Here is a 48,360-nt window from a genome sequence, read left to right as displayed (position 1 = left end):
CGCAGGGTGCCGTCGCCGGGGTTGGACCAGGTCTGGGCGGCGGTGCCGTTGCAGTCGTAGAGCTGGACGGCGGTTCCGTTGGCGGTGTTGGCGCCTGCCACGTCGACGCACTTGCCGGCCAGGCCGGTGATCCGACCGTCCGCGGCATGGGCGGGCATGACGCTGAACAACGTTGTCATCGCGGCGGTCAGCACGAAGGTGAGCGCGAGCCAGACCAGAGATCTGTGTCCGTGGCGGACGTTCGCGAGGTGGGGAGTGGTCACGAGAATGAGCTCCTGGGGGTGAGGGGACAAGCGGGGTCTTGGGTCCTGAAGAGGGCTGACTGGGGCGTCAGTTCAGGACGGTCTGCGTGACGACGATGTGGCCGGCATCGGGATTGAGGACACCGCCCAGACGGCCGAACGCGCCGTCGGTCAGGTCGAGGCACTTGGGTTCCTGCGGAGTCTGGGCGAACGTGCCGCGGTCGTTGATCCGTACGGTCAGGGAGCGGCCGTTGGCGACATTGGTGACCAGGACGCGTGTGCCGAACGGCAGTTGGGGCTGCCGTGAGAGCGAGGTGGCCGCCGTGTCGGCATTGTTGTCGAAGACCTCACCGCTGGCCGTCAGGGCACCCGCGGGCTGAGGGCCGTAGTGCGTGGCCCAGCACTGCTCCTGGCCGCCCGAGGAGGCGGGGGCGTTCCACTTCTGGTTCGCCGCGCCCGTGCACGTCCAGATCTGGGCCCTGGCGCCGTTGGCCGACGAATTGTCGCTGACGTCAAGGCACTTGTTCGCCGCCGGATTGACGATGTCGCGGGCCGCCGTCACGGTCCACCGCTGGTTCGACCCGCCCGTGCAGGTCCACAACTGGAGTTTGGCGCCGTCGGCGGTCGAGTTGCCGGTGACGTCAAGGCACTTGCCCAGAGCGCGAATTGTTCCGTCCGCGTTGACGTCCCACTGCTGGGCGCCGGTTCCGTTGCAGTCGTAGAGCTGGACCGCGGTGCCGTCGGCGGAACTCGCGCCGGCGACATCGAGGCACTTGTTGGCGAGACCGGTGATCTGTCCTGTCGCCGCCGCTGCTGGCGCGGTGGCCAGTGCGGTGGCGAACAGGGCGAGCAGTGCACCGAGGGAGAGGCTTCGCAGGACGAGGAGCGGAGAGGTACGACGAGCGGCCATAGGTGGGGTAGCTGCCTTTCGTGCCGGACTGCGCGCATGCCGGCGGAGACCTCAACTGGCAGCGCGCAAGCGGAACTTGACGCCCGTAACGTAAAGGTCTATACCAACCTCGTCAAGCGTTAAACGTCACGGTGGCTGACAGCCGCTCACGCCCAATCCGAAGGCGTAGAGGTCATACGGCTCAGGATGGGCCGGACTCGCCGCGTGGTGGCAGACCGGCCGCGCGGTAGATGTCGTCGATGATGCTCATGGTCACGACGGCGTCCCTGGCCGAAGTGAGCACCGGGCCACCGTCGAGGACCGCTGCAGTGAATGCGGACAACTGGCAGGCGTAGCTGGACGGTTGGCGGGCCACTCGCTCGTGTCGAAGCGTGCGCCGGCCGGTGTCGCGCGGACCGCGGATCGTCAACCGGTGGCAGAGCTGCGGCATCAGGAAGTTGGTGACCGTCAGCTCGCCCTTCGAACCGATCGCCCGTGCCCGGATCGACAGCATTCGCCGCGACCACATGGATGCGCGCAGATGTCCGGTCGCTCCACCGGGAAAGGCGAGATCGGCCTCCATGGCGCGGTCGACCCGATGGTCCTTGCGCAGCGTCAGCATGCGGGCGGCGGTCACCGCCGGGGTCTCACCACCGAGGAGCCGCGCCACGTGCACGCTGTAGCACCCCGCGTCCATGGTGGCGCCGCCTGCCAGGCCGTAGTCGTAGCGGATGTCGCTGAAGCGGGGGAGCGGGAAACACACCTGCGCTTCGACGTGGCGCAGTTCGCCCAACTCCCCGCTCCGCACGATCTCCTGCATGCGCGCGGCCAGGGCGTGGTGACGGTAGTGGAAGGCTTCCATGACCACCAGGCCCGTGCGCGCGTGGGCGGCGTCAGCGGCCTCGGCGACCCGTTCGGCCTCGGTGCGGTTGGCGGTGAACGGCTTCTCGCACAGGACGTGTTTGCCCGCGTCGATGGCCTTGAGAGTCCACTCCGCGTGCAAGCCGTTCGGCAACGGCACGTACACGGCGTCGATCTGCGGATCGGCAAGCAGCGCTTCGTAGTTGGGGTGCACTACGGGAACGCCGTGCTTCCGGGCGAAGGCCTCGGCGCGCTGCCGGTTCCGGGCCGCGACTGCGGTCACCGTGACTCGGGGATTCCGGCTCGCGGGCTTGATCAGCGCACTCGGTGCAACGGCCGCTGCTCCGAGGAGGCCGACACGGAGGTTGGTGGTCATGGGGGTGAGTGTGGCGCACAGCGTGGGCCCGCACGGCGGCGGGCCCACGTGTCGAGGTGGTCTGATGTGTCCTGCGGCAGCCCTACGGTGTGATGCGCAGGGCGTCCACCATCCCCACCGAGGTACTTCGGTTGACGATACGGATGGTGTGCGTGCCCCGTGTCAGCCCGGTGCGTTGCCAGACGGTCTGCTGCACTTGGCGCGCGCCGGTCACCCGTAGATCCACCGTCGCCTGAAGGACGCCGTCCAGATACACGTCGACGGGTCCCATGTCCCCGTTGCGTTCGGAGAGGTAGGCGACTCCCGTCCCGGTGAACGTGTACTGAGCCACGGCGTTCACCGTCGTGCTGTGGTGGGTGTCGTCGTTGTAGTCGCCGTAGCCGCGCCCGCTCGTGGCGTGCCAGTTGCTGTCGTAGGTCAACTGGGTGTTGTTCACCATGGGGTTGGGGGACTGGGACATGCCCAGCGTGGAGCTGGTGCCGCTCAGCGACTTCTCGCCCTGGTTCGCGGATCCGGTGAGCCGTACGGGGGTGTAGGAGGGCAGTGGCTTTGCGGTGCGCTCTACCACGTACACCGCGCCGGAAGTCGTCGCGAGGTCGAACTCGGCCGCGCTGGTGGTGAGTACGATCGCGCCGTCGGAGACCCGGCGGACCCTGAGCTGCTGGGTGCCCCAAGGGTTCACGACCCGCGTCGAGTTGCCGTACCGGCTCTTGATCCCGATGTACTTCACCTCGCCTGCTTCACGCTCCGAACTGACCGTGAACCCGCCCTTGGCCAGCAGGGTGAACCGTCCTGCGAACGAGGAGTCGCTCGGCGGCGCGGGGAAGACCCGGATCTTGTCGTTGTAGGACTGCAGGAGCGACTCGTTGAGGGCTGTGAGATGCACGCCGAGGTACTCGAAGACGCCGTTGGTGTTGTCGGTCATGCCGTTGGGATAGGTCTGGTACTTGCGGAGCATCGTCTTCATGCCCTGGTAGGCCTGGTCACCGAGCCCCAACCGGGCAGCCTGCACTGCGTCGTTGGCCCACACGTTGTCGTACGGGAAGGGGCGTGCGTTGAAGGTGTTCACGGCCTTCTGCTGGTCCGGGAAGCCGATGCCCGTCCGGTCGTAGGGCCAGATGATCTCGCTGGCGACGTTCTCGCCGTTGCGGGTCTGCGCGAGGGGTGGGGTGTGCGGGAGGTAGACGTCCGCGGTGGACGGATAGGTGATCAGGTTGTCCACGATCCGCTGCCACTGGGGGCGCAAGTCGGCGTCCAAGCCCAGGGATTGGGACGTTCGGATGGCGAGGGGGAACAGCGTGCGCACCGCCGCGAGGTCGGTGATCGCGTTCGGTACGTTCCAGTACGTCTCGTGGGCGTTCGACGTCGCCACGTAGTACTTGCCCGCCGAATCGACGGAGAGCTTCGCCGCGTAGAACTTCACCACGTCCCGCATGAAGGGGTAGACGGTGTCCCGCAGGTAGGCGGAGTCATTGGTGTACGCGTACTGGAGATACATGTTGTACGCGGCCTCGGTGCCCGTCGACCAGATGTTCTTGGTGTAGTCGCTGTTGACGGTGCCGCGGGCGTTGCCGTCCCAGCCCATGGTCTCCGGCACCCAGAGTCCGTCGACGTCGTAGCGGGTTCGTGTGTACGCCTTGAGCGCCGCCGAGTTGCGGCTGTAGAGCCGGTTGAAGCCGGCCAGCAGGTCGACGTGGTTCGAGGCGAGGAAGGAGTTGTACACATCGCGCTGGTTCCAGTACCAGTAGGCGTTGCTCCACTTGGTCTGGTCACCGGTCGCGCGGAAGACGCCGTTGATGAAGTGGAAGGGGTTCGTCCCGTACCCGCCGGCGGCGATCATGTAGGTGCTCAGGTAGTAGACGTTCTCCAGGTAGTCCGCGTCGCCTGACAACCCCGAGTACTGCACGAACGACTTGCCCCAGAAGTCGTGCCACCAGGAGCGGAAATCGCCCAGCGTCGCGCTGTAGCCGCGGCTCTTGGCCGATGCCAGCGCGCGTTTGGCCTGCGCCACCGAGTCGTGGGAGGGCGCGTTGAGCCGGCTGCTCGCGGTGAACCAGATGGTGTAGCTGCTGGAGGGGGTGATCGTCAGCCGGACCGTGCGGCCGTCGACGACCCGTGCGGTGTAGGGCGTGCCTTCCACCGTCGCGGCCAGGGTGTAGCCGAAGTTCTGCGCGTCGGTCTGTCCGCGACTCAGTCCGGCTCCCGTGGAGTCGGCGTAAGTCGCCACCGTTTTCCAGGTGTTGAGGTCGGGGACGTCACCGCTGTTGCTCAACTGGGAGGTGTCCCACAGGTTCAGGTCGAGGGTGACCGCGGAGACCCCCGAGCGTGAGTCCTCGACGTGGACGCCCATGACCTCGGAGTTCGGCGCGCCCATCACGGTCACCGTGCGGTTGCTGTCGTACTTGGTGGTCAACGTGCCGTCGTACAGCGACAGGCGTTGCTGGTAGGTGCTGTAGCCGCTCTCCAGGGCGGGGGAGGTGGAGAGGTTGAGCAACCCCGCGCCGAACGCGGTCTGTTGAGAGGTGTCCACTCCGGAGACCTGCATGGACAGCCCGTTGTTCTGCCACGCCATGGCCCCCATACGGCCGTTGCCCACGGTCAGCCCGTGCAGCGGGTTGGTGGTGGGCCGGTTGTAGACCAGGTCGTGCTTGGACATGTAAGCGGCGCGGTCCACATCCAGTTCTCCAGTGGCGGAGTTGAACGCGGCGTCCGTCGGTGCCGCCACGGCGGGGGTGGAGAGGCCGACGGCCGTCCCGCTCATGATGCAGACGGCTGCGAGTAAGGCTCGGACGAGTCTTCGTTGTCTCATCGAGTGCCCTCCCTGGTGGTCATGGGTCCTGAATGATCCGATGACTTGCAGCGGAACAGGCCGGTGAGCCGCAGACCTGGATGCCACAGAAGCTGCGCCTGGCAGGGGTGATCCGAAATCGACATGTCCGCGTCACTTGCAGTGAACATCGGATGTCTGGCTCGGTCAACACTCTCTGCGGGATCTGGTATTCAGGGGGTGCCCGGGGAGGGACTGATGAGGATTCAGGTTCCCGGGCCGGTATGGGGGGCCGGCCCGGGAGGTCTCACTGGACGTACGTGTAATGCGGACTGTCGTACTGAGGGCCGTTCTTCTCGTAGGTGAACCAGTACGTCAGGGTGGAGCCGGTGGAGATGGCGACGTTCTGGGTCCAGGTGCCGCCGTTGTTGGTCATGCGGAAGTTCTGCTGGCCTGCGCCGTTGACGAGGTAGTGCACGTCGACGTAGGCCGCGGGCGTTGTCGGGTGGAACGTGATCTGGGCCTGACTGGCGCTCAGGCGCGTCACGCCTGCGGTGTAGTCCGGCGTCTGGGTGCTCCCGCCGGTGGTTCCGCCTGTCGTGGTGCCGCCGGTCGTCGTGCTGCCGGTGGTACCGCCGGTCGTCGTTCCGCCGGTCGTGGTCCCGCCCGGATTCTGCTGGTAGACCGCGAACCAGTCGACGCTCATGGCGGCACCGGAGGTGATGCTGCCCGCCTGGGCGGCCGAGCTGCAGCCGCAGACCTTGTCGGGGTAGGAACCGGCGATCGCGAGGTCGAAGATGGCCATGAAGCCGTGGTCGATCGCGGCCTGCCAGGTGGGGACGGAGACCTGGTTCTCATTGACGGTGAAGGTCAGATTGCCGTCGAGGTAGAAGCGGAGCTGCTCCGCGGAGGTGTTGGTGCGGTCGATGATCGCGGAGTAGGTGTGGTAGCTGGTCTGGCAGCCCGCGCACGGCTGAAGATCGCTGGTGATGCCGTCGGGGTCGTGGCACTCGCCCGCCCACACTCCGCAGTGGAAGGTGGTGGAGTGCTTGCTCAGGGCGTTGACGTCCTCCATGATGTCGAACTCGCCGATGCTGGGCCAGTTGGTCGCGCCGACCGGACGGGCGGCACCGCCCATCGCCCAGAACGCGGGCCAATAGCCCAGTCCGTTCTGCGGGTTGGGCTGGAGGATGGACGCGCTCATCTGGAGTTGTCCGCCGGCTGGGGCGGCGAAGTCGGTGCGTTGGGTCTCGATGCGGCCGGAGGTCCAGTGGCCGGACCCGTCCCGGATCGCGCGGATGACCAGGTGTCCCTGCCCGTCCTGGTACACGTTGTTGGTGGAGTCGGTGGCCGTTTCGATCTCGCCCGTCCCCCAGTTGGGAGCTCCGCCGGCGTATCCGGTGCCCAGGTCGTACAGCCAGTTGGACCGGTTCAGGGCGCTGCCGGACGCTCCGGTGAAGTCGTCCGAGAAGAGGGTGGTCCAGCCTGCCGGCGGAGCCGGTACGGCCGCGGAGGCGCTGCCGCTCGTTCCGACCAGGCCTACGAGCGCGCCGATGACCAGCAGCAGCGCGCTGCCTAGAGCGAAGAGGATGGTTCTCTGGTTGCCTGCCGGCGTACTGGCGGGCGGTGAGGTGGTACTCATCGCATTGGTTCTCCCTGTCGAGTTCCGTGGAACGCGGGGACCAGCTGCCCTGAGAACTGAGCACTGACAACTGAGAACTAGGCACTGGGCATTGAAGGCTGAGAGCGCTCTCAGGGTGTGTCGCATGCAGGAGTGTCCGGCGGGACCCTGCATGCGTCAATGGCTTCAACGTGATCGACTCAGAATGGGCGATCTGGCGACGCTAGATGGAGCCTCGAAAAAGGTCCGAACCAAGGCTTGTTGAGCCGTGGACAGCCCTTCGATGAGCGGACGGACACGGCCTCGACACCATTGAGCTGTGGTTCTGCGACTACGGCGGCAAGAAGGAACCTCCGTCGTCGCGTGGGCGGTTGTGGATGTTCGTCGCTGAACTCGCAAGGTGGCTTCAGGAGTTGAAGACGGGCGCGCCGGAGTCGTGACCCACCGTGGGGTTCCTACGCGGTCGGCATGAGGTGGGCGAGGAAGAAGTCCCAGATGAGGGGCGTCGCGTCGATGGTGGTCGGGGTGGCCGTGTCGCCATTCGGAACCGTCGCGGGCCACACGTGACCGCCGTCCTCGATGCGGTAGTGCTCCACCGTGCTTCCACCGGCGCAGGACGGCCACACCTGATGGACGACGTTGGACGACACCCGGGAGCTTTGCGGAGTGGCGGCGCAGCCGTCCCGCTGGGCCCAGGCCGTCAGCCATGAGGGAAGGGACGGCAGGCCCTTCGAGGCGTCTCCGTTGTAAGGGATGGTGCCGTCGGCCTGTCCGTGGAAGTCGAGGACCGGGACGGGTCGTTGCGGCTGACAGGTACCGCCCTGCGGATAGAAGGCGCCCGCGACCGCGGCCACCGCGGCGACACGATCTGCGAGACGGCAGCCGACGAGAGCCGCGAACCCACCGCCGTTGGACTTCCCCGAGGCGAAGATCTTGCGGGGGTCGACACACAGATCGGTCTGCAGCCGGCTGATCAGTGCCCGGGTGAACGCGATGTCGTCCACGCCCGGAGCGGAGTAGGGAGCGCCCTGCCACGCGCTCTCGCCGTCGGTGCCGGTCACCCCCTGCGGGTAGACGACGAGTGCGTTGACCGTGGAGAGCTGGGTCAGGCTCTCCTGGAAGGCGGCGGTACGGCCGTGACCGTGGAAGGAGAGGATGAGCGACCGGGGGTTGGTCCCGGTGTACGTGGCTGGGATGTGGACCCGGTAGGTCCGTTGGAGGCCGCCGACGGTGAGCGTCCGGCTGGTGGTCGTGCCGGGCGGGATCTGGGAGTTGGGGCCGGTGCAGCCCGCCGCCGCGGCCGGCTGGGCGGGGGCGGCCGAGGCGGTCGGGGCGAGGGCGGCCACGCTCAGGAAGACGGCGGCCGCGGTGCAGGCGAACATGCGGGCATGGCGAGACATGTGCTCTCCGATCGGGACCGGGAGCGCCGGGCCCAGGTGCGGGCCCGGCGGCGCGATGCGGGTGGGGGTGGAGCGCATGAAGCACAGGGTCGATCGTGTTGACGGCGGCCCTCACGAGGGCCGTCGGCCGGGACGTTAGCGCCACTTCATGGTCTCGTAATACGGTCCGGCCGCACTTTTCCGGCGGGATGCCTTCGCTTCTTGTAGGCGATCACTTTCGGCGGTCACCTCTGCCGACCGTTCGCGCGGTCGAAAAGCGCAGATCAGCGATGGGTGCGGGCAACCGGAACGGTGTCAGGGGAAACACCTCGTTGAATCCGCGAACTTAATGAACGTAATCCAGCAAGGACACTGTCCTGTCGGTGAGTTCAGGCGGGCACGGAGGCGTCGGCCAGTGCGTTGATCCCGGCGGTGTCGACGAACTCCGGCAGTGCGCCCTTAGCGCGGGCCAGGGCGAGCATCGCCGCGGCGATGGCGTCCGTGCTCGTGACGGCGCCCGGGAAGCGCCGCTTCAGCAAGGGGAACAGGGGGCCGGCCGCCCCGTAGATGATCCGTTGTGCGCGGACGCTCGGCCTGGCGCCGTTGCGCGGCTGGATCCAGCCGGGGCGGACCGCGGACACCCGGAGGTCCAGTCGTCGCAGTTCGTCCTCGGCGCGGCCCTTCGCCCGAATCCACATGGTGGTGCTGTCGCTGTCCGCGTTGCGCGCGGAGACATAGATGTACGCCGCCTCCGGGCGCACCTGTGCCAGCGCCCGGCCCGCCGCCAGGGCGTAGTCGCGGGTCACCACGCGGTACTCCGCCTCGCTGACCCCGACGGAGGTGCGGCCGAGGCAGTAGAAGAGAGCGTCCACGGTGGCGAAGGTGTCCCGAAGGTCGCTGTAGTCCGTGAAATCCGAGTGCGGTACCTCGACCAGCTTCGGATGGGCCCTGCCCGTGGCGCGACGGGTCACGGCGGTCACCTTGGTGACCTCGGGATCGGCGAGGCAGGCGGTGAGGACTCCCTGCCCGACCAGTCCGGTCGCACCGAAGAGAGCGATGTGCACAGCGAGGAACCTCTCGGACGGTCATGGATACGGAGGGGTCTCCGTTTGGTGTCACGATAGCGGAGAACTCTCCGTTTGGCGACCGGCGTCACTCCGGCGCTCACCACAGCGCGTCTTGACCGCGAGGTGCGCCAGGGCCTGTTGTGAAAGTGAAGGTGTCAGTCGCCGTTGAAGATGAGGTACCGGTGGGCCTTGCGCTCGACTTGGGCGGTCAGGGCCAGGATTTCGTGCGCTGCTTCCGCTTCCTCGGCGGTTGATCCGTCCGCCAAGGCTCGGAGTTCCGGGACGAGGACTTTGAGCTGCGACCGGTTGAACACGGTGTCGTCATAGAGGTCGACGCATCCGAGCAAGGGCAGATTCTGGCTTGCCGCTCGTCCGCACAGGGCGGCGATGGCGGGATGCACGCATGTGGCCTCGACTGCGCCCCTGAATGTCCGTACCTGAACGCTGATCCCCACGAGGGCACGTTAAGGCTCGCCAAGCGATGCCGTCGAAGCATTTGCGTCGTGGTGACGAGGTACGACAAACTCGCCGTCCGCTACGAAGCCACGGTGCTGGTCGCCGTGATCAACGAGTGGATATGAGTGGCTTCGGCGCACTCATGATCGCTAGCCTCACGGGCTATGAAGCAGCGCCAACAGAAGAAGCTCTCCCGCCGCCTCTTCGAGGCAGTCCTGACGGGAGACGGCAGAAGCACGAAGGCCCTGTTGCGCGGTGGAGCAAGTCCCGACAAGAGGAACAGCGACGGCACCACTCCGCTGTACCTGGCTTCTGTGCAGGGCGAGGCCGAAGTAGCTCGCCTGCTCATGGAAGCCGGCGCCAGCCCGGACACCGAAAGCAGCGGCCCCGGCTCGGAGGGCACACCGAGACGGTCCGGCAGCTGTTGGCCCATGGCGCCGATCCCAACCTCCGCGAAGACCACGGCACCGGCAAGTCCCCGGTGGACTGGGCGAACAACGGGCCCCACCCAGACACTGCCGCCACCCTCCGGGCAGCAGGGGCGCAACCCACGGCTCACCCAGCTCCGTAACTTGCTCGACCTCAACACTCACGTTCACAACAGGCCCTAATAGGACTCCGTTAGGTCGTTCTTGATCTCGGTGTGGTGTGTGGCCTGCTGGGCAGGGGCTGTTGGCAGGTGGTGCAGATGCCGGTCCAGCACCTCAGGATGTCCTGGAGCGCTTCGAGGATCTGGTAGAGGGTGAGGCCGATCCGGGTGCTTTTGGGGCCAGGCGCTGTTCGGTGAGGAAGGCATGGGCGGCGGTCACGAGGGTGACGTGGTGGTGCCATCCGGGCCAGGAGCGACCTTCGAAGTGGTCCAGGCCCAGGCCGTGCTTGAGTTCGCGGTAGTCGTGCTCGATGCGCCAGCGGACCTTGGCCAGGCGGACCAGGTCGGCGATCTCCACGTCGGCCGGCAGGTTCGACAGCCAGTAGTCGGTGGGGGCCTCGGCCTCTTGGGGCCATTCGACCAGCAGCCAGCAGTCCGGCAGGACCCCGTCCCACCAGCCCTGCCCGGCCGAGGCTGCGGCTCGGATCGGGCGCGCGACGGCCTTGCCCGCAGGGCGGATGCGCAGGGCGGCGAACCGGGACTGTAACCCTCCTCGCGAGCCGGTCCGCCAGGCGACGGTGGTGAACGCCTCCTGCCCCAGACCGGCGGCCAGGGCCGCCACCGAGGGTGCGGGATGGCGATAGCGAGGCTGTGGCCAGCACCCGATGGGCCCGTTGCGGGCCGGGGCGACGGGCTGTTCCTGGAGGGGATAGGCGGTCACGTCCGTGCGGACGGCGAGCACGTAGTGGATGCCGCGCTCTGCCAGGCCGGCCCGCAGATGTGCGTTGGTGCCGTAGGCGGCGTCGGCCACCACGACCGGTGGCCTCATGCCCCAGCCGGCCAGCGTGTCGAGCATGTCCAGGGCCAGCCGCCACTTCTCGCGGTGTGTGACCTCGAGCGGGACGCGGGTGACGGTCCTGCGGCCGGTGTCCGACGCCCACTCCCTGGGCAGGAACAGCCGCCATTGCAGGGGGCAGGAGGCGGTGTCGGTGGCGGCGTGGACGCTGACCGCGACCTGGCAGTTGGCGCGTTTGCCCAGGGCTCCGCAGTACTGCGGAGCCACCGCGACCGACATCCTTCCGTCCTTGGGCACCGACACGTCGTCGATCACCCAGGCCGTCGGGGCGATGAGCGGCAGCATCCGTTCGCAGATCCGCCGCTGCACGGGCACCGGGTCCCAGGTGGACTGGTTCACGAACTGCTGAAGGTTCTGCTCGTCGCCGTCCGGCAGCCGTGAGGCCATGGCCTGGATGGACTTGCGGCGGCCGTCCAGCATCAGTCCCCGCAGGTAGCAGTCGCCCTTGGCCCGCTGGTCCTTGCGCGGCACCGAGGCAAACACATCAGCGACGTACAGCGCCAACATCGCCCGGACACGGTTCACTTGATGTGCATCCACACACCCAACATGCTCCTGAACAGGCCCGCCGTGAAGACCTAACGGAGTCCTATTAGGCCGAGTCCCGCACCACCAGCTCCGGTTCGAAGATGACCGACGTCGCCTCGGTGCGTACGCCGTGGATGTGTTCGTCGAGGAGGCGGGCCATCTCCGTGGCCATCTCCTCGACCGGCTGGCGGATCGTGGTGAGCCGGGGTCGGCAGGTCACGGCGATGCTGGAGTCGTCGAAGCCGACCACGGCGACGTCCTCGGGCACCCGGCGTCCGCGCTCCCGTACGACCTGACAGGCGCCCTGTGCCATGAGGTCGTTGGCGGCGAACACGCCGTCCGTGTCGGGGTGGTTGACCAGCAGGTCCGCCATGGCCGTGAGACCGCTGTCAAGGGTGAATCCTCCCTCGGCGACCGGGATGTAGGGGTGGCCGTGGCGGGCGAGCGTGTCGCGGAACCCGGCGAGTCGCTCCTGGCTGGCCGCCACGTCCAAGGGGCCGCAGATCGTTGCGGGTCGGCGGCAGCCGCGCGCGAGGAGGTGCTCCGCGGCGAGGCGCCCGCCGTCCCGGTGCGCGAGGTCCACGTAGCTGAGCGGGACCGGACGGGAGGGGCGGGCGAAGAGCACGGCGGGCAGGCGGGCGTCGGCGAGGAGGGCGGGCAGCGGATCGTCGGAGTGCGTGGAGACGACGAGGGCGCCGTCGGCACGGCCCTGGCGCAGATAGGTCAGCACCTCCTCCCGCGTCTCGGCCGACTCGGCGAACATCAGGACGGGGTGCATCGAGCGGGGGCGCAGGAAGCCGACGATGCCGCCGACGACCCGGCCGAAGAAGGGGTCGGCGAACACCCGTGTGGCGAAGGCGTTCTGGCCGGTGTCCGTGATGTCCCCGGCGCCGGACACCACCAGGGCGACGGTCTCGGCCCGCCGGGTCACCAGGGAACGGGCGGCGCGGTTGGGTGCGTACCCCGTCCGTTCGATGGCTCGGCGGACGACTTCCTGTATCTCCGGATCGACGTTGCGGACGCCGTTGACGACCCGGGACACGGTCGCCCGGGAGACGCCTGCCTCGCGGGCGACGTCCTCCAGTGTCGGGGTCTGTCTGCTCATGCGGGCACCCTAACGGACCTGCGGTATCCGGCAATAGAGCGCTCTCCCGGAGCGGGGCCGTACGCTCCGGGAGAGGTCCCTGGGTCAGGCGTACACGCCGAACTCGTACAGCGAGTACCCCCAACCCGTGCCCCGCGCCGTGCCGTTGACGCGGACGTAGCGGCCGGTCCCGGTGACGTCGAAGTCGTCGATGCCTCCGTTGCCGTCCGAAACGGTGCGCACTGTCTGCCAGTTCTGGCCGTCGTCGGAGGTCTGGATCGTGTACGCCTTCGCGTACGAGGCCTCCCAGGACAACTGGACGTGCCGGAACGTGGTGCGGGTGCCGAGATCGACCTGGAGCCACTGGGGGTCGCTCCAGTCACTCGCCCAGCGCGAGGTCTGGTTGCCGTCCACCGCGTTGGCCGCGGTGCACGGGCAGTCGCCGTAACTCGCCTGGAACGACGAGGCGGTGGCCGGTTTGCCGCGCGCCACGTTGGTGCCTGACGGGGTCGGCGGGACGACCCGGATCGACCGCGTCTCGACGCCGACATTGCCCCGGCCGTCCGTCGCCTTGACGTACACCTTCCAGACGCCCGGCCGGTCCGGTGCGGTGATCCTCAGCCGGCCGCCGCCCAGGTTCGTGGACGGCAGCGAGGCCAGATTCTTGCTCTGGTCGATGTAGTTGCTGTTGTCGAGGACCTCGTACGAGATCGCGTCGCCGTCGGGGTCGGTGGCCCGCACGGACAGCACCAGGTCACGTCCGGCCTGCACCTGGCCCACGCCGCCCTCCACGGCCAACTCGGAGATCACGGGCGGGGTGTTGTCGTGGCCGGTGTCGCCGCCGTAGGCCCGCTTCACCGCGTAGTACGACAGCCGCTTCTGGCCGGCGGGCAGCAGGTTGAACCAGATGCCGCCGAAGTCGTACTCGGTGCCGTAGTGGAACATCGTGGCGCCGAGCGCGACCCCCTGGTGCCCGGTGACGCAGTTCCAGGCCCGGGTGTAGCCGTCGGCCTTGGCCTGGTCGGAGGGCTCCAGCGGAACGCCGTTGGCGTCGTCGGGAACCTCCCACTCGCCGGCCGGCCCGGACTCGGTGACGATGTACGGCTTGGTGTAACCCCCTTGCTGCCAGGCGGACTTGATGTCGCAGACCGCGTTGTAGGAGTTCACGGCGTAGAGGTCGAGATCCGGTGCGTTCCGCTTGTAGTAGGGCCAGGCGCCGACCCAGGCATCGGTGGACGTGACCGGGTGGTTGGAGTCGACGGCGTGGATCTTCTTGGTGATGTCGTTGACGAGGGTGGTGTAGGCGTCGCGTTGGCGCTCCAACTCGTCGCCGCTGTAGCAGTTCTGGAGCCCGAGAACCGACTCGTTGCCGACGTCCCACATGAGGACGCCGGGGTTGTCCTTGTAGGTCTGCACCCACTTGGGGAACTCGTCGAGCATCTGGTTCTTGTAGGCGGTGTCCGTCAGGTAGTTGACGCAGCCGCCGCTGCCGGGACCGCCGCCCGGCTGGAGCCAGAAGCCCGCGACGACCTTGATGCCGTGGGCGGCCGCCGAGTCGAACAGCGGCTTGCTGCTCGCGTCGGTTCCCCAGGTGCGGATCGTGTTGACGCCCATGGACTGAAGGTCCGGCATGTACCTCTCGGCGTCCGCGACACTCGGGCCCCAGGTCAATCCCTTGACCTGGTACGGCTGTCCGTCGACCGTCAGCTGCCAGGCGCCCTGGCCACCGGTCACCTTGACGACACTTCCCGCGGCCTGAGCCTGGGCGGCGGGCAGCGCGGCGAGGAGTCCGGCCGCCAGCACGCCGGCGGTGACGGGTGCCGCGATGCGGCGGGTTCGCGTTCGGGTACGACCGTGGGTGCGGGTGCGTGGGGTCATGCGCGCGCTCCTCACGGCAGTCGGTAGTTCTCGTCGAGGGCGGCGCCCGCCTCCGGATGGGTCTCGTCGTAGCCGCGCGCGTTGCACTGCAGCCCGCCGACGACGCAGTGGTCGACCAGGGCCTTGAGGGTGCGGTCGTCCCAGGCGTTGAAGAAGTCGTAGTGGAAGCTGTGACCCGTGCCGCTGGCCAGCCGCACCTGCGACATGTCGCCGTTGACGGGGAAGGCCATCTTGAACTCGATCATCGGCAGCGCCACCGGGTGGTCGGCCGGGCACATGTTGTCGTTCGTGCCGGGCTTGACCACGGGGTAGGCCATGTGGCTCTTGTGGTCGGGGGTGTCGAGGTACTTGCCGTCCCAGCAACTCGGCGCCTGGAAGCGGATGTTGAGCTGGACGTCCGCGCGGTTCGGGCAGCTCGCGGGGAACTCGACGTTGAAGAAGCTGTCACCGCACTCCCAGCCCTCGACGAAGCCGCGGTGGTTCCTGAACTCGTCGGCGCTCTGCGTGGGGCTGCCGACGACGAAGCGCAGGCCCTTGGGGAAGGGCCGGACGCTGGTGTAGTCGGTGACGCCGGTCTTGTAGTAGATGACCTGCGGGCCGACGGGCAGGATTGGCTGGTTGCCGTTGTAGAGCGTGGGCATCCAGTAGCCGGACAGGTCGCCGGGGGCCTTGCAGGTTGTGCCGCCGGCCGACAGCGAGGCGGTCGTGCTGTTGGCGTCGGTCGTCGTGTTGCCCATGAACGTGTGGTCGTGGGACTTGCCCGGCTGTTGCGGGTAGACGATGGGGTCGTCCGGCCGGGTGTGCGTGACCGAGCAGTTGGCCTGGAACTCGTGGAAGTAGCGGTGCGGCGGGTCCTGCGTGGACGGCGTCACGCCGGTGACCGGCGGGTTGGCGAGGATGTAGCCGTCGCCGTCCGGATCCTCCGGGGAGTTGGCCGTGGACGCGGCCATCGCGTGGCCGGAGTGGGTGGCCGCGAAGGACTGCGCGGCGGCTGTGTGCGGTGCGGGTGGCCCGGCACTGACGGCTATGCCGCCGATGCCGAGCGAGGTCAGCAGGAGCGCGCCGGTGATCAGCGTGGCTGACAGGCCTTTCGATCTCCGTGACATGGAGACCTCCTCCTGAACGGTGGGGGTGTCAGAGGTCGTCGCCCGGCGTCCCCGTGACGTGGTGTCAGGCGAGCTGGTCCGAGGAGCACCGGGAGACGGTGGGAGAACGGTGTGGGAGAGCGCTCTCCCGCCGAGGAGTGTTGAGGGCATGTCAGCAAGGTGTCAAGGGATCCGGCGGAAGTGAGGTCGGGAAAGGTTGCGCTTCCCGAAGGCTTGCGAAGGGTGGACCTCACGATTTAAATCAAGACATGAACTAAGCGCCGCAGCTGGGACCTTGGTCGGTCGTGCCGCGTAGGGGCCGGCTCAGGGTTCGATGACGAGGTGCTCGATGAGGTCGCCGCGCAGTGTGAACCGGTAGTGGAGATCGACGGTGCCGCCGGGGAAGTTGCCTTCGAGGTGGTGCGTGGCGATGTAGTGGGCGGCGTCGGTCTGTTCGGCGGCCGTGAGCTGGATGGTGTACGTGAATTCGGTGGCGGCTCGGTCCAGCCACCCCTCGATCGCTGCGCCGCCTTGGTAGGTCTTGCCGTCGTCGATCACAGTGGCGTCGGCGGCGAACGTCGTGATCGCGGTGGCCGTGTCATGGGCGCGGTGCGCCGTGAGGTAGCGCGTGATCACCTCGGGCAGGTCGTCGGGGTTGATGGTCCGGGGCTGGTTGTCGTACATGACGCTCCTGAGGGTGGTGGTGGGTTCAGACGGTGGGGGTGGTTCCGCCGTCGATGACGTGTTCGGCGCCGACGATGGCCGAGGCGCGGTCGGAGACGAGGAAGGCGACGAGTTCGGCGACCTCCTCGGGCCGATTGGGGCGGCCGAGCGGGATGCCGCCCAGGGAGTCCATGAGCCGGTCCAGCGCCGCTTCCTGGCTGATGTCGGCCTCGTGGGCGATCCGGGCGACGAGATGCTCGGCCGCCGAGGTCTGGACGAAGCCGGGCGAGACGGTGTTGACGCGGACGCCGTGCGGGGCGAGTTGGTTGGCCAGGCCCTTGCTGTAGGTGGTCAGGGCGGCCTTGGCGGCGGCGTAGGCCAGGGTGCCGTTCCACAGCGGCAGGCGGCGCTGGATGGAGGTGACGTGCACGACCGCGCCCTTGCCCGTGGTGATCATGTGGGGGAGGAGGGTGCGGTCCAGGCGGACGGCGGCCAGCAGGTTGGTGTCCAACTCCCTTGCCCAGTCGTCGTCGCCGAGCGCGGCGAACCCTCCTGCCGGTGCCGCGGAGCCGCCAAGGGTGTTGACCAGGATGTCGACGCCACCCAAGCGGGCGTCCACCTCGGAGGCGACGTAGGAGGCACCGTCCGCTCTGGACAGGTCGGCGCCGATGAACGTCTTCTCCTCGACGTCGTCGGGGCGGCTGCGGGCGGTGACCAGCACGGTGGCGCCGGCGTCGGCGAGTCGTCGGGCGATCGCGGCTCCGGTGCCTTTGGTGCCGCCGGTGACCAGAGCGCGTCGGCCTTCGAGGGACTCGCCGTTGGGTGTGCTCACGCTGTGCTCCGTTCCAGGGCGCGGGCACGCAAAGCACCGCTCCCGTGTTGCTGCTAAAATAGAAGCTACTAACTTCGACTTTAGCAGTAACTGAGGGGATGGCCACCGTGGCAAGTCGGATCAGGCTGGAGGACCGGGAGTGCCCGCTGTCCACGACGGTGGAACACGTCGGCGAGTGGTGGACGCTGCTGATCCTGCACGACGCCTTCGACGGCTACACCCGCTTCGACCAGTTCCAGGACAGCCTCGGCATCTCCTCCAGCATGCTCACCACCCGGCTCAAGACCCTGGTCGCGGACGGGCTGTTGGAGCGCAGGCCCTACCAGACCAACCCCGTGCGCCACGAGTACGTACTGACCGAACTCGGCCGCTCCCTGCGCCCGGTGATCGTGGCCCTGGCCGCGTGGGGCAACTCCCGCCTGGCGCCGGGGGAGCGGAGCATGATCCTCGTCGACGCGAACAGCGGTCAGGAGGTCGAGCCCGTGGTCGTCGACGCCAGGACCGGTCTTCGCCTCGACGACAGTGACGCGTACGTCTTCACGGCGGGGCCTGCGGCGAGTGACGGGATGCGTAGCCGGTACGCGGGACGTCCGGCCGCTTCCACGGACGAGGGGTAGGTCCGCCTGGCGAGCGGGATCGGAGCGGGTGGAACCTGATCCTTTGGTGAGGCTAGGAGTACATGTCGGTCGTCCCCCAGCGGTCCGCCAAGTTGTCGATCCGGAGCAGCCCACAGCCGCTGCGGGTGCTACGAAGATGAGCCGCCGTCGCTCACCCCACCTGGTCGTACCGCCCCAGGAACCGGAAAGCCCCGCCCCTGGCCTGGTAGAGGAAGCTCGCGTTCTCCGCGTTGAGCGTGTGTATGGCGTCCTGGGTGAAGCGGATCGGCTTGGCCACGCCGTCGTAGGACGTGCGGAAGAGCCGTTCGGCGACCTGGCCGGGTTCGATTCCCGCGCCGCTCCCGAGCGCGTCGAGGGCACGGGCGATCAGGCCGACGGCGTCGTACGCCTCGGCGGCCCAGCGTCCTGGTGCCTGGCCGTAGCGTTTCCGGTAGGCGGCGGTGAACTGCTTGGACGCCTTCGTCCCGGTCGATTCCGGTTCCGTGTACGGGGCTTCGCAGATCCAGCCCTCGGCCGCGTCGCCCGCCGCGGTGAGAAAAGCCGGACGCAGAACCGGCTCGAATCCCATGCGGGGACCGATGAATCCGGCCGCCGCCAGGGCGCGGGCGCAGGCCGCGGCTCGGCTCGGGGAGGTGCCGGCGTGGACGACGGCCTGCGGGTCGGTGGCAAGGGCCTGGGCGACGGCCGGGCGGAAGTCGGAGGTTCCGGCTGCCACGGTGTGGATGGTGACCGTGCCCTGACCGGGCGGGTTCTCGCTGATGTAGTGGCTGATGTTCCAGGCCGTCTCTCCCGCGGCCCGGTCCTCGATGACGGCGGTACGGCGCGTGGAATGCACCCGGGTCAGGTAGAGGATGACCGACAGGGCGCGCTCGGAACTCGGTGCTCTGGTCGAGCACATGGTGCGCCGAAGGGAGACCGTGGACAGCCCGGCCTCGTCGGCGTCGACCGACACGAGCACGAACGGCGTCGACGCGGCCGCGTAGAGCGGACCCGCGGCGCGCGCGGCAGCGGCCGTGGTGGGGCCGATGATCGCGCGGACGGTGGAGCGGGCGAGCAGGCTGCGCGCCGCGTCTTTCGCCCGTGCGCTCTCGCCTCGGTCGTCGTACGTGGCCAGGGCGAGACGGAAGGGAGCGTCGGCGCGCGTGTTGTGGGTGGCGACGGCGAGTGCGGCCCCGCGTTCCTGGGCTGTTCCGGTGTTTTTCTGAAGCCCCGTCAGGTCGGCTTGGAAGCCGATGGTGTGCGTCGTCACCTTGGGTGGAGTGTCGGCCGCCGTCGCGGTGTTCCGTCGGTTCAGCAGTACGGCGGCGCCGGTGCCCGAGGCGGCGATCGCCAGCCCGCCGATCGCGAGAACGCGGCGACGAGGCAGCCTTCGTACCGGCTCCGCGGGTGATGGCTGCGGGGCGGTCCTGACCGGTGGGCGCGGCGGCGGGTTGAGGGCGCGAGCGGAACGGTCGGCCACCAGGCGCAGCACCTCGGGCGGCAGCCAGTCCGCCTGCCGATGGGGATCGGCGGCCCGACTCGTGCTGTGCTGCTGCGCTTCGCCCGGCGCCTGGCCGGCTCGGGCGGTCATCGCCTCGAACATGTCACGGAGTTCGGCGGCCGTGGGTCGGTGGTGGGGGTCTTTGGCCAGGCACCGGGTGACTGCTTCGTACGCCGGGGGCGGCAGGAGCCGGTCGAGGCCGGTGAGGTCGGGGCTCTCGTGGACGGTGCGGTACAGGACCGCTGCCGCGTCGCCGGTGCCGAACGGCCGTCGGCCGGTGGCCGCGTACGCCAGCACGCAGCCGAGGGAGAAGACGTCGCTGGGCGGGCCCACCTCGCCCTCATGGGGCAGGGCCTGTTCGGGGGAGAGATAGCCGGGGGTGCCGATGACCGCCTCGGGGGCGGTCAGTGCGGTGGTGCCGGCGCCTTGGGCGATGCCGAAGTCGATCAGGCGGGGCCCGTCGCGGGCGAGCAGGATGTTGGCGGGTTTGACGTCGCGGTGGACCAGGCCCGCCGCGTGCACCTCGGCCAGCGCCTGCACCAGACACGCGCCGAGTACGACGACGGTGTGCGCGGGCAGCGGGCCGTGTCCCTCGACCGCCTCCGCCAGTGACGGGGCGGGCACGAAGGCGGTGGCCAGCCACGGCTCGCGCGCCTCGGTGTCGGCGGCCGTCACCGGTACCACCCAGCGGGCGGTGAGCCCGGTGGCCAGCCGTACCTCGCGCCGGAAACGGGCCCGGAAGGCGGGATCCGCGGCGTACTCGGCGCGGATCATCTTCACGGCGAGCAGCGCCCCGTCGGTGGCACGGGCCAGATAGACCGTGCCCATGCCACCGGCTCCGAGCCGGGCGAGCAGCCGATGCCCGCCGAGCGCCTCGGGGTCCTCGGCCCGTAACGCACGCATCGCCCGCTCCCGCCGCCGTCAGGAGGTGGGCAGCGTGCCGACGTACGCGAACCGGCCGCCCTCGACCCGGTAGTGGTGGACCGGCTGCACGGTGAGCTCGTTGCTCTTGTCGAACGCGTAGGTCGTGCTCAGCCCCTTGAAGCGGGCCTGGGCGAGGGCCTTGGCGACCTGCGCACGGCTCGGACGTCGCACACCCTGCCCGGCCAGGGCGGTGAGCCGGTCGGCGACCAAGCGCGCGGTGTCGTACGCCTCCGGGGCCCAGATGCCCGGCGCGCTGCCGTACCGCTTCCGGTAGGCGGTGGCGAAGGCGCGTACGGGCGCGGCGTCCGGGCTGATGTACGAGGTCAGGGTCTGCCAGCCGTCGGCCGCGTCCCCTGCCGCGGTGATGAAGGAGGCGGTGGCCGTGGGCGCGTCCAGGAACCGCGGTCCCTTGAATCCCCGCGCGGCCAGGGCGCGGGCGACCGTGGCGGCGCGTTCGGGAGTGCCGGTGCAGAAGAAGCCGTCGACGCCGTGGGCGAGCATGTCGGCGATTACCACGGACGGGTCCGGCGCGGCGGCGGGTACGACCCTGGTGTACACGCCGACTTCGCGGGCGCGGGCCGTGTCGCGGACGATCTGTGCGGACTCCATGCCGGTGGCCCGCCCCGCACGGTCGATCAGCAGACCCGGGCGGCGGGAGCCCTGGGAGGTCAGGGCGATGACGCTGTTGTAGACGGTGAAGCCGGCCATGGGCGCGGTACGGAAGTACGCCTTCGGCTCGGCCAGCAGGGCCGAGGTCGCGGCGCTGAAGGAGAGTTCGGACACGGTCAGCACCGACATCCCGGCCGCCTCGTAGACCTCCAGCGCGGCCTGTGCCGAGGTGTAGCCCGTGGGACCGAGGACGGCCAACGCATCGCTCTCTCTGGTCAGTTGACGGGCCACCTGCTCCGCCCGGGCCGACTCACCACGGTCGTCCACCACCCGCAGGGCGAGCGTGAACGGCTTGGTCCTACGGGAGTTGAACTGCTCCACCGCCAACCGTGCGGCGCGCTCCTGTGCCGTCCCGGCCTCCCGCTGCGGTCCGGTCAAGTCCGCCTGGACGCCCAGCACCCAGCGTGGACCGGTGGACCGCGCCACCGGGTCCTGCTCGTCGTCGCCTCCCAGCACCGCCCACAGGGCAGCGCCGCCGCCCGCCGCGAGCAGAGCCGCACCGCCCGCGGCCAGAGCCAGGACCCGGCGGCGCCCCGGCGGGCGGGCCTCGGTGTCCGGCTCGGTGCCGGCGGAGATCTCGGTCGGTTCGATGCCCGGCAGGGCCAGCATCTCGGCGGACCGGTCGGCGACCATGGTGACCACCGCGTCGGGCAGCCAGTCGATGGAGTCGGCCGGGGCGTCCTCCACGAGTTCGGTGTCGACCTCGGCCGCGGTGGGCCGGGCCGTGGGCTCCTTGTCCAGGCACCGCTGAAGCAGCGTGCGCAGTTCGGCGTCGTCGACGCCGTCCAGCTCCGGCGTGTCATGGACGGTCCGGTAGAGCAGCGCGTCCGGCGTGCCGGTGCCGAACGGAAGCCGGCCGGTGGCCGCGTACGTCAGCACGCAGCCGAGCGAGAACACGTCACTCGGCGGACCGACCTCCAGGGCCCGCGCCTGCTCGGGGGAGAGGAAACCGGGGGTGCCCACCACCACGCTGTCCGAGGTCAGTTCCGTCTCCTCGCCGGCCGTGGGCCGCGCGATGCCGAAGTCGATGAGCCGCGGCCCTTCCAAGGCGAGCAGGATGTTGCCGGGCTTGACGTCCCGGTGCACCAGACCGGCCTCGTGCACAGCGGCCAGGGCGCGCGCCAGCACCTTGCCCAGAACGCGCACCGCGCGCGTCGGCAGCGGCCCGCAGGCCATCACCGCCTCGGCCAGCGACGGACCGGGCACGAAGGCCGTGGCCAGCCACGGTGCCTCCGCCTCGGTGTCGGCGCCCACCACCGGCACCACCCAAGGGCTGTCCACCCGCCGGGCGGAGACCACCTCGCGCCGGAACCGGGCCCGGAACTCCGCCCGGTCGGCGTACTCCGGCTGGATCACCTTCACCGCGGCCAGGTCCCCGGCCTCGGTACGGGCCAGATACACCACACCCATGCCGCCCGCGCCGAGTCGTCCGAGGAGCCGGTGACCGCCGAGGTGGGAGGGATCGGAAGGAAGCAGCCGCTCCATCACGCACCCCTTTGAGGGGCCGACGCAGTCTTCGGCGTCGACGCGCTCTCGCCGCCCGAGGCATCCGGCTCGGGCGAGGCGGATCCCGCCCCGTCGAGGCCCCCCAATTCGGACTTCGCGCGCACCAGCATCTTGGGCAGCGCGCTCTGGACGAGGGCCGACAGTTCGTCCGGGGCACGTCCCCGGCCGCCGCAGACAGAGGTGCTGACCACCACGGAGCCCAACGTGGCCTGGTCCCACAGGTACGGGTACGGGCCGCCGCGGGAGTCACTCACGCACAGGCCCGTCTCCTCAAGGAACTCGTCGCTGTAGCCGTTGAGTCCCTCACCCCGCGCGAACGCGGTCGAGCTCAGTTGCGTCAGCCGCTCACCCGGCCGCAGCAACTCCTCCGTGCAGCCGAGGGACTCCTCCAGCATTCCGGCCTGCTCCCAGGCCGCCTCAAGCGCCGTGCGGTGCACGGTGACCGTGGCCGACAGCCGCACCGGCCCCTTGGCACCATCGGCGGGCACTTCGAAGTGCCGGGTCAGCGTGGCCAGTACGCCCGCGGGTAAGTCCGCCAGCCGCCAGGCACAGCCGTCACCGAGCACCGCCCAGCGACTGGGGTCGCTCTCGTACGGTGTCGCCCGTACCGCCTGACGCCCGAACAACTCGGGACCGGCGATCACCTTCCCGATGAGCGCCCGCGCTTGGTTCGCGGTCTTCGGCTGCTTTGCGGGATCGGTTTCGGAGGTCGGCGAGGCGGTGGGCGATGCGTCCCCGCCTATCTTTGAGTTCGCTGCCGCCCCGGCCTTCTTATCGCCGCCGCTTTCGCCGTCCGTGCAGCCGGTCACCAGTAAGCCGCACATCACCAAGGCACCGCATAAGTGCAGGCCTCTCGCATACGCCACGATCCCGCCCCTTGTCCGGTGGTCGTCCGGTGCTCGCCGTATCCCGTGCCGCGAGGGGAACTGCCCAGTCACCGTGTACTCGCCCCTGTACCGATGCCACTCGGGCATCCGACGGTTCCCGGATTCGTGGTGCCGGTTTCGTGGGCGCCGACGACGTGCGGAGCTGCTTGGAGCTTAGCCGGTTCACGCGTGCGCGCGGCTCAACATGCAATGACTGTAGGGGAGTTGGGAGTTTCGCAGCGACCAACTCATGCCGCCTTCATCGCGCGAATGAGATGCCGCCGTTCGCTCATGATTAGGCTGGGCGCATGGCTGACTCGATGTCTTCCGTGGTCACGGGCGTGAACGTGGGCGTGGCCTCGGGTCGGTGGCGGTCGGGTGGCCGGTTCGCGGTGCGCTTGGGGCGCCGAACGCTTGCGGACTCGTTGTATCTGCTGACCGCGCCGGTGACTGCCGCATTCGGACTCGTGCTGGTGCTCAGCGCCTTGTGTCTCGGCGTGGCTGGTCTGCTGCTGCCGAGCAGGTTGCCGGTCAGGGGCGCTGCTGCCGAACTGGCGCGGTGGCCCGCCGACTTGGAGCGATGGCGGATCGGCTTCGTGCGGTTCCGCGACAGTGAGGTGCACGGCGTGCGTCGGCGGCAAGGAGAGGCATCCGCCGCGTCCGACCCGGGGCTGTGGCTGGACCTGGTGCACACGGTGCTGGTGCTCCCCGTCGTCGTGGTCACGTCGGTGGTGACGGCGTTGTGGTGGTTCGTCGGCCTGGCTGCCGTCACGTGTCCCGTGCGCAACCCGTACGCGGCGCCTGGGTCGTTGCGGCCGATGAATCTCTATCTGGGCGGTTCGGAATCCCACATCTCCTTGAGTCTGGGGCTGACTTCGCCGGACGAGCGGGTCACCTTCGCCGTCGCGTTCGGCCTCTTCGTGCTGGCCACCCTGCCGTTGGTGACGCGCGTGTGCCTCGCCGCTCAGGCCGGGCTGGGGAAGGCGCTGCTGTCCGACCTGTCGGCGCTGCACCGCAGGATCAGCGGCCTTGAGCAGGAGCGGGACACCGCCCGCGCACAGACCCTCGCCGCGGTGACGGCCGAGGCGGCAGCCCTGCGCCGACTCGAACGCGACATTCACGACGGACCCCAGCAGCGTCTGGTCCGCCTGTCGATGGAACTGGGCCGCGCCCAGCACCACTTCGACGCCAGGCCGGACACCGCACGGGAAGCACTCGCCGACGCGATCGCCCAGGCTCAGGAGACGCTGGAGGAGCTACGGGCCCTGTCCCGCGGCATCGCCCCGCCGATCCTCGCCGACCGAGGTCTGCACGCGGCGCTCTCCGCGCTGGGCGCCCGCTGCGTCGTACCCGCCGATCTCGACCTCGGCCCCCTGGACCGTCGGCCGGAACCCGCGGTCGAGACGGCCGCGTATTTCGTGGTCTCCGAGGCCCTGACCAACGTGGCCAAACACAGCCACGCCCACCGGTGCACCATCGGAATGCGTCACGGCGAGGGTGTGCTGCGGGTCTGGGTGACGGACGACGGCCTGGGCGGTGCCGCCGTCGCCAAAGGACACGGCCTGCGGGGCTTGGACGACAGACTCCACGCGCTCGGCGGTCGGCTGCGGACAGCCAGCCCGGACGGCGGCCCGACGACGATCACCGGAGAGCTCCCATGTCCCTGACCTCGGACTCGGCCGGAACGGATCCCCGGACAGCTGCCGAAGCACCACAGGACAACGCCCCTCGCAGGCCGCTGCGGATCGTCCTGGCCGATGACGCGGTCCTGCTGCGTGAAGGCCTGGTCCGCCTGCTCACCGACGACGGACACCAGGTGGTGGCGGCCGTCGGTGACGGTCCCGCCTTGGTCGAAGCGGTGCTCACCCACCGCCCGGACGTGTCGGTCGTCGACGTACGCATGCCGCCGACCCATACGGACGAGGGCCTGCGTGCGGCGATCAGCGCCCGCGCGCAACTGCCCGGCAGCCCCGTACTGGTGCTGAGCCAGTACGTCGAGGAGTCCTACGCCGCCGAGTTGCTCGCGGAAGGCTCCGGCGCGGTCGGCTACCTGCTGAAGGACCGGGTCGCCAAAGTGGAGGAGTTCCTCGACGCCCTGGACCGGGTCGCCCGTGGCGCGACGGTGCTGGACCCGCAGGTCGTCGCCCAACTGCTGGCGGGGCAGCGCCGTAAGGCCCCGCTGGAGACACTCACCGCACGCGAGCGGCAGCTCCTGGCCCTGATGGCCGAGGGCCATTCCAACACCGCCATCGCCCGGCAACTGGCGCTCTCCAACAGTGCGGTGGAGAAGCACATCGGCAACGTTTTCGCCAAGCTCGGCCTGCCGCCCGACGACACTCAGCATCGCCGGGTTCTCGCTGTCCTGGCCTACCGCGGATCCTGATCCGGGCGACCTGGTCTAGCTGGTTTATCCGGTCAATCCGGCTGATCCGTCACGAGGCTCGTCACCAACCGCCCTTGTAGAAGTCGAGGAGGGCTGGCGCGGGGTCTGCCGCGGTGCCCGTGTTGGCCACCGCGACGACGATCACTGCGAACGCCAGCAGGGCCGACAGCAGACCGAACCACCGCATGGTGCGTCGCGTTCGCCCGTCGAACCCCGTGCCGCCGGAAGCGTCTGGCGCGGCGAACCTCCACCACGCCAGCACGCTCAGGCCGATCAGGACGACCGCCACGACGGAAGCCATCACGGCCAGCACCGCGTGGTAGAGGCCGAAGTCGTCGACCATCACCTGAAGGGCGACCGCGTTCTGCCCGCCCGTGCTCGGGTAGTTGGCCAGGCCCTGCCTGATCTGGTCGATCGCACCGGCGAGTTGGCCGCCGGGTGTGCCGAGCGGCAGCATCGACGTCAACGAGGAGAAGGGGGCTATCGCACCCTGGACGTTCGCCATCACTGCCGCCAGCGACACCAGCGCGAGCACGCTGACGACGACAGCGCCCGAAGCGAGCGCGACCCTGCCTCGGGCTCCGGGACCACTGGACCTCAGGAACGTCTTCCAGAGCAGGATGCCGAGTGCGACGAACACGATCAGCAGGGCCGCGGCGAGTACGGCTTTGACGACGTGGAAGCGGAACCAGTAGTCGACAACCCGCTCCAGGTCTGCCGGGAATCCCCGGTCCCCGGACCTCCAGTACTCGATGAACGCCGGACGCAGGGCATCGACCAGGTCGTGCTGCTCTGCGAACCCGCTGTCCGATCCGTTCGCCGCCAGCCTGCTCGGGGCAAGGACGAAGGCGGCGCCGAGCGCCACCGCAAGGGCGACGAGCACAGCCAGGGCCCGACGGGGCACCTCCGCTGGTCGCGACAGGGCGTCATGAGTGCGCATGGAGAATCCTTCGGCTCGATCGGGCATGGGGCAGCGCCCGATCCCCGTGGTGATCGGCGGGCCCCTGGTCATGCCGATCACGATGTCGCGCCGTCGATCCCCAGGTCACTGAGGTACGCCATCCAGCTGAGGTATGGCCTGCCACACCCCGGCCGAGCAGAACAGCCAAGCAGAACAGCCGAGCAGAACAAACGGGCCTCTTATCGTCGCCCGATCCCGATCCCGATCCCGATCCCGATCCCGATCCCGGTGCCGCGCACGTGCCCCACGCGCCTCAGCGGTCGGCGCGTGCGTCGTACGCCAGCAGCGCCACCTGCGTGCGGTTGTTGAGGCCGAGTTCCCGCAGGAGGCGGGTGACGTGGGCCTTCACCGTGGCGACGCTCATGTGCAGGCTCGCGGCGATCTCCTGGTTGGTGAGGCCGTCGGCGAGGGCCTCGGCGACCTGGCGCTCCCGTGCGGTGAGGGCCGCCAGCGCGGTGCGGGCGCGGGTGCGGCGGGCAGGGGCGGGGTCGTCGGCGACGTAGTCGAACAGACGGCGGGCCGCGGTCGGGGACAGCACCGGATCGCCGGCCGCGACGCTGTGCACGCAGGACACGATCCGGTCCGGCGGGGTGTCCTTGAGCAGGAACCCGGCGGCGCCCGCGCGCAGCGCCCGCAGTACCTGCTCGTCGGTGTCGAAGGCGGTGAGTACCAGCACCTGGGGAGGCACGGGCAGCGACCTGAGCCGCTCGGTCGCGGTGATGCCGTCGACGCGGGGCATGCGGATGTCCATCAGGACCACGTCTACAGGCGGTACGGCCCGTTCCGCGGCGGTCAGCGCCTCGGCGCCGTCGCCCGCCTCGCCGACGACCTCCAGACCGGGGCCGCCCTCCAGCAGGTTCACGAGGCCGGAGCGGACCAGCGGGTCGTCGTCCACGATCAGCACCCGTACCTGGGTGGCGGTGGTGCTCATGGCGCCCAGGGTAGCCACGCGGTCAGCCTGAATTCGCCGTCCCGTGTGGGTCCGTGGCTCAACCGACCCCGGGCGAGCGACACGCGTTCGGCGAGTCCGACCAGACCGGTGCCGCTGCCGGGGACGGGCGTGGTGGGTGTCCCGTGGCCGAAGGTCGTCTCCTTGCCGAGCGCCGTCTCTTCGCCGGAGCCCGGCGTCCTGCCCGGAACCGGCCCGTCGCCGAAGTGGCGCAGCCGGTTCGCCGCTTCGATGGTCAGGCCCTCACCCGGTCCGCCCCGTACCGCGAGGCGGACCGTGCCCCGCGCCGGCCCGTGTTTGCGGGCATTGGTCAGCGCCTCCTGCACGATCCGGTATCCGGTCCGGCCGAGTTGTTCGGGGACCTCCGCCGCCGGGTCCAGCAGGTTCTCGTATGCCAGGGACAGCCCGGCCGTACGGCTCTCCTCCACGAGCGCGGGCAGGTCGGCGAGCGTGGGCTGTGGGCGGTCGCGCTCGATGTCCGGGGCGCGCAGCAGACCGATGATCTCTCGCAGGTCGTTGAGCGACTGATGGGCGCCGGACCGGATCACCGCCGCCGTCTCGGCCAACTTCTCCGACGGCAGACCGCGCCGGTACTCCAGCACGCCCGCGTGCAGGCTCAGCAGGGACAGCCGGTGCGCGAGCACGTCGTGCATCTCGCGGGCGATCCGCTCGCGCTCGGCCCTGCGGACCCGCTCGACCCGCAACCGCTGCTCGGTCTCGGCCTGCCGGGCCCGATCAGCCCAGGCCAGCACCAGTTGACGGCGGGCGCGGACGACCGCGCCCCAGCCGGTCAGCGCCAGACAGAGCGCCGCGGATCCGGCGGAACCGCCGAGCGTCCCGGCGGGCCCGGCCGTGCCCGGCCGCAGCAGGTACTCCAGCGGCGTGGACAGTACCGCCGGCACGGTGACCGTGCCGGCGACCGCCGCCCTCCGATGCACCGCGACCGTGAACAGGGCGATCGCACTCGCCGCGCCGACCACGGGCAGGACGACGGACAGCGCGATCAGGCCGACCGCCACGGGGACCGGGAACCGTCGCCGCCACAGCAGGGCGGCACTTCCGGCCACCCCCGCCACGACGTCCACGGCGACCGGGATCCCGTCCGACGTCGGGTCCAGCCAGATGCCCACGGCCGCGAGGCCTGCCGCCAGCAGCACGCACAGCGCGTCGACCACGAGGTCGCGCGCGGTGCGGGGACCGCCGGTCAGTGCCGAGGGAATCAGGCCCGGGAGGTCGGGGCCGGGGTCGTCAGCCATGTGGTGATGTGTCGCTCCCACTCCCGGTCCCGGGTCGTCTCCATGAACTCCTTGCGGTCGATGAGCAGGTAGATCTCACCGACCGTGGTCGTGTCCAGGATCAACGGCTTGCCCGCGTTCAGCAGACCGCCGATGAAGCGGCCGTACAGCTCCGTGAACCGTGTCTCGACCTTCGTGATCTCGGCGCGGCGCAGGATCAGGTCGGTGCCCTCGCTCCACCCGCCCAGCACCAGCCGGTCCTGGTCGAGGGTGATGATCCCGCGGCGCTGGAAGAGCACCTTCTGGCTGATGCCGGCCGAGATCCGGTCGGCGCCCGTCTTCGCGCGCAACTCGTCCGCTGTGGCGCCGACATAGTCGCCCCGGGTCTGTCCGGCTCCTGACGTTCCGGCTCCTGACGTACCCGCTCCTGACGTTCCCGCTCCTGATGTCCGCTCTGTGTTCATGGTCCCAGCCTGCGCCGACGCCCTCCGCGCGCGCATCGGCGCAAGGTCTTCGGCGACTACGACTTTGGTCGATGCCGTCAGCCACCTCCGGCCGTGTCCTGGCGAAGGACCCGATTCCTACGCTCGCCGGACGAAACCCGCACAGGAGGAGGACGTCATGACCGACACCCCCGAGCCCGCCCGGGGCGCGCTGAGCCGTCGCCGTCTGCTCGGCTCGGCGGCAGTCGCCGCGGCAGGCGCGACCGCCGCGGGGACGGCCCGGACCGCCCAAGCCACCACCACTACGACTGACACCGCCACCACTACCGCGACGGTCACTGTCACGGCGACCGCCTCCACCTCCTCCGCCCCCGCCCCCGTCACCGCCACCGACGAAGAATCCCGCTGGCACCCCGGAGTCAGACCCCTCCTCGCCCGCATGACCCTCCCCGAGAAGATCGCGCAGCTGAACATCCCCCAAGTGCTGCCCGCCGGTCTGGTCCCGCCCGATTCCCCGGTCACCAGCGACGAGGACCGGGCCCGTTTCGTCGCCGGGACCTGGCGGGACTTCCTCGGTCCGGGCGGCGGATTCCTCGGGCTGATGAACGAGACCGTGAGCGGCATGATCCCGGTCGAACACCCCCGTACGCCCCGCCAGCAGGCCGAACTCACCAACCGTCTCCAAGAGATCGCCGCGGGCACTCGCCTCGGCATCCCGCTGCTCCAGATCGCCGAGGGCACCAACGGCTTCAGCGCCCCCGGCGCGACGATCTTCCCCGAGGGCCCCGGCATGGGCGCCACCTGGAACCCCGCCCTCGTACGACAGGCGTACGCCTGTGTCGCCGCCGAGGCCCGCAGCGTCGGCGTCCACGTGCTGAACACCCTGCCCGCCGAACTGACCCGCGATCCGCGGCTGGGCCGGGTGTGCGAGTTCTTCGGCGAGGACCCTTTCCATGTGGCGAGCCTGGTCGCGGCCGTCGTGCAGGGGGTGCAGGGCACCGACCCCGCCGGGTCCGGCCGGGCCGCCGCCTCCCTCTGTCACTTCCCGGCGCAGACGCCCAACGTCGGCGGCCTGGAGGGCAGTTCGGTCGAGATCGGTGAACGCGCGCTGCGCCAGACGCACTTGCCGCCCTGGCAGGCCGGTTTCGGAGCGGAGGGCGCGCTGATGACGCTGGCCTGTCAGTCGACGATCGACGGTGTCCCTACGCACGGTTCGCGGTTCCTGCTCACCGAAGTGCTGCGCGGCGAACTGGGCTTCACCGGTGTCGTGATCGCCGAGGGCGGCGGCCTGACCACCCTGGTGACGGAAGGGCTCGCCGAGAACCAGCGGCAGGCCGGGGCGCTGGCGCTGGCCGCCGGCGTGGACGTCGGCATCACCTGGGAGGAGGCCTACCTGGGCGAACTGGCCGCCGCGGTGCGCGCGGGCGAGGTCCCGGAGCGACTGGTCGATCGCGCGGTCGGCCGGGTCCTGAACCTCAAGTACCGCCTGGGCCTCTTCGACCGGTCCCGTGTCGACCCGGACCGCGCCGAGGCGACCGTGCGCAACGCGACTCACCAAGCGGTGGCGCTGCGGGCCGCGCGCGAGTCGATCGTGCTGTTGAAGAACAGCGGCGACCTGCTGCCGCTGGGCCCGTCGGTGCGCCGGCTCGCGGTGATCGGCCCGAACGCCGACGACGTGGCCGATCTGCTGGGGGACTACACCCCGTGGCCGCCTGGCGCACCCGTGGCCACGGTCCTGGCCGCGCTGCGCGCCATCGCGCCGGACGGCGTGACGGTCCGCTACGCCAAGGGGTGCGAGGTGACGGGCGGCGACCGCTCGGGCATCCCGGCCGCCGTCGCCGCCGCCCGCGCCGCGGACGTCGCCGTCCTCGTCCTGGGGGAGCGGCCTACGTCCTTCACCCGTGCGGACAGTACGGACGGCGAGTCGATGGACGCGGCGGACCTCGAACTCACCGGCGTACAGGAGGAGTTGCTGGAGGCCGTCCACGCCACCGGCACGCCCGTCGTGCTCGTCCTCGTCAACGGCCGCGCCCTCGCGGTGAACTGGGCCGCCGAGCATGTGCCGGCGATCGTCGAGGCGTTCCTGCCGGGGGAGTTCGGCGGGAGGGCCGTCGCCGAGGTGCTGTTCGGCAAGGTCAATCCGAGCGGACGGCTCCCGGTGACGGTGCCGCGCGGAGTCGGTCAACTGCCGCTCACCTACGACCAGAAGCGTATGCGGGCGCAGGCCGGCGACTACGTCGGACTGAGCGCCTCGCCGCTGTACGAGTTCGGCTTCGGCCTCAGCTACACCACCTTCTCCTACGCCCGCCTGCGGATCTCCCGCCCTCGCATCCGCGCGGACCAGAGCACGGTGGTCCGGGTGGACGTCACCAACACCGGTGACCGGCGCGGCCAGGAAGTCGTTCAGCTCTACCTGCGTGACCGTCTGGCGTCGGTGTCCCTGCCCGAACGCATGCTGCGCGGCTACGCCAAGGTCGACCTCGCCCCGGGCGAGACGACCACGGTCGCGATGACGCTCTCCCCGCGCGAACTCGCCCTGGTGGACCAGCGGATGCGGACCATCGTCGAACCGGGCCTCTTCGACGTGCTCGTAGGCCGCTCCTGCCGCTCGATCGAACTGACCGGACAGGTGGAGGTGACGGCCTGACGGAGACGGACGGGTTCAGCAGGTGGTCACCTCGCGGCGTAGGCCCCGCCGTTGAGGTGGATCACCTGGCCGGTCAGGTGGCCGGAGTCGGGTCGGCCGAGGAAGAAGATCGCCTCCGCGATCTCGTCCGGGGTGCCGGGCCGGCGGTTGAACGCGGTGGACACCCGCTCGGCGATCCACTCCTCGGACACGGTGCCGGCGAAGAACTCGGTGTCCGCGGTGACGCCCGGCGCCACCACGTTGGCGGTGATCCCGCGGGAACCCAGCGTCCTCGCGACGTCCACGTTCCACGCTTCCAGGGCGGACTTGGCCGCGCCGTACGAACCGGATCCCTGCTTGGCCGCTATCGACCCGACGGTGACGATGCGCGCTCGGTCCGCCAGCCGTGGCTTGAGTGCTTCGGTGACGAGGACCGTGGTGAGCACGTTGGCCTCGAAGTTGGCCCGCCACGCGTCGGCCACGCCGGCGAGGTCGCCTTGAGCGGCCGGCGGACGGCGCCGGTCGGTGTTGCCGCCGGCGTTGTTGACCAACACGTCGACGGTGGTCGGCAATTGGTCGAGCGCCGCCTGTACGGCGGCGGGGTCGGCCGCGTCGAACGCGACGTGGGCCACCCCCAACCGCTCGGCGGTGTCGGCCAGTACGTCGCCACGTCGACCGGTGATCGTGACGTCGTGGCCGGTTTTGGCGAACAGTTCCGCGGTGGCGGCGCCGATGCCGGTGCCACCACCGGTGATGACGACAGTGCGCTTCGTCGTAGAGGTCATGGGCCAGAAGTCTGAGCTCAAGGTGTTCGAGGTGTCAATGGATATTCGAATATCTTGGCTTGTATCGAATCTGTGTATCCTGCTCCCCATGTCCACCAGCGCGAAGACCCGTACCGACGAGGTGCACGCCCGGCTGCGGGCCGACATCCTCGCCGGGCGTTTCGCACCGGGGGAGCGGCTCAAGTTCACGCCGCTGTGCCAGGCGTACGACGCCAGCGTCGGGCTGGTCCGCGAGGTGCTCAGCCGACTGGCCGAACAGGGCCTCGTGCTGGCCAGCCCGCAGGTCGGTTTCCAGGTCATGCCGATCTCCGTCGACGACCTGCTCGATCTCACGCGGACGCGGATGGACATCGAGTGCCTGGCCCTGCGGCGGGGCATCGAGCGGGGCGACCGAGCGTGGCGTGCCCGGATCGTCGCGACCCACTTCACTCTCGCGGACACACCTCGCCGCGACGCGTCCGCCCCGACCCGTGTCACCCCGGCGTGGGAAGCCGCCCACGCGGACTTCCACGACGCCCTGCTCGCCGGGTCCGGCAGCCCTCGGCTCTACGCGATCGCGACAGCACTGCGGAGCAGCGCCTGTCTCTACCGCCGTTGGCAGGAAGCGATCGACCCGTTCGACGCCGCGCGCGATCCGGCGGAGGAACACGCCACCATCTGCCGGCACGCGCTCGAAGCCGACTCGGACTCCGCCGCGGCCGCGCTGGCGGCTCACATCGAGCTCACCACCACGTTGATCGTGGCCTCGCGCGCCACAGCATCAGAACCTCTCGGCGAATCCGCCGCACCCAGGTGAGCTACCACCCGGGTGCGGCGGAACCGAGTCAGCAACTGGCGTTCAGGCCAGCCCAGTTGGCGCGGTCGTTGTAGCCGCCGTCACCGGCGTCGCCGACCACCAGGTCGAGCACCCGGACGCCGGTCAGGTCGATGTCGGCCTGGCGGACGTCATCACGGCTCAGCACACCGCTGTCGTACAACACCCGGCCGTCACCGATGACTTGGAAGGTCGACGTGCCGCCCTCCGGGCCGACGTCGCGCACCGCGTCGTCGATGCCGACGGTCGCGGTCAGCCGGGTGCACCGGTCGCCGAGGTAGTAGCGGATCGTGGAGGGCGAGGCGACTCCGATGCCGGTCGGGTACTCCTGGCCGAGCATGCTGATCGCCGTCCAGCCTCCGACACTCCGGTCGACCGTCGGGGACATCCATCCACTGGTGGCGCTGATCCAGTCGTGGTGCGACAGGACGACGTCACCGCTCGGTGCCGCCGGTGCCACCGTCAACGCCGTGGTCGTCTGCTGACGCAGCCGCCCCTTGCCAGGCACCTCGTACGAGGTGGTGGCGGTCAGATCGGCGCTGCCGGGTGCGGCGGTGGCCGGGAGGGTAACGGTGAAGGCCACGTTCGCGGAGCGGTTCGGCTTCAGCACCTTCGGTGTCTTGCCGGCCGCACGGACCGTCCACCCGGCGGGCACCTTCAGCTCGACCCGCGGGTCGGACACCGAACGCGTCCCGTCGTTACGGACGTTGACCTCGACCTGAGCCTGGTCGCCGCCGGCGGCCACCGGGGCCACGCCCGCCGTGACCGCGTCGCTGCCGACCTTCGTCACCCGCGGCAGGCCGGCGACGACGTGCGGAACACCGGGCTTGCCCGTTGCCCGGCCGACCCGGAGCAGGGCAGCGCCGTGCGCCGGGACGGCCGCACTGATGGTTCCGCCGCTCTCGGTGACCTGGTTGGTCCAGGCGTTCTTGAGAGTGAACCGCCCCCCGGACAGCCCGGCCGACTTGGCGGTCGTGGTCAGCGTCGCCGGAGTGTCCCCCCGGTTCAGCAGCACCACGGCCCGGTCCCCGTTGGCCAGCCGCTTCACCCAGGTCTCCGTCGTACCGGCAGCGCCGACGCGGACGGCCTGGACGCCGGCCGAGTCCTGGTTGATCGCGAGGACATCGCGGTCCTCAAGGATGCCGAGCGAGGTCTTGCTGAGCTTGCGGACGTCGCTGCCGATCACCAGCGGCGCGGCCGCCACCGACCAGAGCGTCATCTGCGTACGGAACTCCTCGTCGCTCATCCCCAGTTCGGGTCCGAGGTAGTCCGGGTCGTTGAAGTGTCCAGGGCCGGCGACCTCGGGATGCCGCGCGTTCGCGTCGTAGTTCCGCAGTACGTCCTTGAACTTGATCTCGCCGACGAAGCCGACGTCCGTGTACGTCCGCCAGGACTGCGCGATCGCGGGCGCGTACGACCAGGAGTTCGTCGACTGCTGCGACTCCGGGTAGTTGCCCCAGTCCGGAGACGTCACCGGGTTGCAGAGGTTGAAGAGCATGGGTCGGCCGCTGGAGTTGTTCCGCAGCGCCTTCGCGAACTCGGTGTAGACGGTCTTGGGGTCGAGGTCCGCGGCGATCCCGCAGAGGTAGTCCACCTTGACGGCGTCGAACTTCCAGGCGGCGAACTGGTTCGCGTCGCGCTGGTAGTAACCGTGGCTGCCGAGGCCGCACTTGCCCGGGATGTAGGGGCCGGCGTCCGTGTAGATGCCCGCCTTGAGGCCCTTGCTGTGGATGTAGTCGACCAGCGGCTTCAGCCCGTTCGGGAACTGGGCCGGGTTGGGCACCAGATCACCGGCCGCGCTGCGCGGGGTCGGTGCCGCCCAGTTGCCGTCGATCCACACGTACTGGTAGCCGGAGTCGCGCAGACCGCTGCTGACCAGGAAGTCGGCCACCGATCTGACCTCCGACTCGGTCGGATCGCCACCCAGCGCGTAGTAGGTGTTCCAGCCCATGTAGGGCGTCTGGCCCAGCACCTGCTTCGAGGCGGCTGTGGCGTCGGCACGGCCGGAACTGCTCGCCGTAGGGACGGCATGGGCGGGCGCCTGCACGGCGAGCAAGGAGATCAGGAGGGCAAACAGGACGGTGAGATGTCGTTTCACAGCGGGTCCTTCACTGTCCGATCACGCGTGCAGGCCCGTCCCGGTCGTGTGCCCGAGGTACCGCTGCCAGTCAGCGCCCGATCGTCTGCGGGTTGGTGCCCAGGATCTTGCAGCGGTCGCCGACGCGCGTCAATATTAATTCCTAAATTAGGAGTTAGGTGGGCGCGGGTCGTTCGGTACCCAACGGCCGTGTGTGAGGCGGAATGTGGCTGGAGGTGCGACGGCTGCCGCCGCCGGCGCCCCTGTTCCGTCAGCTGTTCTGGTGGTCGTCCAGAACTCGAAGTGCCTCGGTCGCCGCCTCGCGGACGGGATCCGCGTCGTCCGAGGCCAGGGCGGTGAGCCGGTCACGCACCCTCTCCTCGTCCGGTGGGAGGGTGCCCGTCTCCTCCACCCAGTGAGCGAGCCCCTTTGCGGCGGTTCGGCTTACCCACCGGTCTGTGTCGTCCAAGTGCCGCACGAAGAGCGGCAGATCGTGCGGGGTGTCGGCGTCCGTCGCGTTGTGCGGGTCGAGGAGCGACAGTGCGGCTTCGCGGACAAGGGGAGAGGGGGTACGGTCCACAAGCTCCCGCATGCCTGGCAGGGTTTCCCGCATGCCTTCGAGGACCCTTGCCGCCACGCCGACCAGGACGGGGTTGACATCGAGACGGGCCATCACCGCCCGGGCGACCGCGGCGCGTTCCCATGGCCGGAACCCGGTGCTCGCCAGGGCGTCGAGGCCACGCAAAGCACCGTCGGACACCCCGGGTGCGGCATGGGCCAACAGGGGGAGCAGCAGCCACACGGCGTCCCATCTCCCCATCTCCCCGTATGTCGTGGCCGCTGCCGCGAGTGCGCGGGGGGCCGTTGTCGGGTCGGTGAGGCGAGTCCGCAGGAGCCTTGTGGCGACTTTGCCGCCGACGTACCCCAGGGCAGCGGCGGCTGCCGAACCGGCCCGCTCGTCACGCAGCCAGCGTGAGGCCGGATTCGGCAGTCGCTCGCCGCGCGATTTCCCAAGCCGAAACAGTAGTTGTGACGCCATCTCAGGGTCCCGCTGCGCCTCCAGAAGCGCGAACACCGCATCCTGCGCCTCGGGTCTGTTCACGTCCACTAGCCGGAAGGCCACGGCGCGGCGCACCTCGGCAGACGGGTCGGCGGTCAGATCTCTCAGCAGGCTCGGCAGCAGCCGCTCGGCGGCCTGGTCCGGCAACATCCACAGGGTGCACGCACGGACGGCGTCCTCGCCCCACTGGGCCGCACGGATCAACTCCGCCTCGACGTCCGGGTCCTCCATGAAACCCCAGACCATGGCCCGCGCCCGCCCCCAAATGCGATGATCCGGATCCCCCAACAGCCTGACAAGCGCGGGAACATCACCAGGCACGTCCAGCTCGTAGAGCGCCTCCAAGGCGTTGATGCGCAAGTGATGGTCAGGATCGCTGAGCAACCGCCCATAGGCCTCCACGACTCCGGAGCCGCACAGTTCGAGCCAGATCGACGCGAGCGAGGCCTTCCTGCGCACCCACGGATCCTCGTCGCCCATCAGCGCGGGCAGGACCTCCGCCCCGGCCTCGGGGACCCCCAGCCTGCCGAGGCCCACCGCCGCGCCCGCGCGGACCTCCGGGGCGGAGTCGGCAGCCGCTCGTACGAGCACCGCGGCGTGCTCGGCGCCGCCGAGTTTGCCGAGCCCCTTCGCCGCTGCCGCCTTCCGGCATGTGTCGCCCGTCTCCAACTCCCTCAGGAAGAAGGCGACCTGGTGTCCTGTCGTCATCTGCACCCCGGGAAGTAGGACTGCCGAACCGGCGAGAGGTTGTGCCGACTCACGCCGAACGCATTCATAACGATAGATTCGTCAGCATTTGGGAATGCGTGCCACAGAGCCGTAGCGCCTGCCACAGAGCCGTAACGCCGTCACTCCCACCGCGAAGCAGAGGTCGCCGCAACCATGACCGCCGCCGAAATCACCGCCCGCATCCACGAGGCCATCGCCCATCCGCTGACCAGTGACGCAGGCTTCGACATCCACCGGGCCCTGCGGGAGGTCCTCGTCCCGGCCGGTCTGCGTCCCGAGGACAGCGGCGGAAGGGTCACGTTCATCGGCAGCGACCCGATCGTGCCGAGCGTGATGCGGCTGGGCGCCGTCGCCGGGCTCGGTCTGACCGCCAAGTCCGTCGCCCTGGCCGCGCTCTGGCGGCAGCGCGGTGGCGAGGGCCAGGACATCACGATGGACCTGCGCAAGGCCCCGCACCGGCTCTGCCCCTTCTACGACAAGAAGTGGGAGCTGCTGAACGGCTATCCGGGCGGCAACTCCGCGGATCCGGCCAGCCCTCTCAGCTTTGGCTTCTACCGGACGCGCGACGGCCGCTGGGTCATGCCGCTCAACCCCTACCCGAAGATCAGGAACGCCGTCTACAAGCTGCTCCGCACCTGGCCCGAGGAACAGGCTGTCGCGGACGCCATCGCCCAGTGGGACGCCGCCGAGCTGGAGCAGGCCGGCGATGAAGCAGGCGTGGTCATGCCCATGTTGCGCACCACGGAGGAGTTCCTGCGACACCCGGCATACGAGTACATCGCCCGCGAGCCCCTCATCAGGATCGAGAAGATCGGCGACAGCCGGCCCGAACCCCTACCCGCCGCCGTCGACCAGCCGCTGTCCGGAGTCCGCGCCCTGGGCATGGGCCATGTCATCGCCGGCGCCGGCATCGGCCGGGACCTGGCCCAGCACGGCGCCGACGTGCTGAACATCTGGCGCCCCGACGAACTGGAGCACGACTCCACGTACAACACCGCCAACGTCGGCGTCCGCTCCACCACACTCGACCCCTACAGCGCCGACGGCCACACGAAGATCCACGGCCTGTTGCGCGACGCCGACCTCTTCTACGCCAACCGCCGCCCCGGCTACCTGGCGAAGATCGGCCTGAGCGCCGAGGAGGCCGCGGCCGTGCGCCCCGGGATCATCCACGTCAGCATCACGCTCGCCGGCGAGACCGGTCCGTGGGCCCACCGCGTCGGCTTCGACCAGACCGCCGGAGCGCTCACCGGCATCATGCTGATGGAGGGCGAGGACGGCGTCGCCGCCCGGCCGACCAGCGAGCCGGCCCTCCCGTACATCAACGTGGTCAACGACTACGTGCTCTCCTGGCTGGCCACCACCGGCGCACTCGCCGCCCTCATGCGCCGCGCCACCGAGGGCGGCAGCTACCGCGTCACCCTCAACCTCACCCGGGTCGCCACCTGGATCCTCAGCCTCGGCCTCTTCGACCGCACCCACGCCCACCGGACAGCCCTCGACCCGAACCCCGGTTCCCCGCACGCCTACCTCGACCCCGACACCTTCACCGCCGACACTCCCTGCGGCCACTACCAGGGCGTCACCGACCAGGTGATCCTGTCCAGGACCCCCGGTCGCTTCCGCGACGTCCTGCTTCCCCGCGGCAGCAGCGCCCCGGTCTGGCTCGCCCGGGACTGCTGACCCACCCATGGGACGACCCCGGCCGCGGTCCCTGGACTTCGGGCCAGGGAACAGGTCAAACTCGCCCCGTGATGACACGGTGGAAGCGCCACATCATCCGTCATCCCCTTTGGGGCGCAGGGGAGTTGACCCTCGCGTGGCACGCCGTGCTGCTGCTGTTCGCCAAGGTGCTGCTGCCCCCGATGGCTCCCTCGTGGTTCCCGGCTCTCGGTGCCACCGTGGTCAACGCGGTATGTGCCGCAGGGGTGTTGTTCGTCCTGTGGCGATGGGGCTGGCTACGTGTCTCCGCCGTGGCCGCACTCGGCCGCGCGCGCCGCTGGTGGCTGGCCACGCCGATGTTGTTGATCGCCTGCTCCTACGCCGTCGTCGGCGTCGACGGCGGCGCGACCGTACTCGTCAGCTCGCTGATCTCGCTCCTGTGGGTGGGCATCAACGAGGAGACCTACAGCCGTGGTCTCGTCCAGCAGACCCTCACCCCGCTCGGACCCATGCGCGCGGCCGTCGGCGTCGCCGTCCTCTTCGGCGTCGGGCACGTTCAGAACTACCTGTTCTTCGGCGCCTCGTTGGGGGACACCCTGTGGCAGATGCTGTCCGCCGGCCTCTTCGGTTTCGCGTGCGCCGGTCTGCGCCACGCGATCGGTTCGGTCTGGCCGATGGTCTTCGTGCACGGACTCGACGACTTCTTCCAGGTCCGCTCTCCGGGCTCCGCACCGGACTGGTGGCAGGTGAGCGTGTTCGTCTTCAACGCCGCCTACGGTCTGTGGCTGCTGCGCCGCTACGGCGACGAAGCCGTCCCCTCGGATCACGAACCGGCCGCCGTGGACGGCACGGAACACCCCGAAGCGGCCGCCGTATCCCCAACCGCTGAAGATCTCTAGCGGCGCACCTTGAACCTTAGATGCAGCACCCTTTCGCCCTGGATGACCACGTGCGGATCCTCCAGCAGATGCTGCCCGTCGATGCCGCCGAAGAAGCGGATGCCCGACCCGAACACCACCGGGACCACGTCCATCGCCACCTCGTCCACGAGACCGGCCGCGAGGATCTGGGCACCCGCATCACCGGCGTTCACGGCGACGATTCGGTCCCCGGCGAGTTCCTGGGCCTTGTCGATCGCGGCCCTCACGCCGTCGATGAAGTGGTACGAGGCCTCGGGGTGCCAGCCCTCGGGCTTGGGGCGGTGGGACACCACGACCACGTGATCGCCCGAGGGTGGCCTGCCCTCCCAGCCGTTCACCTGGTCGAAGAGGTGGCGGCCCATCACGATCGTGCCGATCGACTCCCACACCGACCGCACATAGTCCGCAGACGCACGCGAGACCTTGATGCCGCCGCCGGATCCGGAATGGTCGTACTGCTCGTCCGCGCCCACGACGATCGGGACGTCCCCGCTGAAGTACCACTCGTGAAGGGACCCGACTTCGCCCTTGTCGTCGGCGATGAAACCGTCCACCGACACCACGCTCTGCATGATCACCGTGCCCATGGGTCCTCCTCGGCTCTTTGATGTCTCTTTGCGGGTTCGCCGCCATGCTCGCGCGCCGAGCGGATCCGGGCATGTAAGAAATCAATCGGCGGGCATCGGTCCCATCTCGTGCGGACCTCCCCCGTCGAGGGGGAATCGACGGCGCAGAGCCAGGTACTCCGTGGGCGTGTGGCCGGTGAAGTCCTTGAACTCCCTGCTGAAGTGGGCGTGGTCGAAGTAGCCCGCCGATTGGGCGAGTTCGGCCCAGTCGACCGGCCCCGGGGCGTCCACGGACAGGATCAGCCGCGCAAAGCGATAGATCCGCGCCACCCGCTTCGGGGTGACACCGACATGAGCCTTGAACAGGTTGGCCAGGTGATTGCCGCTCACCCCGGCGGCCTCGGCCAGCACGCCGACGGGGATCGCGCCGTGCGAGATCTCCAGCCGCCCGCCGGTGTGCTGGACCAGGTCGAGACCGCGCGCCGGGGCATCGGCGAGGCGCGACCGCAGCTCCTCCTCCAGCACCCGCAACATCTCGTCGGCCGACGTGACATCGCCGACCCGGTTCCGCATCCGGTCCACCGAGCGCTGCCAGACGGCGTCGACCGGCGCCCACCGGTTACGCAGCTCCGCCACCGGCATGTCGACGAACGGCGACATGCCCCAGGGTTTGAAGTGCACCCCCACGAGCCGCACATGCGCGGGGTATTCGAAGACGAAGCGCCTGGTCCATACGCCCATGAACCACCCGTCCGTGAACACGGCCGGCGGCGTCGAGCAGTCGGAGTCCCACAGGCGGACGGGCCCGTCCAGGTGCAGGAACAAGTGCGCGGACGGCATCGGTGGGACGTTCATCAGCCGGTGGTGCGGCACCCCGGTCAGGCAGTAGATGTCGTCGATGTACCGATCCAGCGGCGGAGCGGGCACCCGGCCGACGTATTCCATAGGTCCAGTGTGGCCGCCCGCCGGTGCGGCGCGCGAGGGCGGTGCTGTCGGCCGTGCCCGGGTGAAGTGGTGGCGCGGCTACCGTGAGTGCACGGCGTAGGTCAGGTGCGTCACCCGCGCCGACGGCCGCGAACGGATCGGCTCCAGCGCGACCCTGGACGCGTCCACGCCGTCGAACAGGCGGGTGCCGGCGCCGAAAAGCACCGGTGACAGCGCGATGGAGAACTCGTCGACCAGGCCGGCGTTCACGTACTCCAGGATCGTCGCGCCGCCGCCGGCGATGCGCACGTCCCGCTCCCCGGCGGCCGCACGGGCCTGGTCGAGGGCGTGCTCGATGCCGTCGTCGACGAAGTGGAACGTGGTGTTGCCGGGCCGCTCCCACGGGTCGCGCTTGGTGTGCGTCACGACGAAGACCGGGGTGTGGAAGGGCGCATCCTCGGGCCACGACCGCTCGCCGAGGTCGAACATGCGCCTGCCCATGACGCTCGCGCCGGTGCGTTCGAACGTCTCCCGCGCCACGTCGTTGTCGAGGCCCTCCTCGCCGCCCTCGCCCAGCTTCAGGTTCTCCCGGAAGAACCGCAGCGGGAACACCCACTGCTGCAACTCCGCCCACTGCGCCATCCAGCGCCGAACGTCCGGGTCGTCCTGTCTGCCAGGCGCGAAGAGTTCGTCCTCCACCGGGACGGGCTCGGGCGCGATGAAGCCGTCCAGCGACATCGACACGCTGAAGAACACCTTGCCGGCCATCAGCTCTCCGCCCCCTTCTTCGTGAGGTCGGCGACGTAGGCCGCCAGGTTGTTCAGGGTCTGCCGTCCGCCCTCGATCGCGTGGTACTTCTCGACGGCTTGGTCGCGCAGTTCCTTGGTGGGGAACACCGTGCGCATCACGATCCGGGTCGCCGTGCCGTCGGGCGCGAAGGTCAGCACCGACTCGAAGGCGTTCGGGTCGTCACGGGACTCACCGTGCAGCAGCGCGATCCGCTCCGGCGGGGCGATCTCGGTCCAGGAGATCCACTCCTGGTAGTCGGTCCCGTCCGGGCCGTGCATCACGAAGTCCCACACCCCGCCGGCGCGGAACTCGAAGGACCGCGTGGTGGTGGCGAACCCCTCCGGACCCCACCATCGCGACAGGTGCCGGACCTCGGTGAACGCCTCGAACACCAACTCCCGCGGAGCGTCGATGACCCGGGAGATCACGATCTCCCGGCCGGCCGCCACCGGCTCCGGTCTCATTCCCTGCCCTGCTGCCCCTGTCATCGGTCATTCCTCCTGCCGTGTCTGCTTGAGGTCCTGCACGTAGGTGTCCAGCCGATCGAAACTCTCGTTCCAGAACCGCTCGAATCCGCCGACCCACTCGTGGACAGGCCGCAGCCCGCGGGCGTCCAGGCCGTAGAGGCGCTGCTTGCCGGCCCCGCGGACCTGCACCAGCCCCACCTCCCGGAGGACCCGCAGGTGCTTGGACGCCCCCGGCTGGGTCATCCCCAGCTCCCGGGCCAGGTCGGTCACCGGCCGCTCACCCCGCCGCAGCAGCGCCAGGATGTCCCGGCGCTGCGGCTCGGCGATAGCGTTGAAGACGTCCGACGTCGTCGCTGCTCGTGCCATGGCAGCGATCATATTCCCATATCGGCATACGTCAAGCTGGTCTCGGGAGTAGTCCGGGCGCTACTTGGATGACGCCGGTCAGGGGCGCAGGAGAGTACCGGCGATCTCTTCCAGGAGGGCTACGGCGAGGAGCTCGCCGTCCACGGGCCCGAACCGCTCCAGGGCCAGCCGGTGGATCCGCAATACCGTGTCGGCCAACTCGTGCGGGGTGCCGAGGTCCTGGGCCTCACCGGTGATGGCTTTGAGCTGGTCGTGGATGCGGTCAAGTCCGTACGAGGGAAGGTAGTCCCCGGCGAACAGGGCAGGCAGGTCCCGGCGGATGAAGTCGCTCCCCGCCGCGCTGCCGGCCAGCGTGTCCCGCAGGACGGTGAGGTCGATGCCTGCCCGGCGTCCGAGCAGAAGGGCCTCGGCGGTCGCCGCGGCCTGTCCGAACCAGAGGAGGTTGATGAGGAGTTTCGTCGTGTAGCCGGTTCCCGGGCCGCCCATGTGACGGATCCGGTCCGCCGTCGTCACGGCCTCCAGCAAGGGCCTGCACCGGTCGAGGACTTCAGCGGAACCGCCCACGAACAGCCGCAGACGCCCGTGTTCGGCGTCGTCCGGCCCGCCGCCGATGGGCGCTTCGAGGACATCGACGCCATGAGCACCGGCTCGCTCCCGCAGCACCCTTGCAGCCGCGGGGGAGTTGCTCGTCATGTCGACCCACACCGCCCCAGGGGCCAGGGCGGCGAACACGGCATCCGGAAGCGCTGCCGCGGCCTCATCGGGGCCAGGGACCACGGTGATCAATACGTCCGCCCCGGCCGCGGCCGTCGTGACGGACGGCGCCCAGCCCGCGCCCAACAGGCGTACGGCTTCTTCCCGTTCGGGGCGCAGATCGGAAACGGTCACCGTGTGGCCCGCCGAAACGAGGCGCCCGCACAGCGGTGTCCCCATGCGCCCGGCACCGACGAGGGTTACCCGCGAGGGCACAGAATCACCTGCTCTTTCGCGCGTCCTACCAGTACGTGGCCGGTCCCGTGAGGACCCAGCCGGCGTCGGTGGGCCTGACCCGGAAGCCCAAGGACACCTCGATTATGTGACCGCGGTAGCTGATCTCGACGCCGAGACTGCTGTCCGTGTAGCCCCAGTTGAACTGCTCGGCCTCAGGGATCCGCCCGGCCCGGAGCAGGTTGAAGTAGCCGCGGACGACCGCTTCGATGTCGCTCTTGGCAGGGGACTCCGTCCAGACCTTCACCGCGCGATCATACGAGTTCGGGAACGCCACTGATCGCTCAACTGATCGACTGCTCCCGATCCGAGCGGGCAGGCGGCGTGGAGCGGGCGTAGCGGTCGGTGAGTCGACGGAGGTGGGCGACCAGTTCCACGGGCTCGGTGACGGTGAAGTCGGCGTCGAGCATGCCCAGGTACACGGCGAGGGTCTGCACTGTGTCCGCACCGGTGATCAGGACGCAGTTGTCGGCGTCGAGCGCTTCGACGGTGCCGACCGCGGGGTTGATCTGCTCGATCACCGCCGCCGCCGGGGCGTGCACGGTTACCCGCGCGTGGTAGCGCCAGGCCGCACTGGACACCCGTTGGGATACGTACGCCGTGATGTCGCCGCCGGGCGGTTCGCGCGGGGTGAAGCGGGGTCCGGTCGGGGTGCGGGGCTGGATCCGGTCGATCCTGAAGGTCCGCCAGTCCTCGCGCTCGACGTCCCACGCCACCAGGTACCAGCGCCGTCCCCAGTTCACCGCCCGATACGGCTCCACCACACGGCGGGTAGGTGATCCGGCGTGGTCGAGGTAGTCGAAGCGCAGCCGTTCCTGGTCGCGACAGGCAGAGACGACGGCGGTCAGTACGTCCGCGGAGACGGTCGGCGCCGGACGGTCGGCCGGCACGGCCACGGTGTACGCCTGGAGCGTCCGCACCCGGCGGCGCAGCCGCGAGGGCAGCACCTGCTCCAGCTTCGCCAGCGCCCGCAGCGAGGTCTCCTCGGTGCCGGGAACGGCGCCCTGCGTCGCGGTGCGCAGCGCGATCGTCACCGCGACGGCCTCCTCGTCGTCGAGCAGCAGCGGGGGCATCGCCGCGCCGGCGCCCAGCCGATAGCCGCCGGTGGCTCCGCGAGTGGCGTCCACGGGGTAGCCGAGTTCGCGCAGTCGGTCGATGTCGTTGCGGACGGTACGGCCGCTGACTCCCAGGCGCTCGGCCAGTTCGGATCCGGGCCAGTCCCGCCGGGTCTGCAACAGGGAGAGCAGACGCAGCAAACGTGCGGAGGTATCCAGCATGAAGTCCAGCCTGAGGTCTCATTAGGAACGTAACGTGCCTATATCGAGAATACTGTCTTACCCATGGAGACCAGCAGCAGCACCACCGACGCCCGGATCCACCCCTTCCGCATCGCCGTCGGGCAGGCCGAACTCGACGACCTGCGCGACCGGTTGGCGCGTACCCGCTGGGGCAGCGAGATCCCCGGTACCGGCTGGAGCCGGGGTGTGCCCACCGACTACCTCAAGACCCTGGCCGCGTACTGGGCCGACGGTTTCGACTGGCGCAAGGCGGAGGCGGAACTCAATGAGTTCCCCCAGTTCACCACCGAGATAGACGGCCAGAACATCCACTTCCTGCACGCCCGTTCGCAGAACGCGGCGGCCCTCCCGCTCCTCCTGGTGCACGACTGGCCCAGCTCGTTCGTGGAGTTCGTCGAGGTCATCCGCCCGCTGACGCAGGACTTCCACGTCATCGTGACCTCCACGCCCGGCACCGGCTTCTCCGGTCCGCTCGGCGAGGCCGGCTGGAACACCGGCCGCATCGCAGGCGCGTTCGTCGAGCTGATGGGCCGCCTCGGCTACGACAGCTACGGCGTTCACGGCACGGGCGGCGGCGCCTGGATCGCCGCCGAGATGGGGCGTCAGGCACCCGAGCGGATCGTCGGCATCCACGTCAACGGCCTGGTCACCTTCCCCTCCGGAGATCCCGCCGAACTCGACGGACTGAGCGGGCCCGAGACGGAGCGGCTGGCCCGGCTGGAGAACTTCCAGCAGGACAAGATGGGTTTCAACGCCATCCAGTCCACCCGCCCGCAGACCCTCGCCTTCGGCCTGCACGACTCGCCGGCCGGCCAACTCGCCTGGATCGCCGAGAAGTTCAAGGAGTGGACCGACCCCGCCGCCGAGCTCCCGGAGGACGCCGTGGGCCGCGACCGTCTGCTCACCAACATCAGCGTCTACTGGTTCAGCGGCACGGCCGGCTCCTCGGCGAACCTCTACTACGAGTCTGGCCACGACGCCGGCGCCTGGGCCCCGAAGCCGCGCGGCACCGTCCCCACCGGCGTGGCCGTCGCCTTGCACACCGACATCGCCATCCGCCGCTTCGCCGAGCGGGACCACAACGTCACCCGCTGGAGCGAGCTGGAGCAGGGCGGCAACTTCCTCGCACTCGAACAGCCGGAGGCGTTCGTCACCGACGTCCGCGCCTTCTTCCGCGCGCTCGGTGCCTGACGGCTACGGTCGGCACCCTGAAAATGCCGGAGCAGCTCCCGGCCTCGAATCACCAGGCCGGGAGTCCATCTCCGTGGTGGTGAACTGTTCGACCAGCGCCTTCACCACTCAGGAGTGAGACGAAGGGGCCCGAGTGCCCGCCGATTCCATGCCGACCGTGCCCTGAATCCCGCTCAGGACGGTGTCGACGAGGCTGTCGAGGAACTCCGGGGTGGCGGGCTGCCGTACGAGAAGGCGGTAGAGCATCGCTCCGACGAGGGCCTCGGCGGCAGCGGTGGCGGACGCCGGTCGTGCCGCCGGCACGGCGTCCCGCAGACGTGCGGTGAGGGCGTCCTCGGATGCGGCGGTGACGTGATCGTAGAACCTGAGGGCCACGTCGTCGCTCTCGGCGGCAGCGGCCGTGGACGCCCGGATCAGCGCCGCGCTCTGAGGCTCGGCGAGGTGGTCGGCGAAGGCCCCCAGCCAGTCACGCAGATCGCGTCGAACGGCCCCGGTGTTCGGGACGGGGGTGATGGCGGGCAAACCGTAGCCGTCGAGAATGCACTCCGCGACCAGGGCGCTCTTGGACGGGTACCAGCGGTAGACGGTCTGCTTGCCTGCGCCGGCGGCGGCCGCGATCCGGTCGATCGACAACTTGTCGTAACCGTTGGCCGCGAGCTCGTTGCGGGTCGCTTCGAGGATGGCCCGGCGTACCGCTTCGCTGCGGGTGCGGCCCCGTCGAGTGTCGGACATGTTGACGAGAGTAGCGGCCGGCGTATGGTGAGTATTCAGCGAGACGAAAAGTCTCGAATTAGAGATCGGGTGAGTGCCGTGGACGGAAACGTGCTGGTCGTCATCGGGGCCGGCGGCATGGGCGAGGCGGTGGCCCGCCGGCTGGGCCAGGGTCGGATCGTCCTGCTCGCCGACATCGGCGAACGGACCCTCAAGCGCGCCGAGACGGTACTGACGGGTGAAGGCCTGACGGTCGTGACGCACGCCGTGGACGTGACCTCGGCCGTCTCGGTACGCGAACTGGCGAGCACAGCAGGCGAATTGGGAGAGGTCACCCAGGTCGTGCACACGGCCGGCCTGTCACCGGTCCAGGCTTCCGTCGAGGCGATCCTCGCCGTCGACCTGCTCGGCGTCGCGCTCGTGCTCGACGCGTTCGCTCCCGTGATCGCGCCCGGCGGCGCATGCGTCGTCATCGCCAGCATGGCCGGCCACATGGCCGACCCCCTCACCCCGGAGCAGGAGCGCGCACTGGCCACCACGCCCACCGGAGAACTGCTCCAACTGCCCTTCCTCGCCCCGGACATCGTCACCGACGGACGCATGGCGTACGGCATCTCCAAGCGAGCCAACCAGCTGCGGGTCATGGCGGCCAGTACCGCGTGGGGGCAGCGCGGCGCGCGCGTCAACAGCATCAGCCCCGGCGTCATCTCCACGGCCATGGGTCAGGCCGAACTCGCCGGTCCGGGAGGCGAGTTCATACGCCAGCTGATCGACATGTCCGGGACCAAGCGGCTCGGCACCCCCGGCGACATCGCCGGCGCCACGGCTTTCCTGCTGGGGCCGGAGGCGACCTTCATCACCGGTACCGATCTGACCGTCGACGGCGGCGTCGTCGCCGCGACCCGCACGCTCGCCCGCTGACCGGACGGTGGAGACACTCCCGACACAGGAGACCGAAATGCTCATCAACCGCACCGCGATGATCGACTACGTCGATGCCCGTATCGCGAAGACCGGCAACCCGAAGCACATCGAACTGCTGATGCCGCCGGCTTCGCGGGAAGAGATCCGGGCGTTCTATCTGGAGCGGCAGGCTCTGGGGCAGCTGTACTTCCAGTTCGACATCGACCGGCTCACGGTCGCCGACGACATCATCATCGAGAGCTATTCCGTGGTCACCGG

At 69.6% G+C, this 48,360-nt stretch carries 44 protein-coding genes; 11 read left to right on the top strand and 33 right to left on the bottom strand.

Annotated elements, in window-relative coordinates:
* The 8 genes from ACWDR3_RS28665 to ACWDR3_RS28630 form a co-directional block, all read right to left on the bottom strand.
* A partial coding sequence (locus ACWDR3_RS28665; RefSeq protein ID WP_450355461.1) for a ricin-type beta-trefoil lectin domain protein occupies positions 1 to 179 on the bottom strand: 179 nt, incomplete at its 3' end.
* A 151-nt stretch (positions 180 to 330) separates the two neighbouring features.
* On the bottom strand, positions 331 to 1,152 hold the full coding sequence (locus ACWDR3_RS28660) for a lectin (protein WP_450355459.1): 822 nt from the start codon (positions 1,150 to 1,152) through the stop codon (positions 331 to 333).
* Positions 1,153 to 1,333: 181 nt separating this feature from the next.
* A complete protein-coding gene (locus tag ACWDR3_RS28655; RefSeq protein WP_450355458.1) occupies positions 1,334 to 2,368 on the bottom strand; it encodes a Gfo/Idh/MocA family protein in 1,035 nt (344 codons plus the stop codon).
* Between the two features lie 82 nt (positions 2,369 to 2,450).
* Positions 2,451 to 5,129, bottom strand: a complete 2,679-nt coding sequence (locus ACWDR3_RS28650) for a glycosyl hydrolase family 95 catalytic domain-containing protein (protein ID WP_450355457.1) — start codon at positions 5,127 to 5,129, stop codon at positions 2,451 to 2,453.
* Positions 5,130 to 5,442: 313 nt separating this feature from the next.
* On the bottom strand, positions 5,443 to 6,777 hold the full coding sequence (locus ACWDR3_RS28645) for a glycoside hydrolase family 16 protein (protein WP_450355456.1): 1,335 nt from the start codon (positions 6,775 to 6,777) through the stop codon (positions 5,443 to 5,445).
* Positions 6,778 to 7,211: 434 nt separating this feature from the next.
* On the bottom strand, positions 7,212 to 8,234 hold the full coding sequence (locus tag ACWDR3_RS28640) for an alpha/beta hydrolase family esterase (protein WP_450355455.1): 1,023 nt from the start codon (positions 8,232 to 8,234) through the stop codon (positions 7,212 to 7,214).
* Between the two features lie 290 nt (positions 8,235 to 8,524).
* Positions 8,525 to 9,199 (bottom strand): NAD(P)H-binding protein, encoded by a 675-nt coding sequence (locus tag ACWDR3_RS28635; protein ID WP_450355454.1) that lies wholly within the window; start codon positions 9,197 to 9,199, stop codon positions 8,525 to 8,527.
* Positions 9,200 to 9,357: 158 nt separating this feature from the next.
* Positions 9,358 to 9,657: a hypothetical protein gene (locus ACWDR3_RS28630; protein ID WP_450355453.1), complete on the bottom strand. Its 300-nt coding sequence runs from the start codon at positions 9,655 to 9,657 to the stop codon at positions 9,358 to 9,360.
* A 165-nt stretch (positions 9,658 to 9,822) separates the two neighbouring features.
* Between ACWDR3_RS28630 and ACWDR3_RS28625 the strand changes: the two genes are divergently transcribed.
* Positions 9,823 to 10,269, top strand: coding sequence for an ankyrin repeat domain-containing protein (locus ACWDR3_RS28625; protein WP_450355452.1), 447 nt, complete (start codon positions 9,823 to 9,825; stop codon positions 10,267 to 10,269).
* A 93-nt stretch (positions 10,270 to 10,362) separates the two neighbouring features.
* Here the strand turns inward: ACWDR3_RS28625 and ACWDR3_RS28620 are convergent, their stop codons facing one another.
* The 6 genes from ACWDR3_RS28620 to ACWDR3_RS28595 all read right to left on the bottom strand — a co-directional run bounded on the left by ACWDR3_RS28620 (position 10,363) and on the right by ACWDR3_RS28595 (position 17,173).
* Positions 10,363 to 11,643 carry an IS701 family transposase gene (locus tag ACWDR3_RS28620; protein ID WP_450355451.1) on the bottom strand — a complete coding sequence of 427 codons (1,281 nt, stop codon included), beginning with the start codon at positions 11,641 to 11,643 and terminating at the stop codon, positions 10,363 to 10,365.
* Between the two features lie 52 nt (positions 11,644 to 11,695).
* Entirely contained in the window at positions 11,696 to 12,736 is a 1,041-nt protein-coding gene (locus ACWDR3_RS28615; RefSeq protein ID WP_450355450.1) for a LacI family DNA-binding transcriptional regulator, read from the bottom strand.
* Positions 12,737 to 12,820: 84 nt separating this feature from the next.
* The gene (locus ACWDR3_RS28610) at positions 12,821 to 14,593 is read right to left on the bottom strand and encodes a discoidin domain-containing protein (RefSeq protein WP_450355449.1); all 1,773 of its coding nucleotides are present in this window, start codon (positions 14,591 to 14,593) and stop codon (positions 12,821 to 12,823) included.
* A gap of 11 nt (positions 14,594 to 14,604) precedes the next feature.
* On the bottom strand, positions 14,605 to 15,699 hold the full coding sequence (locus ACWDR3_RS28605; protein WP_450355448.1) for a DUF1996 domain-containing protein: 1,095 nt from the start codon (positions 15,697 to 15,699) through the stop codon (positions 14,605 to 14,607).
* Between the two features lie 303 nt (positions 15,700 to 16,002).
* Positions 16,003 to 16,362 (bottom strand): nuclear transport factor 2 family protein, encoded by a 360-nt coding sequence (locus tag ACWDR3_RS28600; RefSeq protein ID WP_450355447.1) that lies wholly within the window; start codon positions 16,360 to 16,362, stop codon positions 16,003 to 16,005.
* A gap of 25 nt (positions 16,363 to 16,387) precedes the next feature.
* Positions 16,388 to 17,173 carry an SDR family oxidoreductase gene (locus ACWDR3_RS28595; RefSeq protein WP_450355446.1) on the bottom strand — a complete coding sequence of 262 codons (786 nt, stop codon included), beginning with the start codon at positions 17,171 to 17,173 and terminating at the stop codon, positions 16,388 to 16,390.
* Positions 17,174 to 17,271: 98 nt separating this feature from the next.
* Between ACWDR3_RS28595 and ACWDR3_RS28590 the strand changes: the two genes are divergently transcribed.
* Positions 17,272 to 17,790: a winged helix-turn-helix transcriptional regulator gene (locus tag ACWDR3_RS28590; RefSeq protein WP_450355445.1), complete on the top strand. Its 519-nt coding sequence runs from the start codon at positions 17,272 to 17,274 to the stop codon at positions 17,788 to 17,790.
* A 151-nt stretch (positions 17,791 to 17,941) separates the two neighbouring features.
* Here ACWDR3_RS28590 and ACWDR3_RS28585 read toward each other — a convergent pair whose 3' ends face one another.
* Genes ACWDR3_RS28585 through ACWDR3_RS28575 form a run of 3 tightly spaced genes read right to left on the bottom strand, consistent with a single transcriptional unit; the run spans position 17,942 to position 23,013 of the window.
* Positions 17,942 to 20,173 carry a bifunctional serine/threonine-protein kinase/ABC transporter substrate-binding protein gene (locus ACWDR3_RS28585; RefSeq protein ID WP_450355444.1) on the bottom strand — a complete coding sequence of 744 codons (2,232 nt, stop codon included), beginning with the start codon at positions 20,171 to 20,173 and terminating at the stop codon, positions 17,942 to 17,944.
* A gap of 18 nt (positions 20,174 to 20,191) precedes the next feature.
* Positions 20,192 to 22,348: a bifunctional serine/threonine-protein kinase/ABC transporter substrate-binding protein gene (locus tag ACWDR3_RS28580; protein ID WP_450355443.1), complete on the bottom strand. Its 2,157-nt coding sequence runs from the start codon at positions 22,346 to 22,348 to the stop codon at positions 20,192 to 20,194.
* On the bottom strand, positions 22,348 to 23,013 hold the full coding sequence (locus ACWDR3_RS28575; protein WP_450355442.1) for a hypothetical protein: 666 nt from the start codon (positions 23,011 to 23,013) through the stop codon (positions 22,348 to 22,350). The genes ACWDR3_RS28580 and ACWDR3_RS28575 overlap by 1 nt, the downstream gene beginning before the upstream one ends.
* Positions 23,014 to 23,543: 530 nt before the next feature.
* On the opposite strand from ACWDR3_RS28575, the gene ACWDR3_RS28570 reads away from it, so the two are divergent.
* Complete coding sequence (locus tag ACWDR3_RS28570; protein WP_450355441.1) at positions 23,544 to 24,902, top strand: sensor domain-containing protein; 1,359 nt, start codon at positions 23,544 to 23,546, stop codon at positions 24,900 to 24,902.
* A 71-nt stretch (positions 24,903 to 24,973) separates the two neighbouring features.
* On the top strand, positions 24,974 to 25,618 hold the full coding sequence (locus ACWDR3_RS28565; RefSeq protein ID WP_450355460.1) for a response regulator transcription factor: 645 nt from the start codon (positions 24,974 to 24,976) through the stop codon (positions 25,616 to 25,618).
* Positions 25,619 to 25,679: 61 nt separating this feature from the next.
* Here the strand turns inward: ACWDR3_RS28565 and ACWDR3_RS28560 are convergent, their stop codons facing one another.
* The 4 genes from ACWDR3_RS28560 to ACWDR3_RS28545 form a co-directional block, all read right to left on the bottom strand.
* Complete coding sequence (locus ACWDR3_RS28560; RefSeq protein ID WP_450355440.1) at positions 25,680 to 26,558, bottom strand: hypothetical protein; 879 nt, start codon at positions 26,556 to 26,558, stop codon at positions 25,680 to 25,682.
* Positions 26,559 to 26,832: 274 nt separating this feature from the next.
* Complete coding sequence (locus ACWDR3_RS28555; protein WP_450355439.1) at positions 26,833 to 27,510, bottom strand: response regulator transcription factor; 678 nt, start codon at positions 27,508 to 27,510, stop codon at positions 26,833 to 26,835.
* Complete coding sequence (locus tag ACWDR3_RS28550) at positions 27,507 to 28,784, bottom strand: sensor histidine kinase (protein WP_450355438.1); 1,278 nt, start codon at positions 28,782 to 28,784, stop codon at positions 27,507 to 27,509. The genes ACWDR3_RS28555 and ACWDR3_RS28550 overlap by 4 nt, the downstream gene beginning before the upstream one ends.
* Positions 28,748 to 29,227: a hypothetical protein gene (locus tag ACWDR3_RS28545; protein WP_450355437.1), complete on the bottom strand. Its 480-nt coding sequence runs from the start codon at positions 29,225 to 29,227 to the stop codon at positions 28,748 to 28,750. Before ACWDR3_RS28545 ends, ACWDR3_RS28550 begins: the two co-directional genes overlap by 37 nt.
* A 157-nt stretch (positions 29,228 to 29,384) precedes the next feature.
* Between ACWDR3_RS28545 and ACWDR3_RS28540 the strand changes: the two genes are divergently transcribed.
* On the top strand, positions 29,385 to 31,853 hold the full coding sequence (locus tag ACWDR3_RS28540; protein ID WP_450355436.1) for a glycoside hydrolase family 3 C-terminal domain-containing protein: 2,469 nt from the start codon (positions 29,385 to 29,387) through the stop codon (positions 31,851 to 31,853).
* Positions 31,854 to 31,879: 26 nt separating this feature from the next.
* Here ACWDR3_RS28540 and ACWDR3_RS28535 read toward each other — a convergent pair whose 3' ends face one another.
* Positions 31,880 to 32,617: an SDR family NAD(P)-dependent oxidoreductase gene (locus ACWDR3_RS28535; RefSeq protein ID WP_450355435.1), complete on the bottom strand. Its 738-nt coding sequence runs from the start codon at positions 32,615 to 32,617 to the stop codon at positions 31,880 to 31,882.
* 88 nt (positions 32,618 to 32,705) lie between these two features.
* On the opposite strand from ACWDR3_RS28535, the gene ACWDR3_RS28530 reads away from it, so the two are divergent.
* Positions 32,706 to 33,413, top strand: a complete 708-nt coding sequence (locus ACWDR3_RS28530) for a GntR family transcriptional regulator (protein WP_450355434.1) — start codon at positions 32,706 to 32,708, stop codon at positions 33,411 to 33,413.
* 28 nt (positions 33,414 to 33,441) lie between these two features.
* Here ACWDR3_RS28530 and ACWDR3_RS28525 read toward each other — a convergent pair whose 3' ends face one another.
* Both ACWDR3_RS28525 and ACWDR3_RS28520 read right to left on the bottom strand, forming a co-directional pair.
* Positions 33,442 to 35,529 (bottom strand): NPCBM/NEW2 domain-containing protein, encoded by a 2,088-nt coding sequence (locus tag ACWDR3_RS28525; protein WP_450355433.1) that lies wholly within the window; start codon positions 35,527 to 35,529, stop codon positions 33,442 to 33,444.
* Positions 35,530 to 35,779: 250 nt separating this feature from the next.
* A complete protein-coding gene (locus ACWDR3_RS28520; protein ID WP_450355432.1) occupies positions 35,780 to 37,276 on the bottom strand; it encodes a HEAT repeat domain-containing protein in 1,497 nt (498 codons plus the stop codon).
* A gap of 174 nt (positions 37,277 to 37,450) precedes the next feature.
* Here ACWDR3_RS28520 and ACWDR3_RS28515 point away from each other — a divergent pair, with 174 nt between their 5' ends.
* Entirely contained in the window at positions 37,451 to 38,980 is a 1,530-nt protein-coding gene (locus tag ACWDR3_RS28515; protein ID WP_450355431.1) for a CoA transferase, read from the top strand.
* A 71-nt stretch (positions 38,981 to 39,051) separates the two neighbouring features.
* Complete coding sequence (locus ACWDR3_RS28510) at positions 39,052 to 39,858, top strand: CPBP family intramembrane glutamic endopeptidase (RefSeq protein WP_450355430.1); 807 nt, start codon at positions 39,052 to 39,054, stop codon at positions 39,856 to 39,858.
* On the opposite strand, the gene ACWDR3_RS28505 is transcribed toward ACWDR3_RS28510, so the two are convergent.
* From ACWDR3_RS28505 to ACWDR3_RS28470, 8 genes are all read right to left on the bottom strand, one after another.
* A complete protein-coding gene (locus tag ACWDR3_RS28505; protein ID WP_450355429.1) occupies positions 39,855 to 40,466 on the bottom strand; it encodes a dihydrofolate reductase family protein in 612 nt (203 codons plus the stop codon). The genes ACWDR3_RS28510 and ACWDR3_RS28505 overlap by 4 nt on opposite strands.
* An 81-nt stretch (positions 40,467 to 40,547) precedes the next feature.
* Positions 40,548 to 41,390 (bottom strand): helix-turn-helix domain-containing protein, encoded by an 843-nt coding sequence (locus tag ACWDR3_RS28500; protein ID WP_450355428.1) that lies wholly within the window; start codon positions 41,388 to 41,390, stop codon positions 40,548 to 40,550.
* A gap of 78 nt (positions 41,391 to 41,468) precedes the next feature.
* On the bottom strand, positions 41,469 to 42,137 hold the full coding sequence (locus tag ACWDR3_RS28495; RefSeq protein ID WP_450355427.1) for a dihydrofolate reductase family protein: 669 nt from the start codon (positions 42,135 to 42,137) through the stop codon (positions 41,469 to 41,471).
* Positions 42,137 to 42,622, bottom strand: coding sequence for an SRPBCC family protein (locus ACWDR3_RS28490; protein ID WP_450355426.1), 486 nt, complete (start codon positions 42,620 to 42,622; stop codon positions 42,137 to 42,139). The genes ACWDR3_RS28495 and ACWDR3_RS28490 overlap by 1 nt, the downstream gene beginning before the upstream one ends.
* Before the next feature lie 27 nt (positions 42,623 to 42,649).
* On the bottom strand, positions 42,650 to 42,991 hold the full coding sequence (locus ACWDR3_RS28485; protein ID WP_450355425.1) for an ArsR/SmtB family transcription factor: 342 nt from the start codon (positions 42,989 to 42,991) through the stop codon (positions 42,650 to 42,652).
* Between the two features lie 78 nt (positions 42,992 to 43,069).
* Complete coding sequence (locus ACWDR3_RS28480) at positions 43,070 to 43,960, bottom strand: NAD(P)-dependent oxidoreductase (protein ID WP_450355424.1); 891 nt, start codon at positions 43,958 to 43,960, stop codon at positions 43,070 to 43,072.
* Positions 43,961 to 43,985: 25 nt separating this feature from the next.
* On the bottom strand, positions 43,986 to 44,225 hold the full coding sequence (locus ACWDR3_RS28475) for a hypothetical protein (protein WP_450355423.1): 240 nt from the start codon (positions 44,223 to 44,225) through the stop codon (positions 43,986 to 43,988).
* 37 nt (positions 44,226 to 44,262) lie between these two features.
* Positions 44,263 to 45,255 carry a helix-turn-helix transcriptional regulator gene (locus ACWDR3_RS28470; protein ID WP_450355422.1) on the bottom strand — a complete coding sequence of 331 codons (993 nt, stop codon included), beginning with the start codon at positions 45,253 to 45,255 and terminating at the stop codon, positions 44,263 to 44,265.
* Between the two features lie 63 nt (positions 45,256 to 45,318).
* Here ACWDR3_RS28470 and ACWDR3_RS28465 point away from each other — a divergent pair, with 63 nt between their 5' ends.
* Positions 45,319 to 46,467 carry an epoxide hydrolase family protein gene (locus ACWDR3_RS28465; protein WP_450355421.1) on the top strand — a complete coding sequence of 383 codons (1,149 nt, stop codon included), beginning with the start codon at positions 45,319 to 45,321 and terminating at the stop codon, positions 46,465 to 46,467.
* A gap of 108 nt (positions 46,468 to 46,575) precedes the next feature.
* Here the strand turns inward: ACWDR3_RS28465 and ACWDR3_RS28460 are convergent, their stop codons facing one another.
* On the bottom strand, positions 46,576 to 47,199 hold the full coding sequence (locus ACWDR3_RS28460; RefSeq protein WP_450355420.1) for a TetR/AcrR family transcriptional regulator: 624 nt from the start codon (positions 47,197 to 47,199) through the stop codon (positions 46,576 to 46,578).
* A gap of 78 nt (positions 47,200 to 47,277) precedes the next feature.
* Between ACWDR3_RS28460 and ACWDR3_RS28455 the strand changes: the two genes are divergently transcribed.
* A complete protein-coding gene (locus ACWDR3_RS28455; RefSeq protein WP_450355419.1) occupies positions 47,278 to 48,099 on the top strand; it encodes an SDR family oxidoreductase in 822 nt (273 codons plus the stop codon).
* Between the two features lie 37 nt (positions 48,100 to 48,136).
* The coding region (locus ACWDR3_RS28450) for a hypothetical protein (RefSeq protein WP_450355418.1) at positions 48,137 to 48,360 on the top strand (224 nt) is incomplete at its 3' end.

The sequence above is a fragment of the Streptomyces sp. NPDC001002 genome, from assembly GCF_053599215.1.
Note: the sequence above shows the minus strand (reverse complement) of the source record. Positions and strands in the feature narration are given on the sequence as shown.

Excerpts from the sequence above, each read along its gene's own strand:
- ACWDR3_RS28660 (WP_450355459.1), bottom strand. The coding sequence starts at position 1,152 with ATGGCCGCTCGTCGTACCTCTCCGCTCCTCGTCCTGCGAAGCCTCTCC.
- ACWDR3_RS28655 (WP_450355458.1), bottom strand. The coding sequence starts at position 2,368 with ATGACCACCAACCTCCGTGTCGGCCTCCTCGGAGCAGCGGCCGTTGCA.
- ACWDR3_RS28650 (WP_450355457.1), bottom strand. The coding sequence starts at position 5,129 with ATGAGCGGGACGGCCGTCGGCCTCTCCACCCCCGCCGTGGCGGCACCG.
- ACWDR3_RS28645 (WP_450355456.1), bottom strand. The coding sequence starts at position 6,777 with ATGAGTACCACCTCACCGCCCGCCAGTACGCCGGCAGGCAACCAGAGA.
- ACWDR3_RS28640 (WP_450355455.1), bottom strand. The coding sequence starts at position 8,234 with ATGCGCTCCACCCCCACCCGCATCGCGCCGCCGGGCCCGCACCTGGGC.
- ACWDR3_RS28625 (WP_450355452.1), top strand. The coding sequence starts at position 9,823 with ATGAAGCAGCGCCAACAGAAGAAGCTCTCCCGCCGCCTCTTCGAGGCA.
- ACWDR3_RS28615 (WP_450355450.1), bottom strand. The coding sequence starts at position 12,736 with ATGAGCAGACAGACCCCGACACTGGAGGACGTCGCCCGCGAGGCAGGC.
- ACWDR3_RS28610 (WP_450355449.1), bottom strand. The coding sequence starts at position 14,593 with ATGACCCCACGCACCCGCACCCACGGTCGTACCCGAACGCGAACCCGC.
- ACWDR3_RS28605 (WP_450355448.1), bottom strand. The coding sequence starts at position 15,699 with ATGTCACGGAGATCGAAAGGCCTGTCAGCCACGCTGATCACCGGCGCG.
- ACWDR3_RS28600 (WP_450355447.1), bottom strand. The coding sequence starts at position 16,362 with ATGTACGACAACCAGCCCCGGACCATCAACCCCGACGACCTGCCCGAG.
- ACWDR3_RS28590 (WP_450355445.1), top strand. The coding sequence starts at position 17,272 with ATGGCCACCGTGGCAAGTCGGATCAGGCTGGAGGACCGGGAGTGCCCG.
- ACWDR3_RS28585 (WP_450355444.1), bottom strand. The coding sequence starts at position 20,173 with ATGCGTGCGTTACGGGCCGAGGACCCCGAGGCGCTCGGCGGGCATCGG.
- ACWDR3_RS28580 (WP_450355443.1), bottom strand. The coding sequence starts at position 22,348 with ATGGAGCGGCTGCTTCCTTCCGATCCCTCCCACCTCGGCGGTCACCGG.
- ACWDR3_RS28570 (WP_450355441.1), top strand. The coding sequence starts at position 23,544 with ATGGCTGACTCGATGTCTTCCGTGGTCACGGGCGTGAACGTGGGCGTG.
- ACWDR3_RS28560 (WP_450355440.1), bottom strand. The coding sequence starts at position 26,558 with ATGCGCACTCATGACGCCCTGTCGCGACCAGCGGAGGTGCCCCGTCGG.
- ACWDR3_RS28555 (WP_450355439.1), bottom strand. The coding sequence starts at position 27,510 with ATGAGCACCACCGCCACCCAGGTACGGGTGCTGATCGTGGACGACGAC.
- ACWDR3_RS28550 (WP_450355438.1), bottom strand. The coding sequence starts at position 28,784 with ATGGCTGACGACCCCGGCCCCGACCTCCCGGGCCTGATTCCCTCGGCA.
- ACWDR3_RS28545 (WP_450355437.1), bottom strand. The coding sequence starts at position 29,227 with ATGAACACAGAGCGGACATCAGGAGCGGGAACGTCAGGAGCGGGTACG.
- ACWDR3_RS28540 (WP_450355436.1), top strand. The coding sequence starts at position 29,385 with ATGACCGACACCCCCGAGCCCGCCCGGGGCGCGCTGAGCCGTCGCCGT.
- ACWDR3_RS28535 (WP_450355435.1), bottom strand. The coding sequence starts at position 32,617 with ATGACCTCTACGACGAAGCGCACTGTCGTCATCACCGGTGGTGGCACC.
- ACWDR3_RS28530 (WP_450355434.1), top strand. The coding sequence starts at position 32,706 with ATGTCCACCAGCGCGAAGACCCGTACCGACGAGGTGCACGCCCGGCTG.
- ACWDR3_RS28520 (WP_450355432.1), bottom strand. The coding sequence starts at position 37,276 with ATGACGACAGGACACCAGGTCGCCTTCTTCCTGAGGGAGTTGGAGACG.
- ACWDR3_RS28515 (WP_450355431.1), top strand. The coding sequence starts at position 37,451 with ATGACCGCCGCCGAAATCACCGCCCGCATCCACGAGGCCATCGCCCAT.
- ACWDR3_RS28510 (WP_450355430.1), top strand. The coding sequence starts at position 39,052 with ATGACACGGTGGAAGCGCCACATCATCCGTCATCCCCTTTGGGGCGCA.
- ACWDR3_RS28505 (WP_450355429.1), bottom strand. The coding sequence starts at position 40,466 with ATGGGCACGGTGATCATGCAGAGCGTGGTGTCGGTGGACGGTTTCATC.
- ACWDR3_RS28500 (WP_450355428.1), bottom strand. The coding sequence starts at position 41,390 with ATGGAATACGTCGGCCGGGTGCCCGCTCCGCCGCTGGATCGGTACATC.
- ACWDR3_RS28495 (WP_450355427.1), bottom strand. The coding sequence starts at position 42,137 with ATGGCCGGCAAGGTGTTCTTCAGCGTGTCGATGTCGCTGGACGGCTTC.
- ACWDR3_RS28490 (WP_450355426.1), bottom strand. The coding sequence starts at position 42,622 with ATGAGACCGGAGCCGGTGGCGGCCGGCCGGGAGATCGTGATCTCCCGG.
- ACWDR3_RS28485 (WP_450355425.1), bottom strand. The coding sequence starts at position 42,991 with ATGGCACGAGCAGCGACGACGTCGGACGTCTTCAACGCTATCGCCGAG.
- ACWDR3_RS28470 (WP_450355422.1), bottom strand. The coding sequence starts at position 45,255 with ATGCTGGATACCTCCGCACGTTTGCTGCGTCTGCTCTCCCTGTTGCAG.
- ACWDR3_RS28465 (WP_450355421.1), top strand. The coding sequence starts at position 45,319 with ATGGAGACCAGCAGCAGCACCACCGACGCCCGGATCCACCCCTTCCGC.
- ACWDR3_RS28460 (WP_450355420.1), bottom strand. The coding sequence starts at position 47,199 with ATGTCCGACACTCGACGGGGCCGCACCCGCAGCGAAGCGGTACGCCGG.